This window comes from Neochlamydia sp. EPS4 (genome assembly GCF_000813665.1).
Classification (GTDB): Bacteria; Chlamydiota; Chlamydiia; order Chlamydiales; family Parachlamydiaceae; genus Neochlamydia.
Window position 1 is genome coordinate 1 of the sequence record NZ_JSDQ01000059.1, and the last position, 57,671, is coordinate 57,671.

At 37.3% G+C, this 57,671-nt stretch carries 49 protein-coding genes, 1 rRNA gene and 2 pseudogenes (1 of these 52 running past the window's edge); 33 read left to right on the plus strand and 19 right to left on the minus strand.

Annotated features, from left to right (window positions below):
- Positions 1-13 precede the first annotated feature (13 nt).
- The 3 genes from rrf (at position 14) to DB42_RS05890 (ending at position 3,751) form a co-directional block, all read left to right on the plus strand.
- Positions 14-128: ribosomal RNA gene (gene rrf, locus DB42_RS05875) — 5S ribosomal RNA — on the plus strand.
- A 2,033-nt stretch (positions 129-2,161) separates the two neighbouring features.
- A complete protein-coding gene (locus DB42_RS05885) occupies positions 2,162-2,599 on the plus strand; it encodes a host attachment protein (RefSeq protein WP_039385137.1) in 438 nt (145 codons plus the stop codon).
- Between the two features lie 474 nt (positions 2,600-3,073).
- On the plus strand, positions 3,074-3,751 hold the full coding sequence (locus DB42_RS05890) for a leucine-rich repeat domain-containing protein (RefSeq protein ID WP_042242877.1): 678 nt from the start codon (positions 3,074-3,076) through the stop codon (positions 3,749-3,751).
- Between the two features lie 1,479 nt (positions 3,752-5,230).
- Here the strand turns inward: DB42_RS05890 and DB42_RS05895 are convergent.
- From DB42_RS05895 to rpsO, 3 genes are all read right to left on the minus strand, one after another.
- The gene (locus DB42_RS05895; RefSeq protein WP_044882154.1) at positions 5,231-8,134 is read right to left on the minus strand and encodes a hypothetical protein; all 2,904 of its coding nucleotides are present in this window, start codon (positions 8,132-8,134) and stop codon (positions 5,231-5,233) included.
- A 973-nt stretch (positions 8,135-9,107) separates the two neighbouring features.
- Positions 9,108-11,198, minus strand: coding sequence for a polyribonucleotide nucleotidyltransferase (gene pnp, locus DB42_RS05900; RefSeq protein ID WP_044882155.1), 2,091 nt, complete (start codon positions 11,196-11,198; stop codon positions 9,108-9,110).
- A 292-nt stretch (positions 11,199-11,490) separates the two neighbouring features.
- Positions 11,491-11,760 (minus strand): 30S ribosomal protein S15, encoded by a 270-nt coding sequence (gene rpsO, locus DB42_RS05905; RefSeq protein ID WP_039385127.1) that lies wholly within the window; start codon positions 11,758-11,760, stop codon positions 11,491-11,493.
- Between the two features lie 338 nt (positions 11,761-12,098).
- Here rpsO and DB42_RS05910 point away from each other — a divergent pair, with 338 nt between their 5' ends.
- Together DB42_RS05910 and tadA are read left to right on the plus strand one after the other, a co-directional pair.
- Positions 12,099-12,773, plus strand: a complete 675-nt coding sequence (locus tag DB42_RS05910) for a hypothetical protein (protein WP_044882156.1) — start codon at positions 12,099-12,101, stop codon at positions 12,771-12,773.
- Between the two features lie 2 nt (positions 12,774-12,775).
- Positions 12,776-13,240, plus strand: a complete 465-nt coding sequence (tadA, locus tag DB42_RS05915; RefSeq protein ID WP_044882157.1) for a tRNA adenosine(34) deaminase TadA — start codon at positions 12,776-12,778, stop codon at positions 13,238-13,240.
- Between the two features lie 780 nt (positions 13,241-14,020).
- Here the strand turns inward: tadA and DB42_RS05920 are convergent.
- Positions 14,021-15,379 carry an F-box/WD40 repeat-containing protein gene (locus tag DB42_RS05920; RefSeq protein WP_044882158.1) on the minus strand — a complete coding sequence of 453 codons (1,359 nt, stop codon included), beginning with the start codon at positions 15,377-15,379 and terminating at the stop codon, positions 14,021-14,023.
- Positions 15,380-15,839: 460 nt separating this feature from the next.
- Here DB42_RS05920 and DB42_RS11230 point away from each other — a divergent pair, with 460 nt between their 5' ends.
- From DB42_RS11230 to DB42_RS05935, 4 genes are all read left to right on the plus strand, one after another.
- Complete coding sequence (locus DB42_RS11230; RefSeq protein WP_155117443.1) at positions 15,840-15,986, plus strand: hypothetical protein; 147 nt, start codon at positions 15,840-15,842, stop codon at positions 15,984-15,986.
- Between the two features lie 71 nt (positions 15,987-16,057).
- Positions 16,058-17,044 carry an IS21 family transposase gene (gene istA / locus DB42_RS05925; RefSeq protein WP_202965073.1) on the plus strand — a complete coding sequence of 329 codons (987 nt, stop codon included), beginning with the start codon at positions 16,058-16,060 and terminating at the stop codon, positions 17,042-17,044.
- A 263-nt stretch (positions 17,045-17,307) separates the two neighbouring features.
- Positions 17,308-17,553 carry an ATP-binding protein gene (locus DB42_RS05930; protein ID WP_052436024.1) on the plus strand — a complete coding sequence of 82 codons (246 nt, stop codon included), beginning with the start codon at positions 17,308-17,310 and terminating at the stop codon, positions 17,551-17,553.
- A gap of 425 nt (positions 17,554-17,978) precedes the next feature.
- Positions 17,979-19,334 (plus strand): F-box/WD40 repeat-containing protein, encoded by a 1,356-nt coding sequence (locus DB42_RS05935; RefSeq protein ID WP_044882159.1) that lies wholly within the window; start codon positions 17,979-17,981, stop codon positions 19,332-19,334.
- 615 nt (positions 19,335-19,949) lie between these two features.
- On the opposite strand, the gene DB42_RS05940 is transcribed toward DB42_RS05935, so the two are convergent.
- Complete coding sequence (locus DB42_RS05940) at positions 19,950-21,050, minus strand: hypothetical protein (RefSeq protein WP_044882160.1); 1,101 nt, start codon at positions 21,048-21,050, stop codon at positions 19,950-19,952.
- Between the two features lie 310 nt (positions 21,051-21,360).
- Between DB42_RS05940 and DB42_RS11235 the strand changes: the two genes are divergently transcribed.
- The 3 genes from DB42_RS11235 to DB42_RS05945 are packed head-to-tail and all read left to right on the plus strand — an operon-like array spanning position 21,361 to position 22,618.
- Positions 21,361-21,543: a hypothetical protein gene (locus DB42_RS11235; protein WP_155117444.1), complete on the plus strand. Its 183-nt coding sequence runs from the start codon at positions 21,361-21,363 to the stop codon at positions 21,541-21,543.
- A 42-nt stretch (positions 21,544-21,585) separates the two neighbouring features.
- Positions 21,586-21,735 (plus strand): hypothetical protein, encoded by a 150-nt coding sequence (locus DB42_RS11240; protein ID WP_155117445.1) that lies wholly within the window; start codon positions 21,586-21,588, stop codon positions 21,733-21,735.
- Complete coding sequence (locus DB42_RS05945; protein WP_255359356.1) at positions 21,728-22,618, plus strand: WD40 repeat domain-containing protein; 891 nt, start codon at positions 21,728-21,730, stop codon at positions 22,616-22,618. The genes DB42_RS11240 and DB42_RS05945 overlap by 8 nt, the downstream gene beginning before the upstream one ends.
- A 195-nt stretch (positions 22,619-22,813) precedes the next feature.
- Here the strand turns inward: DB42_RS05945 and DB42_RS05950 are convergent, their stop codons facing one another.
- Positions 22,814-23,227, minus strand: a complete 414-nt coding sequence (locus DB42_RS05950; RefSeq protein ID WP_368665347.1) for an ISAs1 family transposase — start codon at positions 23,225-23,227, stop codon at positions 22,814-22,816.
- A 717-nt stretch (positions 23,228-23,944) separates the two neighbouring features.
- Positions 23,945-24,796 carry a rhomboid family intramembrane serine protease gene (locus DB42_RS05955; RefSeq protein ID WP_044882162.1) on the minus strand — a complete coding sequence of 284 codons (852 nt, stop codon included), beginning with the start codon at positions 24,794-24,796 and terminating at the stop codon, positions 23,945-23,947.
- A gap of 319 nt (positions 24,797-25,115) precedes the next feature.
- On the opposite strand from DB42_RS05955, the gene DB42_RS05965 reads away from it, so the two are divergent.
- The 9 genes and pseudogenes from DB42_RS05965 (at position 25,116) to DB42_RS06005 (ending at position 32,070) form a co-directional block, all read left to right on the plus strand.
- On the plus strand, positions 25,116-25,451 hold the full coding sequence (locus tag DB42_RS05965; protein ID WP_039385088.1) for a type B 50S ribosomal protein L31: 336 nt from the start codon (positions 25,116-25,118) through the stop codon (positions 25,449-25,451).
- A gap of 80 nt (positions 25,452-25,531) precedes the next feature.
- Positions 25,532-26,596 carry a peptide chain release factor 1 gene (gene prfA, locus DB42_RS05970; protein WP_044882195.1) on the plus strand — a complete coding sequence of 355 codons (1,065 nt, stop codon included), beginning with the start codon at positions 25,532-25,534 and terminating at the stop codon, positions 26,594-26,596.
- A gap of 242 nt (positions 26,597-26,838) precedes the next feature.
- Positions 26,839-27,687 carry a peptide chain release factor N(5)-glutamine methyltransferase gene (prmC, locus tag DB42_RS05975; RefSeq protein ID WP_044882164.1) on the plus strand — a complete coding sequence of 283 codons (849 nt, stop codon included), beginning with the start codon at positions 26,839-26,841 and terminating at the stop codon, positions 27,685-27,687.
- A gap of 41 nt (positions 27,688-27,728) precedes the next feature.
- Positions 27,729-29,057, plus strand: coding sequence for a signal recognition particle protein (gene ffh / locus DB42_RS05980; RefSeq protein WP_044882165.1), 1,329 nt, complete (start codon positions 27,729-27,731; stop codon positions 29,055-29,057).
- Positions 29,048-29,380, plus strand: coding sequence for a 30S ribosomal protein S16 (gene rpsP / locus DB42_RS05985; protein ID WP_044882166.1), 333 nt, complete (start codon positions 29,048-29,050; stop codon positions 29,378-29,380). Before ffh ends, rpsP begins: the two co-directional genes overlap by 10 nt.
- Positions 29,381-29,392: 12 nt before the next feature.
- Positions 29,393-30,052 (plus strand): annotated as a pseudogene (trmD, locus tag DB42_RS05990) (tRNA (guanosine(37)-N1)-methyltransferase TrmD); the annotation flags it as partial.
- A gap of 35 nt (positions 30,053-30,087) precedes the next feature.
- Positions 30,088-30,504, plus strand: a complete 417-nt coding sequence (rplS, locus tag DB42_RS05995) for a 50S ribosomal protein L19 (protein ID WP_039385073.1) — start codon at positions 30,088-30,090, stop codon at positions 30,502-30,504.
- Positions 30,505-30,513: 9 nt separating this feature from the next.
- A complete protein-coding gene (locus tag DB42_RS06000; RefSeq protein WP_044882168.1) occupies positions 30,514-31,197 on the plus strand; it encodes a ribonuclease HII in 684 nt (227 codons plus the stop codon).
- A gap of 120 nt (positions 31,198-31,317) precedes the next feature.
- The gene (locus DB42_RS06005; protein ID WP_044882169.1) at positions 31,318-32,070 is read left to right on the plus strand and encodes a hypothetical protein; all 753 of its coding nucleotides are present in this window, start codon (positions 31,318-31,320) and stop codon (positions 32,068-32,070) included.
- A 432-nt stretch (positions 32,071-32,502) separates the two neighbouring features.
- Here DB42_RS06005 and DB42_RS11855 read toward each other — a convergent pair whose 3' ends face one another.
- Positions 32,503-32,763, minus strand: coding sequence for a transposase (locus DB42_RS11855; RefSeq protein WP_052436026.1), 261 nt, complete (start codon positions 32,761-32,763; stop codon positions 32,503-32,505).
- Positions 32,764-33,002: 239 nt separating this feature from the next.
- On the opposite strand from DB42_RS11855, the gene DB42_RS06015 reads away from it, so the two are divergent.
- The 7 genes and pseudogenes from DB42_RS06015 (at position 33,003) to metG (ending at position 40,197) form a co-directional block, all read left to right on the plus strand.
- The gene (locus tag DB42_RS06015) at positions 33,003-34,400 is read left to right on the plus strand and encodes a hypothetical protein (protein ID WP_044882170.1); all 1,398 of its coding nucleotides are present in this window, start codon (positions 33,003-33,005) and stop codon (positions 34,398-34,400) included.
- Positions 34,401-34,752: 352 nt separating this feature from the next.
- Positions 34,753-35,319: pseudogene (locus DB42_RS11600) on the plus strand (helix-turn-helix domain-containing protein); the annotation flags it as partial.
- Between the two features lie 333 nt (positions 35,320-35,652).
- Positions 35,653-36,540, plus strand: coding sequence for a YicC/YloC family endoribonuclease (locus tag DB42_RS06030; RefSeq protein WP_044882172.1), 888 nt, complete (start codon positions 35,653-35,655; stop codon positions 36,538-36,540).
- Positions 36,530-37,111 carry a guanylate kinase gene (gene gmk, locus DB42_RS06035; RefSeq protein WP_044882173.1) on the plus strand — a complete coding sequence of 194 codons (582 nt, stop codon included), beginning with the start codon at positions 36,530-36,532 and terminating at the stop codon, positions 37,109-37,111. Before DB42_RS06030 ends, gmk begins: the two co-directional genes overlap by 11 nt.
- Before the next feature lie 24 nt (positions 37,112-37,135).
- Positions 37,136-37,459, plus strand: coding sequence for a hypothetical protein (locus DB42_RS10470; protein ID WP_052243922.1), 324 nt, complete (start codon positions 37,136-37,138; stop codon positions 37,457-37,459).
- A 21-nt stretch (positions 37,460-37,480) separates the two neighbouring features.
- Positions 37,481-38,092 (plus strand): hypothetical protein, encoded by a 612-nt coding sequence (locus tag DB42_RS06045; protein ID WP_039385051.1) that lies wholly within the window; start codon positions 37,481-37,483, stop codon positions 38,090-38,092.
- 53 nt (positions 38,093-38,145) lie between these two features.
- Positions 38,146-40,197 (plus strand): methionine--tRNA ligase, encoded by a 2,052-nt coding sequence (gene metG / locus DB42_RS06050; RefSeq protein ID WP_044882174.1) that lies wholly within the window; start codon positions 38,146-38,148, stop codon positions 40,195-40,197.
- Between the two features lie 562 nt (positions 40,198-40,759).
- Here the strand turns inward: metG and rpmB are convergent.
- On the minus strand, positions 40,760-41,035 hold the full coding sequence (gene rpmB / locus DB42_RS06055; RefSeq protein ID WP_039385022.1) for a 50S ribosomal protein L28: 276 nt from the start codon (positions 41,033-41,035) through the stop codon (positions 40,760-40,762).
- 113 nt (positions 41,036-41,148) lie between these two features.
- Positions 41,149-41,586: a hypothetical protein gene (locus tag DB42_RS06060; RefSeq protein ID WP_044882175.1), complete on the minus strand. Its 438-nt coding sequence runs from the start codon at positions 41,584-41,586 to the stop codon at positions 41,149-41,151.
- Between the two features lie 172 nt (positions 41,587-41,758).
- Here DB42_RS06060 and sthA point away from each other — a divergent pair, with 172 nt between their 5' ends.
- On the plus strand, positions 41,759-43,165 hold the full coding sequence (gene sthA, locus DB42_RS06065; protein WP_238579004.1) for a Si-specific NAD(P)(+) transhydrogenase: 1,407 nt from the start codon (positions 41,759-41,761) through the stop codon (positions 43,163-43,165).
- Positions 43,152-43,673: a hypothetical protein gene (locus tag DB42_RS06070; protein ID WP_044882177.1), complete on the plus strand. Its 522-nt coding sequence runs from the start codon at positions 43,152-43,154 to the stop codon at positions 43,671-43,673. Before sthA ends, DB42_RS06070 begins: the two co-directional genes overlap by 14 nt.
- A 54-nt stretch (positions 43,674-43,727) precedes the next feature.
- Here DB42_RS06070 and DB42_RS06075 read toward each other — a convergent pair whose 3' ends face one another.
- Both DB42_RS06075 and DB42_RS06080 read right to left on the minus strand, forming a co-directional pair.
- Positions 43,728-46,334, minus strand: a complete 2,607-nt coding sequence (locus DB42_RS06075) for an ATP-dependent Clp protease ATP-binding subunit (protein ID WP_044882178.1) — start codon at positions 46,332-46,334, stop codon at positions 43,728-43,730.
- A 506-nt stretch (positions 46,335-46,840) separates the two neighbouring features.
- Complete coding sequence (locus DB42_RS06080) at positions 46,841-47,521, minus strand: DUF4116 domain-containing protein (protein WP_044882179.1); 681 nt, start codon at positions 47,519-47,521, stop codon at positions 46,841-46,843.
- A gap of 478 nt (positions 47,522-47,999) precedes the next feature.
- On the opposite strand from DB42_RS06080, the gene ispG reads away from it, so the two are divergent.
- The 3 genes from ispG to DB42_RS06095 all read left to right on the plus strand — a co-directional run bounded on the left by ispG (position 48,000) and on the right by DB42_RS06095 (position 51,259).
- The gene (gene ispG / locus DB42_RS06085) at positions 48,000-49,916 is read left to right on the plus strand and encodes a (E)-4-hydroxy-3-methylbut-2-enyl-diphosphate synthase (protein ID WP_044882180.1); all 1,917 of its coding nucleotides are present in this window, start codon (positions 48,000-48,002) and stop codon (positions 49,914-49,916) included.
- 43 nt (positions 49,917-49,959) lie between these two features.
- Complete coding sequence (locus DB42_RS11860; protein WP_044882181.1) at positions 49,960-50,211, plus strand: transposase; 252 nt, start codon at positions 49,960-49,962, stop codon at positions 50,209-50,211.
- Between the two features lie 148 nt (positions 50,212-50,359).
- A complete protein-coding gene (locus DB42_RS06095) occupies positions 50,360-51,259 on the plus strand; it encodes an ankyrin repeat domain-containing protein (RefSeq protein WP_044882182.1) in 900 nt (299 codons plus the stop codon).
- Positions 51,260-51,547: 288 nt separating this feature from the next.
- Here DB42_RS06095 and DB42_RS06100 read toward each other — a convergent pair whose 3' ends face one another.
- The 7 genes from DB42_RS06100 to DB42_RS06130 all read right to left on the minus strand — a co-directional run.
- On the minus strand, positions 51,548-52,138 hold the full coding sequence (locus DB42_RS06100; protein WP_044882197.1) for a cob(I)yrinic acid a,c-diamide adenosyltransferase: 591 nt from the start codon (positions 52,136-52,138) through the stop codon (positions 51,548-51,550).
- Positions 52,139-52,149: 11 nt separating this feature from the next.
- On the minus strand, positions 52,150-53,166 hold the full coding sequence (locus DB42_RS06105) for an HIT family protein (RefSeq protein WP_044882183.1): 1,017 nt from the start codon (positions 53,164-53,166) through the stop codon (positions 52,150-52,152).
- Positions 53,167-53,391: 225 nt separating this feature from the next.
- The gene (locus tag DB42_RS06110) at positions 53,392-54,954 is read right to left on the minus strand and encodes a transglutaminase family protein (protein ID WP_238579006.1); all 1,563 of its coding nucleotides are present in this window, start codon (positions 54,952-54,954) and stop codon (positions 53,392-53,394) included.
- On the minus strand, positions 54,955-56,556 hold the full coding sequence (locus tag DB42_RS06115; RefSeq protein WP_044882184.1) for a 4-alpha-glucanotransferase: 1,602 nt from the start codon (positions 56,554-56,556) through the stop codon (positions 54,955-54,957). It lies immediately after the preceding gene.
- Between the two features lie 189 nt (positions 56,557-56,745).
- Positions 56,746-57,219 (minus strand): CesT family type III secretion system chaperone, encoded by a 474-nt coding sequence (locus DB42_RS06120; protein WP_162180763.1) that lies wholly within the window; start codon positions 57,217-57,219, stop codon positions 56,746-56,748.
- A gap of 7 nt (positions 57,220-57,226) precedes the next feature.
- Positions 57,227-57,547, minus strand: a complete 321-nt coding sequence (locus DB42_RS06125; protein ID WP_039384997.1) for a TyeA family type III secretion system gatekeeper subunit — start codon at positions 57,545-57,547, stop codon at positions 57,227-57,229.
- A gap of 21 nt (positions 57,548-57,568) precedes the next feature.
- Positions 57,569-57,671, minus strand: partial view of a hypothetical protein gene (locus DB42_RS06130; protein WP_044882186.1) — the end only. Its footprint extends 806 nt past the window's final position; 103 of the gene's 909 nt are visible here — the last part of the coding sequence; its start codon lies beyond the right edge, outside the window — the gene reads right to left on this strand; its stop codon occupies positions 57,569-57,571.

The following is a 57,671-nucleotide window of genomic DNA, read 5'->3' on the forward strand; positions in this document are numbered from 1 at the left end:
ATAAACAATTTTGCTTGGTGGCAATAGAGAGAGGGAAATACCTGATCCCATACCGAACTCAGAAGTCAAGCCTCTTATCGCCGATGGTACTGCACACAAGAGTGTGGGAGAGTAGGTCGCCGCCAAGCTTTTTTTTTACTCAACTATCGCTTCTCAAAACATTTCTCCTATCCTACTAGTCTATCTTGCTTTATTCCACTCTTTTTCCTTTACCATTCTAGCTTTTTTTATATTTATTGCGCTCTGTATACCCCCCTATTGGAAAATTCCATTTAAAGAGTTATACTGTCTTTTCCTGAGGAAGGAAACAGATGAGCTAAGAGATGTTTTAAATTCATCTTCAGATGGGAAGCGAGCAAGGTTTGCATGCTTTTTTCAAATTATCTTAACTTTTTTCAACCTCAAACGTTTTAATCTTACCCAACTAACCCCAGCTTTTCAAGAAAAAGCAAAACTAAGCTCCTCCTATAAAACGCTACAGCATTTTTTCTGAAAATTAAATTAAAAAGGTAGAGAATTTGAATGACCCTCTTCGGTTAGCTATCAGCTAATACTTTCTAGCACTATGCCTGCCCTGTTACGCATTACTTAACAGCTGTTGACAGTGCTGCTTGGCTGTGCATACGGCAAATCCAAATAAAACGTTTTTGGCCAAAGATCAAGCTTTTTCATTTTCAACTTTTAATCCACTGCGGATACTTGAGAACAAGTAAATGCGCTTATTACCATTTTGAAATGCGTGCTAAACTACGAGAAAAAGCTAAGCTGGGTTTTTTATTCTCCCTTAAAATCTAAAGGTTTTATTATGGAGAGGTTATTTAAGCCAGGGCTTTGTTGCTAAGATTAAAGCTTACTTATTTCGTCTTATAAGCTCTTGTAAGAGCTTTTATTGCACCCAGCAGAGGGGTTGGCTTAAAAACGCTGCGAATGGGCGCTGTGCAGCTGCTAATGAGGATATAGGCGGGCATGGTAGAATGGATAATTGATTAGGCTTTAAAAGGCCTTAAAAGGTCGCCTCATTTTAAAATCGCTAGCTAAATAGAAGATTCATCGCTTAATTTTAAGTGATCGAAGATTTAACCATCTTTAAAGTTAAAGTAGAGCTCCAAGTAGTGTTGCTGAGCTTGTCTATTTGCCATCCCTGTATGGGATAGTTCAAACAAGCTTTTTAAAACAAACAAGGAGCGTAAAAAGAACCGATCAGTTTGGTGACAGAGGGATTATCTTAAGTGACATTATATTTAAGAATGGCCACATACTTAAATGCAAAGGTAGCCGAAATGAAGCGGCAAAGGTTTTACTGCCAACTTTTAAAGCCGATCGAATATTTTCGTGTAGATTTATATAATTCCATGCAATAGAAGAAGCATTGGCAACTCTAAGCATGGCATCTAACTTGTGTTTAGTAACTAACCTAATGAGGAATGAAATACAGCAAAGTGGCACCAAAATGCTAAATTGCTAAAAAAGCTGAAGTAGTTTTTTTTAAGTGCTAAACTTGTTGTTATTACTTAAGAGGTCTATCTTTAACTTTATCTAATAGGGCACTTCACCGGCCATAAGTAGTTATAGCCCTACAAAAGATAACTGAGCTTTTTTTAAGTAATTTTTTTTGTAGACCCTTAAGCCTCTAGCATATGGGGGAGCAGGGATCGTTTTATTTATCTGTAGCAATTAGATTGATAAGACTATTTTGTGCCTGTGTCCAAATTCTAATAAAGCTGGATTTTTTTTGTAGGAAAAGGAAGAAAAATTTAAAGGATAAATAGGAAAAAGAAAGGATAAAAAAATCTTGTAGCTAGGAGGAAAAAAGAGTGTTATTGTAAGCTCGGTAAATAGGCTCAAGAATAAGTAACGTGATAACTTGAAATAGATAAAGGCTGAGCCTAATTGTATTTTTTATAGTATTTTAAAAAGCTAAATACTAGATTATGCGCTAAGTAAATGCTTTTAAAAGATAGATTAAATATGAGCCTATTGAGAGCTTCATCAATTAAAAAACCTTTCTATAAAAGGTGTAGACGGACTTTATAAATCATAAGCGATAGAAAAATTTAGAAAAACTTTTAATCTGTTTTTCGAGACTAAAAGATAGACAATAGAATAATCAGTTGCTTTTTTAAGAATAAAATTAATTGTTTTAATAGCATTAGGAGGAAGAATGCCACATACCTTAACTTGGATCGTAGTTGCAAATAGCTCGAAAGCTAAGATTTATCGTTTAGCAAAGTTTCCTAAAATTGAAGAACTTCTTGTCCTCAATCACCCTGAAAGCCGCTTACAAGATCAGGTTTTAGAAGGGAGAAAACCTGGACGTAACTTTCAAAGTGGAGGCACCACTCGTCATGCTTATGAACCTGAAACGGATCCTAAAGAGGTTGAAAAGGAGAAATTTGCTAGATCCTTAGGAGATTATATCTGCGCTGCCCATTATAAAGGTGAATTTACACGGCTTTATTTAATGGCTAATCCGGCGTTTTTAGGATTAGTGCGCCATCATATAAATACTAGCACACAAAAAACTATAGTGGCTGAAGTTGCCAAAGATTTGACGGATTGTCCCATCCCTGAAATCGAACATCATCTAGTTAATATATAAAGTTTTCAATATATCGGCTGTTCTGTCTCTCCCTATAGATAAAGGCCCTCAAATTTACTTAGGTAAATTCGAGGGCCTAAACCTAGTGTACCTACAAAAGGTAATTTTACATTAAAAAAAGTATTTCTTACGTAAATGCCCGCAGCTGGATATGTTCTTTTACTAGCTAACGTGCGTAATTGCTTAATAAATTTATTAAGGATACTAAATAAAATTTTAAATACTAAGTAAATGTAGTTTGATCTTTGCTCAGTAAGTTCTTCATTTATACAAAAGAGGGGAGAAAAAGAAAAGAAAGTTTTAATTTCGCTTAATTATGCAAAATCAGTTTTTAAAACACTTTCAACCATTACCTGGACAGGTTTGTTGGTAAATATTATCTTGAAAAAAAATTTTTCCAGATCGTTTGGTATTAAATACTTATTGACATTTTTTTTATAATAAAATAAAAATTTTGTTAAAAAGGAGTACAGTATGCAAGCATTAACACAAACCTCTAGTTTAGATTCCCGATCCTGTCCTGATTTCCTTGAATCTCATTTAACTGGGCAGAATGATTATGATCTATCGATTCCTTCTAATGAGGGCATAAAAGATGCAGCAAAAAGTGTTAGTGAGATATCTCAGAAAATTAATCAGTTAAAAGAAATCAAGCAACTGTGTGAATTTATTGTTAAGAATGTGTATCTGAAAGGTCGTATCTATGTGCAGTATTCGAGAAGTTTAAAAGGTCACACGATAGCTCGACATATTCTGCACACATACTTAAACCATGATTTTTCTAATCCGAAAGAAGCTGAAAGAATATGCTTAAAAGATATCATGCAGCAAATTGAACAAATCCAGTTTTTAGAACTGAGTGGCGCAAAGTTAACAAATTTACCTGCTTATTTTAAATACCTGACAGGCTTACAGCATTTAAATCTTTGCGCTAATAATTTAACTTCTTTACCTTCTGAACTAAAAGAATTGGTTAATTTACAAGAGCTAAATCTGAATGGAAATCATTCATTTGAAGAACTGCCTCCTTTTTTAGACAACATGAATTTAAAAGTCATTAAAATTGGTAACACGAAGGTCAATAAAGCTTCTGTAAAACTCCAAGGTATTATTGATCCTGGTGCAATGATTCAAACATGGATAAAAATCTAAATATTCGTTCTCATATTTAACGCTATTCATTGAATAAGAATATAACAATCCTATACTGCTTCACACCATAGCCTATACTGCATCATCTAGCTCATTGATGTTTATTTTTCCTTACGAGCAAAGTGGATGCAGGGGTTACGGGTGGTGTAAGCATGAGCTACCCTTCTCTTTATTAAATTAGCAAAGACAACTTAGCGGCGGTCAGGATGACGATATTTGAGTTGATAAGGGTTTCCTAACATATTAAAAGTTTATGCATGTGATATAGCCACTTTTTATAAAACATTATACTCATAAGCAGCGCTTCGCTTAATGATAATTTTGGCCACCTACTTCTTCTATTGTTCTTGCCAATTAGAGGCCTCAAATAGCTTTCAAGATACATTTTGCACTGTTTAAGGCTCAAGCTTTTTACAGTTATCCTCTATCTCCGAAAAGGGACATTAATCAATCTCTCTCTTAACCATCATGATCTTCACTATTTAAATTTTGGTAAAAAAATCAAACCATTTGAAGAAGGTATTTCACTAGCACATGTTTTTTTATTTGTCTTACATAAGTACCTTTCTATGATGGCTAAGATATGATGCCAAAATGGTTTTGAAGAGTTATGGGCACACAACGCAAGATTTTAGCACCCAAGCTTTTTAAAGAGTGTAAAAAACAAGTTGTACGCTTTTAATCTACTCCTTATGCTATCATGTACTTTATAAAATCCCTTTTGCTAAGCAGAGAGGCGTCTTTCAGAGGGTGGGGTATACAGACTAAGTTTTTTAAAGCGTATTAGACGCTTAACCCTATGCATCCTCGAAAAAGATCTGTACCGCTATTTGGTCGAGTGTTCATCAAAGATTTACGGGCATGTGATGTGCTTCAAAGAGAAGAGTGAAGCTTTGCTGACCAGGAGCTCTTTCATAGTGTTTAGATGCCACTAAGATCGCCCAAGATAGAATGCTGTAAACCTTGCTTAGATGCAACTTAAGCTAGCCACAAAGTTAGATGGGCAGCGCGTAGCAGCCAACGTTTTTTTCAGCAAGAAGAGGCGCACAGAGGGCAAACAATCGATTAGCAGTGTAAAGGAAAAGGAGACATCCCTTATTTATTAGCAAAAGGAAAAGGTTATCTATAAGTTTGAGAAAATATTGCTGCCGAAATAAACGCCAGGTAGCGGAACCTTAGAAATAAGCTTTTGACATGAGAAATTTTTCTTTGGATTTATAGGCCACTAAATCCTGGCAAAAGGACTGGAGAAGGGTCATTTCTAGTTTAAAAAGAATAAGATGGCAGGTTAAATGGATATCTTAGCTGCAAAGAAAGTTTCAGCGAATGGTAGCTAAAGGAAAGAAAAATATTAAGGATTGGCAAAGATTGTTAGTTTGCAGGTTTATGAATTGACCAAGGGGTGAGATAGATTCAAGCTCTTCTTTGAGCTATTTCCTTATCGGGTAACTTGCCTTGTTTAATATTCTAAAAGGTTTCTTAGCAGTCCTTAAGAGTGCAAAGATAGTTAACAAAAGATGATAAACCGCCTTGAACTTCGTCTACAAAGTTAGAATGGTAATGATAAAATAATTTTTTTAAATCCTGTTGCTTGGATAGCTTGAGGATGTTATCTTTTATCTTTTCTTTTAAATCATCTTCGACTAAGCAATCTAGCTCTTCTTTAATTTGACCGATTATCGCAGCATATAAACGTAAATCTTTTTCCTCCTCTAGGCCTATTGTTAATCTCAATGCAGACCAGCACTCAATTAAATTGGCATTCGCAAATCCAAAGCTTTGGCTCATGGTGACAGGTAGATTATTTTTGATATATCTAGCATACAAATAATACTGCATGATAACTACCAAAATATGTAAAAATTGCTCATCCTCCTTTCCAAAAAGTTCTTTTTGAAAACCATTCATATGAATCCCTATCATCGGGACTTTTTCATCCCTATAACCTATTTGAATTAAAGGTTTTTTAGTATTATTCTTTTGAGTGGAGCCTTGATCGGTAATGTCTTGTTTTTTTTCTATGACTAATCCCTGTTTTTGTAATTCCTTATAAACAAAGTCAGTATTTTTTCTTATTTTTTCTAGATAATTTATAATATTTTCACTGCAATGTTTGAGCATAAGATGAAAAAACCAGAAAGCTTCTTTGGAAAAGTTATCGTTTGCACTGCTTGTTAATAAACCTCTTAATAAATCATCTGCGGATGTATCGGAACTATAAACTTGTACTATTCCGCCCGGAAATTTATCTAGCCCAAGCTGTCCATACTTAGCTAGGCTGTTGGTTAAAATAAGAATCAATTTTCCTTCATTAATAGGAGTTGCAAATTCTTCTACTAGGCTGCGGACTTCTTCATGCATGAAAAACGTAGTGGCACAATCAAGGACCATTGCTAATGGACGTTTATTATCTTTATGTGTAACAGAGATAGAATCTCTTTTTTCTAGAATTGTTTTAATAATCTCTTTAACTTTTATTTCTTCTATGACAAGCCTTACCACCCGATTAGGATAGATATCTGTAAAGATAACGTCATAATTTTCCAAGTCCGGAATTGTTTCAAAATTACTTAGCTGGGCAGTTTGGCAGGAAAAACGTTCTTTTAAGCAATCTTTAAGGCCGCCTGTGCTCTCACTGATTTCGTAGTAACTATTGGTGTCAAATATTACAGAGGGTTTAAGAGGCTCTCCATCAGGCTGATGAGATCCTTCCGCAAGCATCTGCAAAAGCCCTTCCGTAATGTTTCCAAAGCAAGCAATACCGCTTGTGAAAGTATATCCATTGCTTACCACTCCTTTAGGAGTAGGTTGGGAATTTAGGACTTCAGGAATAGTTTCAATTTCTTCTCTTTTGTACAATATTTGAAGCTGTTGAAAATGTTCGAAGACAAGAATGAATTTATTTTGGCAATCTTGGAAATTATTATAGCTGAGCTGGCTAAGATGTTTTTTTATCTTAATTAAACAATGAAATGCTGCTTTATATATAAGAGGATTTTCTACTCTTATGACCGGATTTGTGGCTGCGAGTAGTTTATAAAGAAACTGCAAATAGTGTGAGGTAAGTGTCGAGTTTTCTGCTGATTCAGATAAAAATTTTACGTACTCAAAAAGTTTTTGATGGGTATTTATTACTTCCTCTAGAGTAATCTCACGCTCTTCTAACGGAGGAATCTCTAGGTAGGTTTCGTAAGCTCTTCTCTGAGGAATAGGATAGTGGTCTAATAGGGATGTAATTCTATAGCCTGTACGAATTAAAAGTTCTTTGAGTAATACAATATCAGGATACGCTCCGTGAGCTCCTTGAAGGCTTTTAAATGTAGTTAAAAATTTCTGTAAGTTTTCTTTATTATTGCCATGGAAAAAATAGAGAGACTGGCCATCAATTTTTAATACCACCCCAACAATTAAATGATTGCCTTTAAAAACACTACCTAAAATTTCATTTATATTTTTGTTAGGGAGAATTGAGTTATCATGTTCATAGAATTTGAACGCTTCGGAATAATCTACAAAAGTAAAATCATTGTCTGCTGGTTTGTTATTAATCTCTATAAGAATATTCTCCAGATCGTTCGGTTCAGCAGGAAGATAGCGTCCTTTTAATATTTGACAGCAATTAATAATTAATTTTTCAAATTCATCATTTTTTATGAGGCTGATTTTGATATCTTTTAGCCAATTGTGTCGTTTCTGGATTTCCCTAAGAAAAATATTTACAATTGCTCCTCCATCTTCCCGGTGATAATGAGGAGCATTATCGTCTATATATTCGCTAAATGGATAGTTGTATTTATCCTGAGCAAAATTGATTAAAGGCGTTTTTGCTGATTCCACTAAATAATGGAGGCACCAGACATTCAGCTCAGTGATAATGATTTTAATTGACTCATCTTTTATTTTTTCTAGCGAGCAAATGAACTGCGCGGTAGATAAAATTTTATGGTAACTTTTATAAAATTTCTGATCCAAAGTTTTAATATCAATTTTTTCAAGGGAGGGAGTTACTGCTACGCTGAATTTATTTTTAATAAACCTTTTCGTAATTTTGGTCATGTAATTGAATAAAAGATAGAGATTAGCTTGGCATTTATTAGGGTCCTTTTTCCAAAGCGGAGAAAGATAATTCGCAATCAAAGTAGGTTCAAGCTTTCCATTGCTATCTACTAAATCTTTTTTTCCTAGCCAACGTACAAAGATTTTGCGAAGAGGGCGGTGCTCTACTTCGATTGTTTGCACAAAATTTTGGAAAAAAGCAGTAAGGTCTTGCGTGGGGTCTTTATTTCTCTCAGTTGTAGGGAGGGTTTTATTTAAGTCACGGCAATAATTTTCTAGCTGCTTGAGAAGAGGTCTAGGAGGATTCCAAGAAAAAATATTATTCATTACTACCTACAGTTATGGGGCCTAAAGTTGAATAAATGGTTGATATGTTGCCGTTTGTAGTTTTTTGGCCAGTGTTAAAGCAGTTTATATCTATACCCTTCAAATTTGTAAAGAACTTAAATATCGTAATTATAAGATTTTTTTAATTTTCCTTAATTAGGATGGCGGGCTTAAAAGTTATGCAAGCGCCTTGAGGATTTGCTTAGCTTACTCACTTGTAAGATAGATCAGCTATATGCTAATTTTTTTACTTAGCTTTTGGGAAGAGAGGTTACGCTTTAAAAAGTCTTCTGAATACTTTTTTTGAGACCAATTAATGCCTTATGCTGCTTGATGGGTGCGTTAAGCAATTTTTTAGAAAGCAATTAATAATACTCATGCTGCGTCTATTAATCTTAGGGTGGATACCCGGATAAGCTTATTCACTAATAGCTAGCTGACGGAGCTTTAAGATAAGCTTAAGCTAGGAAGAATTAAGCAAAAGGAGTATTTACTTTTATAATAACCTTCTTTCTAAGGTAGTGATAAGACACAAAATCAATGAGCTTTAATTATCAACGGCTTAAGTAGCAAGCTTTAAGAAAGCTAGTAGAGCGAAAATTAAGGGGCTGTAAGCGCAAAAGCATTGTTTAAAGATCGCGATCTTAAGAGTTACCAAAATTTATCAGATACTCATTAAAATTAAAGAATTGAGGTTATAATAAGAGGCTTGCTAATAGAGGGTATGATTGTTTGTTAAGAAGGGATTTCTGATAGCAGGTCTAGCTAGCTGTTTTAGAAATTTAGATCACCCACTATGAACATAGCAAAGAAATTTTTTAGCCAAGTAGCGGGGCTTAAGGTGAGATTGAAAGGAATAAAGTTTGACACAAAAAGATAAGCGAAAAGGGATATGATAATAAAATATGGGCATATTAAGGAATGAATAAAATGAAGGGAGATCGATAGAAATAGACTATCGATCTCCTCAGCATTATTTACTAAGAAGGGCTTTGCGGCTTAACTTAAGCTGGCCACGTTCGTTGATATCTAAAACTTTTACAGAGATTACTTCTCCTTGTTTGACATGATCGGCTAAGTTTTCAATGCGTGTATGTTCAAATTCAGAGATATGGCATAACCCTTCTTTACCCGGTAAAATCTCTATAAACGCTCCAAAAGCTACTACAGAGGTAACTTTACCTGTATATGTTCTACCTATTTCTACTTCAGCTGTTAGGCCATGAATAATAGCTTTGGCTTTTTCAATACCTTCTAAGTTTGTAGAGGCTATGCTAATCAAACCATCATCGTTGATATCAATTTCTACCCCGGAGGCTTCGATAATAGCTCGAATTTGTTTTCCCCCTGGACCTATCACTGTTGCAATCTTACTAGGTTTAATTTGCATGGTTTCAATACGCGGGGCATAGATAGACATCTGCGGTTTGAAAGTAGGACAAACTTCCAACATCTTGTTAAGGATATGAATTCTACCTTCTTTAGCTTGATTTAGAGCCGCTTGCATAATAGCAGGGGTAATACCTTCTACTTTGATATCCATTTGGAAGGCTGTAATGCCATGCTGATCACCAGCAATTTTAAAGTCCATGTCGCCTAAAGCATCTTCGATTCCCAATATGTCAGACAAAATTTTGTACCGTCCCTCTTCTAAGATCAATCCCATGGCAATTCCTGCAATTGGACGTTTAATAGGTACTCCTGCATCCATCATAGAAAGACAGCCAGCACATACTGTAGCCATCGATGAGGAACCATTGGATTCTGTAATGGTGGATTCTAAGCGCATGGTATAAGGAAAGATATCTCGAGCAGGTATAATAGCTGACAAAGCTCTTTCTGCTAATTTTCCATGGCCAATTTCACGGCGTCCTGGGGCGCCTATGCGTCCTACTTCTCCTACAGAGAAGGGAGGGAAGAAATATTGAAGATAAAATCTACGGCTACTCTCTTCATCGAGATCTTCATATCTTTGAGACATAGCTTCCCCACCTAATGTACATACACCTACCGCTTGTGTTTCACCGCGTGTAAATAATGAACTACCGTGCGTACGAGGCAGAAGGCCTTGTTCGATATCTATTGAACGAATCTGTTTACTGTCACGCCCATCGCTACGAATATTTTCTTCTAAGATCATTTTACGCATGTATTTAGACTGAAGATCTTTAAGAGCCGCATTAACCTGGTTAACGGAATATTTAGGTTCTTCTCCTTCAGGTAAAAGGGTATCTACCACAGCTTTTCTCATAGCATTCAATTTTTCTTCACGATCTTGCTTTAGATTGCTTCTTAAAGCAGGTTCTAAAAGAGGCGTAGCAAGTTTTTCAACTTCTCCCAGGAGTTCTGTAGGCAAGCTTCTAAGGGTGGTCAGATTTTTTTCTTTACCAATCTCTTTTTGCCAATTGAGTAGAGCTTGGCAAATAATTTTGATACTATTATGGCCCACTCCAATGGCTTCCATGAGTTGATCTTCGGTCAGAAAATCACAATGACCTTCGATCATAAGAATAGCATCTTCGGTTCCTGCTAACATTAAATCTAATTTAGATTTTGTCATCTGCTCTTGAGTAGGGTTGACAAGCCACTTTCCATCTATTAAGCCAATACGTACACCAGCTACAGGTTTTAATAAGGGAATATCGGAGATCACTAAAGCGGCTGAAATACCACAGATTGCCAATGGCTCTGTCATATTAATGCCATCGTAAGACCATACGTAAGACAATAATTGAACTTCATTATAATAGCCTTCGGGAAACATGGGACGTATTGGCCGGTCTATAAGGCGTGAAATAAGGGTTTCTTTCTCGGAAGGGCGCCCTTCTCTTTTTATAAAGCCGCTAATCGTTTTACCTACCGCAGAAAATTTTTCTTGGTAATCAACTTTCAAAGGGAAAAAATCAATATTATCAGCCGCGTTAGCTGCCGCACAAGCGCTATTAAAGAGATAAGTTTCGCCTGCTTTTATTAAAACAGCCCCATTGGCTTGTTTACCAATTTTTCCTGTTTCGAATATTAGTTCTTGCTCGCCTACTTTAACCTTCATGAGGTGTGGTTGCATATTATACTCCTAAAATGTAGTTTGAATTTATAGATAGGTCGAAGGCTAAAAAAATATGCATAATTTTATGCTGTTTTCCCAGCAAGTGTCATCGAAGATTATAAAGAAGGCTAATAGATAGAACTCAGAAAACATGCTTTAAATGACTGATTTAAAGCGCGATTTCTGATTTCTATAATCTTTAAAATTCTCCTTAAACTTGAGGCCTTCTTAAGGATAAATAGTCTTAAGCTTTGATTAACAAGGGCAGTGGTATGGGCCATCTGCCCCACTTAATATAAAGCTTTTTGCGTTACTTTCTTAATTTTAACTTTTTAATAAGCGACAAGTATCGCAAAGTGTCGGTTGAGTTTAAATAATCCAATAAACGTCTTCTTAGGCCAACATGCTTAAAGAGAGCTAGCCTAGAAGCGTGATCTTTAGGAGAACGCTTAAGGTGCTCATTTAATTCAGCAATACGCTCTGTTAAAATAGCGATCTGGACGTCAGCGGAGCCTGTGTCTTTTTCATGAAGCTGAAATTTTTTTGTAATCTCTTCTTTCGTTCCTTTGTCTAGAGACATTCAGAAAATCCCCCGTTTAAGTTTAAAGCCCGACCATAGTTATGGGGACTTAATATATTAAAAAAATGTAAATCTATTTTTCTCACTCTATCATCACATCTTACCTAGGTAACTATTAAAAATCAAGTGCAATCTTGTTAGGGTGGGAGGGAGCCATGGCGAATAAAAGGAGAAATGTAAAAGAAAAAAGAAGAAAAGAGGTTTTTAGGATGAAGGGTCTATTTCATAGTTTTTAAATTAAACCCCCTAATAAAAGGTTCTCTTCTTGCATTTTCTCTGCTAAGTTGGTAGATTCTTGGACCGTGCATAATTAAAACACCCTTGTAAGGAACTACTCTATGCTGAAAGACGCCACTTATAAAGAAAAATCTAAAATGTTAATATCATGGATGCCTCAAATCATTGAGGAGGTAAAAAAAGACCTTAAACACGAGCATCTTAAAAACGATTTTAAATTTGTAAAGAAATATTTTCTAGGTAAAAACTTAAACAAGCTAACTAATGAAGAGATAGTGAATGCTTATACCTTAGCTTTAGAGCAGGAAGAAAATGGAGAAAAAATTGCTGAATTTATCATTAATCGATGGCTCCTCAAGAATGCCGAGCTTTATGACTATTTTGAAGGGGCGTTGTTGCAAATATCTAATGATTTTACCCAATTAACTGAAATTGATGCAGATAAATCACAACAGATCGTGGAGGGCGCAGCTAGCCAATATGGAGCTGTACGTACTTATCTTTTTTCCGTTATGAATTCGGTAGTATTCCCTAAAGAAATTTATGAAAAGCTTAATAAGCGTGCTGAAGAAGAGCAAAAAGCCTTAGCAGCTGTAGAAGATGCTCAGGACGAACATTTAAGCCAGCAATCTTTGAAAGATTACTATGAAGAGCAAATCGCTCGCTTAGCGGATAAGTATGAGAAAAAATTGATTGGAATGCAAAAAAAATATATTCAAGATACAGAATCATTGAAAAAGCAAATGGCATTACTACAAAAAAGATTGAATGGGTAGCTATGCTTTTTCCTTTTACGTTTAAGCCGCAGTCAGAAGACGAAAAATTTATGCTTGAAGCATTGAAAGAGGCATGGAAAGCTTTCAGGCAGGGGGAAGTTCCTGTAGGAGCTGTCCTGGTGCATGAAGGACAAGTAATCTCTAGGGGATATAACCAAGTAGAACTGCTCAAAGATGCTACTGCTCATGCAGAAATGCTATGCATTACTGCAGGGGAAGTGGCAATGGAGAACTGGCGGTTGACTGGCACCACCCTTTATACCACTATAGAGCCCTGTTGTATGTGTGCAGGAGCTATGTTTTTATCAAGAATTTCCACTCTAGTATGGGGGGCACCTGATTTACGGCATGGGGCTAATGGGAGTTGGATGGATGTATTTGAGAAGGTTCATCCTACGCACAATCTTAACATTAAAAGAGGCGTTCTAGAGGAATATGGAGCCGCCCTCATGCGTGATTTTTTTTAAAAAATGTCGCCAAGAAAAAAAGGCTTTGACTGACGAATAGCTAGATTGCTTATTTAAAAATTAAAAAGATGTTTAAAAAAAATCAGTTACACGAGAAATAAAAGCTTATTTATTAGACTCCTCGTGCTCGCAAATGCTAATTTTCTAAGTTTTTAAATAATACGCTTTTGAGCTACTCCTTATGCAGTCAAGTACTTTGTAAAATTCCTTTTGGTAAGCAGAGAGACAACTTTTAGAGAGTTGGGTATACAAAATAAATTTTTCTAAAGCGTATAATTTATCTTAGCTTTACAGTTTTTGTGCCCAGGCAAGGCATGCTCTTTTTAAGAAGCTCTTTATCCCCTCGACCAGTTAATAAAATTTCGTTTATAAGAAGAAAATCAGCTTTTAAAGGATTAATTTATCTTTTAAGTTTAATGGCGTAATTGTCCTAAATACCATAAGCGTTTGTTTGGTAGAAGGAAAAAAATTTAACAAAAGATTAAACGAGTGAAAGAATTTTTTAGACTATTAAATTAGCTATCCACAGTTGCTTTTTTTCTTGGTGGGGCAACCTTAAGAGTTTTTTGAACAATTTTAAGGCAGGGGATAGGAGTAGCTGTTTAAATCCTTTTGGTAACCTAAAAAATTTGAGAAAGAATGTTGTTCCTCGATAAATATTTTAATTTTATCGAAAGTAGGCTTAAAAAGTTACTAAAACTCCTTGCAATAGTTCATCCTCTTTTCCTTATCGTTTATTTGCACCCGTAAATTAAAGTAGAGAGTAAAAAGTTGAAACATTTAAAGAAGAAGGGAAGGATTTTTATCTTGCAGAACAGAATCTCTAAAATCCCATTCACAGATAGCACCAGTTACATCACCAGTAAATATTCTTCCTTGTACTACTTTAAGGCAGGTTACCTCTTCGGCATTTTCTCTTAAGGTCAGCATTGACTGGGTTTTTAGAGGGTCCCAGATTCGTAGGGTTCTATCCTTAGAAGCGCTGATGATTTTTCCATAGGCAATTTGAAGATTATTAACTCCTCCCGCATGCCCATTTAAAGTAAGGAGACATTGCTCTGTATTAGCATCCCATATTTTTATTGGACCTCTTCTCGAGCTGGTAATTATATTATTATCCAATTTTTTTACGTCTGTAATTCCATCATCATTTTCCGTAGGTAAATGTGTTACCAATCCCTTCTTTATGTCCCACACTTTTACTCTTGTATCTTCACAGCCTGAGCCACTAAAAAGCTTGCCATGCACTACTTTCATAGAAGTCACCCAGTTGTCGTGCTGCAGGCAACAAATCTCTTTTTCTCTCTTAATATCCCAACAACGTATAGTCTTATCTTGTGCACCGCTGAAAAGCAAGCCATTAATTAGCTTTAAGCATTCAATTCTAGAAGCATGTCCTTTTAACACGCTAAGTTGCTGCTGCGTCTCAATATCCCATAGGCGTATCGTATCGTCACTAGACCCACTATATAGCATGCCATTGTCTATTTTAAGGCAAGTAATAATACCTTCATGTCCGTGAAAAGCACCTTGGCTTTTTTTTGTTTGGATATTCCACAAGCGAATTGTTTCGTCACTAGAACCGCTAAAAATGCGACCATACTCAACTTTAAGGCAATTCACGCTAATTTTGTGCCCCTTCATGCTATTTTGTTGTTCTCCATTTTCTATGTTCCAAACGCCTATCGTGCCGTCCCTAAGAGTTCCACTATAAAGAGAACCATTTGCTATTTTTATGCACTTAACATACGAGCCCTGACTTTGGAAAGTAGAGAAGTTGTATTCCTTGTTCTCCATGTTTTGTTTTATTTTTACTACATTACGATATTTTGTTTTCCAATTATCAGAGTAAGAAGAGATTGAAGGACTCCCTGGTACCCCCATAGGCAGCCGACTTTGATGTTTATAAAATGGATTGGCTTGCATATGTTGAGAGGAAAAGTGATAGCTATAATCTTTTTTTAAGCGTTTGCTCCATAGATAAGGATCCTCACTCATTCTTTGAAAATATTTGCATACTTGCTGAAGCTGACATAATTCTTTCGCATTAAAGTAAGAAAAGAGATGTAAATGTAATTCCTCAGGCAAGGATAAAAAGGAAGAGAATGAAGGAGAAGAAGGAAGAAAAGTAGGGTACATAAGTTAATTTTTCCTAGGTTTAAAAATATATAAATATTTCTTTTGCTAAGCTCTTTATTAATTAACAGCTTTGAGCTTTTTTTTGCTTGATCGGTTTCTTTAAAAAGTTCGATGGTTTGATTAACAAAAAGTATCAGTTTAAATACGGCTCCTATTTTAACGCTTAAAAATTTTATTTGTCAAGTTTCTTAATAGCTTAATTGTAAAATCAAAAATATTAATTTGTACTCATGCTTGTTAAAATATATAGACTTAAATTAAGTGGTTTAATTTTATAAAAAAAGATCTAATGAATATTAATAACCTTTAGTAAGCAAGCGGTCAACCAATCAGGACATTCTGATAAAACTTATTTGATAAATACTTTGCTAAGCAATTTTCTCAAATAATCAGATGTATAAGTGGCACTGGATCTAGTATCGGCAATTCTTCGATATGAATCAACAGTTCTTAGTATTGTTTGCAGCTAAGCATTGGATTAAAGCCAGGTGTCAAGCGACATGATAAATTGACCTCCTGGCGACATGAACTTTTGACCCCCACCTCTGGCCGGCGACACCAACAATTGACCCCCAGCCGTAGCAAAATTTATCCCCTCCTCCACTAAAATTGGAGAATGTAAAAACTATGCAAGAATACAATTGTTCCTTGGATAATTTAAATCCTCAAGGGGAACTTATGAAACAACAAGAAGATGTGGAGTGTATGCTAACTTTGCATACACTGGGATGGGGCCACAAACGTATTGCTAAGGAACTTGGTATCAGTAAAAACACTGTAAAAAAATACCTGAAACAAAAAGGCTGGGTTCCTTATAAAAGTCCAAAACGAAAAAAAGTTACCTCTGGACTTGAAGATCGAATAAAGGAATACTTTTTTATACATAGAGGAAATGCAGACGTAGTTCGGCAAGAACTTCTAAAAAACCATTATCGCCATATTTCTCTTCGCACTATTGAACGAGCGGTAAAACCTTTTAGAGATGAGCTACAGGTAAAAGCTCAAGCCACCCTGAGATTTGAAACACCACCAGGAAAACAACTACAAATTGATTTTGGTTCCACTCGCCTATACATTCAAGATAAACTCACTCAAGTCTTCTTATTTGTTGCCACCCTTGGTTTTTCAAGAAGAATTTACGTTAAGCCTTTTTTACATGAACAACAATCGTCTTGGTTTAAAGGAATAGAGGAAGCCTTTTTCTATTTTGGCGGTACTACCGAAGAGGTGCTTGTAGATAATGCTAAAAGTTTAATAACTAAACATCATGCGCTTACTAGAGAAGTCCAATTTAATGAGCGTTTTACTGCTTTTGCAAATTACTGGAAATTTTGTCCTAAAGCCTGCGCTCCTTATCGTGCCAGAACAAAGGGTAAGGATGAAAGAGCTATAGGGTATGTTAAACACAATGCTATCGCAGGGCACAAGTTTGCTAGCTGGGAATCTTTCGAAAGTCATTTAGAGCATTGGATGCACAATATTTCTGATCAAAGGCTCCACGGTACTACGCGTAAAGTACCATTGAAAGTATTTGAAGAGATGGAAAAAGATGCTCTTCGCCCTTTAAAGGGAAAACCACCCTTCCTGCAGATTCGAGAACTTGACCGAATCGTTCATAAGGATGCTTGTGTGGAGATCGATACGAATAGATATAGTGTTCCTTGAAAGATAATTAAGGAACGGGTCTTTGTTCAGCTAATAGAAAATGAGGTTCGCATCTTCTATAAGCAAACTGAAATTGCTCGTCATGTAGAATGCAAAGAAAAATATCAAAATATTCTTAATCCCGAACATCTTAAAGGAATTGTAGGAACCTTTCGGCCAAAAGAGCATGAAGAGATTAAGTGTGTAGAAAATTTAAATTTTATGGATGCGGAGTTATCTAGACCTCTTGCGGACTACGAAAGGTTAGTAGGAGGTAGCTGGTCATGATAATAGAACAAGACAGGCTTGATTCTATGCTAACTCGGCTAAAGCTTCTAGCGATCAGAGATAGCTTAGATCATTTGCTCGATCAAGCTATTGAGCAAAAATTGACACTCAGAGAAAGTTTGCGATTGCTTGTTGAACATGAATTATCCTGTAAAGAGGAACAACGGATTAAAATGGCGATAAAGATTGCAAAATTTCCATGTGTTAGGACATTAGACCTCTTTCGAAATTCACGTATTTAATTCCCAGTTATAGATTGCTGCAATTAAGTTGAAATAAATATCCTTAAACTTTACCTCTTCCAAATTAATAAGCTTTGTTAAATAATCATTATTTAGCATTTGTTCACTCTCCTTTTTAGTTTGCAAACATTAGGATGTGACAAATGCTATTTTTATTTAACTACTTTTAGCATTAAAGAAATCTTTTACCACGTAAACCTCCGAAGAGCCACATTTTTGATGTTTTAATTTAGCTATTGAATCACTTGACTAATAAACTTTTTAAGTATTAAATTGTATACAATATTTAAACCGATGTTCTTTTCTATCAAAAAACCAAACTTTTAAAGACGCTAAGTAAGCATAACGACAACAAAGTGTTAATTAAAAATAAATTTTGTAAGAAAAACTTATATACTTTTTATAACCACTGGAAAAATTAACTCATGCACCCTACTTTTTCCCCTTCTTCTCCTTCATCCTTTTCCTTTTTTTCCTTACCTGAGGAATTGCATTTACATCTCTTTTCCTACTTTAATGCAAAAGAATTATGTCAGCTCCAGCGAGTCTGCAAATATTTTCAAAGAATGATCGAAGATCCTTATTTATGGAGCAAACGCTTAAAAAAAGATTATAGCTATCACTTTCTCTCTTACCAAAAGCAGGTCAATCCATTTTATAAAAATCAAGAGCGGTTGTCTATGGGAGCAGTAGAGGTTCCCTCGACCTCTTCTTACACAGATAATTGGAAAACAAAGTATCGTAATCTAGTAAAAATAAAAAAAAATATGGAGAAAGGGGAATATGCTTTTTCTACTTTACAAAGTCAGGGCTCGTGCATTAGGTGCTTAAAAATAGTAAATGGCTTGCTTTATAGTGGCTCTATTGACAGCACCATAACCATTTGGAATATAAGGAATCAAGAGCAGCAAACTATTCTGAAGGGGCACCAATCTAGCGTGAATTGCCTTAAAGTTGAGTATGGTCGCATTTTTAGCGGTTCTAGTGACAAGACAATTCGCCTGTGGAATATCCAAACAAAAAAAAGCCAAGGTACTTTTCATGGACATGAGAGTTTTATTGGTTGCCTCAAAGTTAACCAGGGTACGCTATATAGTGGGTCTAGTGACGATACGATACGCTTATGGGATATTGAGACGCAGCAGCAACTTAGCGTGTTAAAAGGACATACTGGTAGTGTTGAATGCTTAAAGCTAATTAACGGCCTGTTGTTTAGTGGTTCGGAAGATAAGACTATACGTTGTTGGGATATTAAGAGAGAAAAAGAGATTTGTTGCCTGCAGCACGACAACTGGGTGACTTCTATGAAAGTAATGCATGGCAAGCTTTTTTGTGGCTCAGGCTGTGAAGATACAAGAGTAAAAGTGTGGGACATAAAGAAGGGATTGGTAACATATTTACCTACGGAAAATGATTGGGGAATTACGGACGTAAAAAAATTAGGTAATAATATAATTACTAGCTCGAGAAGAGGTCCAATAAAAATATGGGATGCTAATACAGATCAATGTCTCCTTACTTTAAATGGGCATAGGGGAGGAGTTAATAATCTTCAAATTGCCTATGGAAAAATCATCAGCGCTTCTAAGGATAAAACTATACGAATCTGGGACCCTCTAAAATCACAATCCATGCTAGCCTTAAAAGAAAACACTGAAGTGGCAACCTGCCTTAAAGTAAGACATGGGAGAATATTCACCGGCCATGCCACTGGTGCTATTCGTGAATGGGATTTTAGAGATTCTATTCTGCAAGATGAAAGTCCTTCCCTTCTTCTTTAAATGTTTCCAACTTTTCTTCCCCTCCGCGATCCCCCATTCGGACCTTTAGAAAGTTCATATCAGCGAGAGCCTGCAGTTAAAATCCAAAATAATACGCTTTAAAAAAACTTAGTCTGCATACCCAACCCTCTGAAAGATGTCTCTCTGCTTAACGAAAGGAATTTTATATAGTATGGGGATACATAAGGAGTAGTTCAAGAGCGTATAAGCTATTGCGAATTATTTCCCAGGGAGTATGAAGACTTTCCCTTTAAATTTTTGGAGAGATCTGTGGCAAGAGCGGCTTTAAGATTTTCCAGTAAGCCTCTGTAAACTCTTCAAATCGTTCTTGCATAACTCCTCTCCTTCTTTAAGAAAAGAGCATATATAGCAATTTGAGTTTTTTAACATTATCGAGGTAAATCTACAGCTTTATAACCCAAAAAAATTTGTCATTCGATGCTCTATTAAGCTTTTCTAAATTCTGCGTTGCTTATTGATAGCCAATCATCATCTAGAAAATGCTATCTATTGCCTATAAGCTGCCTTGATAATCTCTAAAACTCATGATGCATAGTTAATTAATTAAAAGTCCCTTTGCCGGTTTTAGCTCCTCATCAAGGCGAGCTGCTTCTTCTATGGTCCTTTATGCTCCTCTTCCATTTCTTTTAGCAATTCAGCAAGGTAGGCTGCATCTTCTATCTCCTTTTTCTTTATAGCTTGCTGAGAAGGACGAGGAGGATTTCTCAAGTCAGATGTCTTATGGGTAACCGCTGGGGAAGGGCTTGCTCCTATACGTCTCTTCATAGTACGGTGTTTTCCTTTTTCCTTATAATGTGCATCATCATTAATTTCGGGAGGCTCTGAATAACCTAATACATTTCGTTGCCCTACTTTTTCCGTCCGTGCTATGAGGCTATTGTATTGGTGGACGCGAGTTATCATTGCATACCCTATCGAACCTTCTTTTATCCTATTGGCTGCAGCCGCTGCAGCAATCTCTTTTTCTACCTTAGCACGATCATTCTTCTGAACATGTTGACCCCACATACTATCTATTCTTCTTAATAAATCAGGGTTAGCCTCGGAGCCATGCTCTAAAATTTTAACATAAAATTTTATTTCCTCTAAAGAAGCTGTATCCTCTTCTCCTATTTTCTCTTCCGCAGCTTGTCGCAAAGCTGTCAAGCGCCTATTATCGAAAGAAGTTAATTCTTGGTCCGGCATACGTACCACTTCAATGGGCAGAGCAGGATCCCAACGATTTTTCTTAACAACTTTTTCTTTAAAATCTTCAATAGTTATTTTACCATTATCCATTACTGGGCTAACATATGGATGCGAAAAGCGAATGCTACCAGCTAAACGAAGAGAAAGAGCTTTAGTTGCAACTTCTTCTGCTCGGGCACCTACTTCTTTTGCTCCTACAAGCGGAGCATGCACATCTTGCCTGCTTTTTTTTGTGGGTCCAGGTAGCTCGCCTCCTTTAGTTTGTGTATGGCTAGGTTGGGGCTGATCCCATCGACTTCTTTTACTTTTCACATTTCGAGAATCACTTTGTTCTGTTACCGGTAAAGCCGATTGTGCTATGTGACTAGCTCGTTGGTCTGTTGAAGAAAGATCGATTGATCCCCGCCCACGAGCCTGCCCTTTTCCTTCCTTTCCTTCTAATTGCGTAGGCTTATTAGTAAGCTCATGGTTTTGCTCAGTACGAGGAGAATTCCATCCAGCATCCATTGTTACCCCCTTATAAAACAAACAACTAAAAACTACAACAACTACATTTTTATTATAATATAATAATTTTTATTAATTAAATAAAAATATATTAATTTTAATTTATTAATAAAAAAATACAACAATGATAAAAAATAAAATTTAACATATTAAGCAAACATATGTATGAAACTGCAGCCTAGTTAAATATATCGGCCAGTACATGGATGATTTATGTATAAACACTCATAGAACTTAGATAGCCCTTTGGATAAGAAAAGATATAAACTGCTTAGCATGCGCAGCATGTATTAGCGTCTACTAAGAAAAATTGGAAGAAATTTCCCTTGATAATTTAAATCCTCAAGGGGAACTTATGAAACAACAAGAAGATGTGGAGTGTATGCTAACCTTGCATACACTGGGATGGGGCCACAAACGTATAGCTAAGGAACTTGGTATCAGGAAAAACACTGTGAAAAAATACCTGAAACAAAAAGGCGGGGTTATCTAGACCTCTTGCGGACTACGAAAGGTTAGTGGGAGGTAGCTGGTCATGATAATAGAACAAAACAAGCTTGATTCCATGCTGGCTCGGCTAAAGCTTCTAGCGATCAGAGATAGCTTAGATCATTTGCTCGATCAAGCTATTGAGCAAAAATTGACACTCAGAGAAAGTTTGCGATTGCTTTTGGAACATAGGTAATCAAGAGCAACAAGCTAGCTTGAAAGGACACAGCTCCAGCGTGAATTGCCTTAAAATTGGGTATGGTCATATTTTTAGCGGCTCTAGTGATCAAACAATCCGCCTCTGGAATATTCAAACTAAAAAAAGCCAGGGTGTTTTATATGGACATAAAAGTTTTATTACTTGTCTTAAAATAGACAATGGCATGCTATATAGTGGGTCTAGTGACAATACGATACGCATTTGGGATATTGAGACTCAGCAGCAACTGAGTGTACTAAAAGGGCATACATATAGTATTGAATGTTTAAAACTAATTAACGGCCTGTTGTTTAGTGGTTCAAATGATAGAACTATAGGTTGTTGGGATATTAAAAGAGAAAAAGAGATTTATTGGCTGCAGCACGACAACTGGGTGACCTCTATGAAAATAGTGAATGGCAAACTTTTTAGTGGCTCAGTCTGTCAGAATACAAAGGTAAAAGTGTGGGATATAAAAAGGAGGCTGGTAACACATTTACCTACAGAAAATGATTGGGGAGTTACGGACCTAAAAAAAATAGGTAAAAACATAATTACTAGCTCGGGAGATGGCCCAATAAAAATATGGGATGCTAATACAGAGCAATGTCTCCTTACTTTAAACGGGCATACGGAAAGAGTTAGCCACCTTCAAATTGCCTATGGAAAAATCATCAGTGCTTCTGAGGATAAAACCATACGAATCTGGGATCCTCTAAAATCACAATCAATGGTGATCTTAAGAGAAAACACTGAAAAAACAACCTGCTTTAAAGTAGCACACGGAGGAATATTTACCGGCCATGCAACTGGCACTATCTATGAATGGGATTTTAGAGATTCTATTCTCCAAGATGAAAGCCCTTCCCTTCTTCTTTAAATATTTTCAACTTTTTTCCACTCCCCTTTAATTATACTGTCACGAGTAAATGGTAAGGAAAAAGGTGATGAACTACTTGTAAGAAGTTCAGAGAAATTGCATGAAAATATTATTTAGCATTTCCATCATGTATTCTCGATTCTTCCGGCTTTTGCTCTCTGCGTCTTAATTCTTAGCTTTTGTTTTTGGATCAGCTTATAGGAGATTCATTTCAGTGCGAGTTAAGTAATGACTTCCTGGATAGCGAATCTTTTTAAGCTTATCCTTTTGACATCCCGCTGCATCTGTGGTAACTGTAGCTCCTTGGATATCAAGCATATTCAATAACAAGGGGATTACAGTTGTTTTGTTTGATTTGGTGTCCGTAGCAAGCTGGCCGAGTATTAACTTATTCTCCGCTGCAGGGGCACTAACCATATGAATAGCTTTTTCTTTACGAGCTGTATCATGAGAACCTCTTAATGTTCTGCCATCTATAGCAATCACTCTATTAATGGCCTCTGCAATATTTTGTGCCCGTTGCATAAAATATCTTTCTATATTTTTAGTACCAGCTATTTCAAATATTAGTGGATTGCCATTACTATCTAATAAAAGAGGAGTAATTATGCCTTTATCCTTTTAATCTTAGTATAATAACTCACAGCCTCCTTTCCCCCCTGAAAAAACAACCTTTACAGTTAGCCTCTCTCCATTAATCATCCCAGCCACATCTGCGCATTCCTTGAATGCTGATAGCAAGGTGTCTAACGTTCTGTCTTCTTGCCACTTACTCAACTATCGATGAGGAGTACATCTTGATCCTCAGTTTGGTCCTTTTGAAAGATCACACCAACGAGCGCCGGTAATCAAACTCCAAAATAAGCTTTTATAAATCCTTCTCCAAAGGGGATGAAGCTTGCCCTTTAAGCTTTGTGGAGGGCCCGGTAGCAAAAGCGTCTGGGAGATTCTCCATTATGGATGCCTGTAAGGCCTTCAAATCGTCCTAGCATAAGTTTTCTGTTGCTTGGAAGAGAAAGTGCATAGTGCATAGATTTTAAGTTCTTAATATTGCGCTGGAAAGTTTCAATCTTTCACGCAGGAAGGATCTTTATTAAAACTATATTTAGCAAGCAGAAGATGCCTCTTTACTAGCTCCTATTTTGTTTTAGGTGAGATCTTCCCCCATGGAAAAGCCATCTCATGTTTTATAAAATATACTTGGTAATAAGCAAAATTTAGCTTTCGGAAGGGGTTTATCATCATAAAAAGACACAATATGCCACTTTGAGGTCAAGAGAGCTGATAAGTTAGAGTGTGATTTGGCTGTCCAAAATGCAAGCTCTCTTAGTTCCCTTTCATTTTTTCTTCCGAAATTTTACGCAGGCGGTCTTTTTCTTGCCGCGTTAAAGATTGTTCTCCAGAGCGGGAAATTTTGGCTAGCATCTCGTCAATAAATGCATCATCTCCTAGAGTAGCTTTCCCTGTTTTGATATCGACAATTTTACTCTTTTGGGGGGTGGAAAAAAAGTAGCGCTGAATTTTAGTGCGCACTTTGTAGCCCCAACCCATAAAAATTTTGTCTATGTTTTGCATGTATAGGTAAGGCGTCGGTTGTTGCCAAACAACTGCGCTATAAAGATAGCCGGACGCGATGCCTACCATATGGTAAAATAGGCTCACAAAATCTAGTGCCGATAAGGGGATGAGAAGAGAAAAAGCAATCACAGCAGCTAGAAGTGATTTAGCCTGAATGGGGATTAAAAAAAAGAGGAGAAGGGTGGTCTCTCGATGAAGCATGGCCCAGGCTACAAAGATGGCTAGCAGAGAGGGAGCCAAGCCTGCAATAATAAACATTTTATAAGGTGATAAGAGGGAAACAGTTGCTAAAGCTGCTAGGTTTGCGAGAATGCCGCTCATAAAATAAAGAAGTAGAAAAGATTTTTCTCCATAGGATTCAGCGAGTTGGGATCCAAAAAGCCAGAGCATATACATATTAAAGGTAAGGTTAATAAGTAAAAATAAATTAATGCCATTTGCATGTTTTTGAATAAAAAGAGATGTAATAAGTTGCCAATAATAGGAGTTAGCCATACCCCAGGGGGAGAGTCCTAAAATTTCTTGAGGTCCATATATTTTAAAGATAGCGATAAAAAGAGGTTCTAGTGCTGCGCTACATACAGTAACTATAGCTGTCATGCAAATTAGGATTTTAAGGCTTTTAGGAACCTTGTCGTAGTTTGAGAATAGAGAAGAATGATAAAACATAGTAAAAAATTGGGTGTTAAGTTTTGCAAATACGAATGTTTAGACATCTTAGAGTTAAGAAGCAAAAATTTCAATCAATTGCCTATCATTAAGTACAAAACCTGTTTAGCTTCACCCCGGTTTTCTACTCTGAAAATAAATGTGTTGAAAAACAGCGAAGAAAAGGCTTGTTTTTTTATTGAACACATTTTATCATTTTTTCGTAACTTAAGAAAATTAAATTTGTTAACCTTTTTGGGAGTTAATTCTGATGAAGAAAGATATTCATCCTAAATATCAAAAAATTTTGTTCGTTGATTCTTCGACAGGACATAAATTCGTATGTGGATCTACTTTACAGCCAAAGCAAATGGATAAATTTGAAGGCACTGAGTATCCTGTTTATCATTTATCAACCTCTTCGGCTTCTCACCCTTTCTTTACGGGTAGCAAAGCTTTAGTTGACTCTGAAGGCCGCGTTGATAAATTTAAAAAACGTTATGCTACTGCTCAAAGCAAAGTGAATAACGAAGAGCCTGAAGGAAAATTAGAAGAGCAGCCTAAAGAAAAAGAAGCAAAAAAAGATTCCAAAAAGAAAAAGAAATAATTCTTTAAATTCTACCTTATAAAGCTTTCCTCCACAACTTTGTTAGAGGAAAGCTTTGTAGACTTATCTCCCTCATCATGATTGAAAAAAAAGTCCAACAGCTCCTCCTCCGCTTAGCTGAAGTTGAAGCTATCTTAGGCCATCCTGAGATCTTTAATGATCAAAAAAAATATAAAGAACTGACGCGGGAGCATTCTTACTTAGCTGAGATTAAAGTTACCTGGGATGATCTTAAAAAAGCTGAACAAGAACTTTCCGACAATAGAGAACTTCTAAAAGCAGAGAGCGATCCTGAATTTTCTCATGTTTTACAAGAAGACATTCATCTACTTGAAAGCAAGCTTCCTGAGTTGCAAAAACATTTGGAAACACTTCTTGTACCTCCTGATCCTAATGATAATCGTCCTACCATCCTAGAGTTACGAGCGGGCACAGGAGGTGATGAGGCTGCTTTATTTGTGGGAGACTGCGTTCGCATGTATAAAATGTATGCTGACAATAAACAATGGAATTATGAATTATTATCTTGCACCCCTTCTGATATGGGTGGCTTTAAAGAATACGTTATGGTTCTATCCGGTCCAAACGTTTATCGGAATTTACGCTATGAAGGGGGAACTCATCGTGTTCAGCGGGTGCCTGCCACTGAAGCGCAGGGTAGAGTTCATACTTCTGCTATCACTGTAGCTGTACTTTTAGAACCCGATGAAGACTCAGATGTACAAATTGATGAAAAAGATTTACGCGTGGATACCTATAGATCTTCAGGAGCAGGAGGGCAGCACGTAAATACCACGGATAGTGCAGTGCGATTAACTCATATGCCCACAGGTCTTGTCGTTTATTGTCAGGAAGAACGCAGCCAGCATAAAAATAAAGAAAAAGCATTGCGTTTACTTAAAGCTAAAATTACTGAGATAGAGCAACAGAAAAAAGCTCAAGAGTTAGCTTCAAACCGTGCAGCTCAAGTAGGCAGTGGGGATCGCTCAGAACGTATTCGTACCTATAATTTTTCACAAAACCGCTTAACAGATCATCGTATCAATCTTACCAAATACAATTTGGATAAAATTATGGAAGGGGATATGGAAGATATAACCTCCGCATTAGTAGCTCACTATTATAAAGAAATGTTTGGAAGTTGAGAGAGCTTAATCCTGCATTTATTTTTTTTGCTGGCTCTTTAATTATTACTGTCAGTGAACAAGTTTTTTTTCATGTATGCTAAACTTGAAGAGCAAATAAGATAAAGAATGAGACTATCAGGCAGAAAGGATGTAAAAAATTCTTAAGCTTTCATGCAGGGGGTGCGATGCGGTTTTTTTTTATCTCCAATAGGCATTTTTTTTAAAGCTCTGCCCTTAATACAATAGATAAAGAGTAAAGGTTGAATACTGTTCAAGATATATTAAATTTATCAACTGGATATTTAGCACAAAAAGGAATCAAAAATCCTAAACTTCAAGCTGAATATCTATTATGTGATGCTTTACAACTCTCTCGTATACAGCTTTACCAGCAGTTTGATCGTCCTTTAGAAGAGCAGGAATTAAAAATTTGCCGAGAGCGCCTGGCTCGCAGGGCTAAAGGAGAACCTCTTGGCTACATTCATGGAAAAATGGATTTTTATGGATGCCAGATATCTGTTAATAAAGATGTCCTTATTCCTCGGCAAGAAACAGAAATTCTCGTTGATAAGATTGTTAAACAGCTCGAACAGGTTGAAGTATGCGGCCTGCATTTATGGGATGTATGTTGTGGATCTGGATGTATAGGAGTTTCATTGAAGAAAAAGTTTCCTCTTTTAGAAGTTACTTTGTCTGATATTTCTCCTCAAGCACTTGATCTTGCTAAAAAAAATGCAAAAGAAAATCAGGTAGAAGTGCATTTTTTACAGGGCGATTTATTAAAACCTTTTGAGGGCAAAAAGGTAGATTATCTAGTATGTAATCCTCCTTATATTGCCGAGTATGAGTTTGCAGGGTTAGACCATGAAGTGCGGGATTTCGAACCCCGCCTAGCTTTGATTGCGGGACCTTCTGGTTTAGAGATGTATCAGCGTTTAAGTGAGCAGATGAAGGCATGTCTTGCTCCTCTAGCAAAAGTGTGGCTTGAAATGGGAAGTAGCCAAGGGCCCTCTCTATGTAAACTATTTAGTCAATCTGGATGGAGAAATTATAGAGTTGATAAAGATTGGGCTGGTTTAGATCGATTCTTTTTCCTTGAAAATGAATAAGTTTTCAAGTATTGTCTCCACTGAAATTTTTAAGGATTTTCATGCTTGGTGCTCTAACTGAAAAAATGCGAGGTTTAGTTTCAAAACTGGCTGGTGCAAAAAAACTTACCGCAGAAAACATTTCTGACGCTGTTAGTGAAGTGCGTTTAGCCCTGCTTGAAGCGGATGTTAACTATGGAGTGGCTAAAACTCTTATTAAAAGGGTTAAAGAGAAAGCTTTAGGCGATGAGGTTATCAAAGCAGTTACTCCAGGCCAGCAGTTTATCAAAATTGTTCATGAAGAACTTGTTTCTTTGATGGGTGGGGGAGAAGCTGAGCTAAAGTTAGAAGGGAAGCCCGCTGTTATTATGTTATGTGGGCTTCAGGGAGCAGGCAAAACGACACATGCTGCTAAATTAGCACGCTATTTAAAGAAAAAAGGACTATGTAAAAAAACTTTATTAGCAGCTTGTGATTTACAAAGACCTGCAGCTATTGAACAATTATTGACGTTGGGACAGCAAATTGAAATCCCTGTCTTTAACCTTCCTGAGGAAAAAGATCCTATAAAAGTGGCTCGACATGCATTAGAAAAAGCTAAAAAAGAAGAATTTGATGTTTTGATTGTAGATACAGCAGGGCGACTGCATATTGATGAAGAACTTATGCTGCAGTTAGAAGAAATCAAAAAAGTTCTGCAGCCTTCAGAAATTATATTTGTTGCCAATGCAACGACGGGACAAGATGCTGTTAACAGTGCCGCAGAATTTAACAAACGTATGGCTATAACTGGTTCAATTTTGACCATGTTGGATGGAAACGCTCGCGGAGGGGCAGCCATATCGATACGAGAAGTGACAGGCGCACCTTTAAAATTTGAAGGGATAGGCGAAAAAGTTGAGGATCTTCAAGTTTTTAATCCCTCGTCTATGGCTCATCGTATTTTAGGTATGGGTGATACCATTAATTTGGTAAAGAAAGCTCAAGAGCATATAAGTGAAGAAGATGCCAAAAACTTAGAACAAAAAATACGTTCAGCTACGTTTACTTATGAAGATTATCTTAAGCAAATTCAAGCGGTAAAAAAAATGGGTTCTCTGAAAAGCCTTTTAGGAATGCTGCCCGGCATGAGTGCGCTTAAATCTTTAGAAATTGATGAAAAAGAGTTCTTTAAAATAGAGGCTATTATATTATCTATGACTCCTCAGGAAAGAGCAGAAAGTGAAGAGCTTTCCGTCTCCAGGCGCAAAAGAATAGCAAAAGGAAGTGGGACAGAGATGGAAGATATCAATAAGCTAGTTAAATCATTTAAACAAGCAAAGCAGTTCTTTAAGAATATGCCTAATATAAAAAATTTAGAAAAAATGATGGGAGGATCCCTATGGCGTTAAAAATTAGATTGCGACAGCAAGGCCGTCACAATCGTCCATTCTACCGTTTGGTGGTGGCTGATGGCCGCTCGCCACGTGATGGAAAATATGTTGAAGCAATCGGTTGGTACAATCCGTTTGCTACACAGGTAGAGCAAGAATTTTCTTTAGATGCAGAACGTGCACAACATTGGCTCAGCCAAGGTGCTGTCTTAACCGATTCTGCAGAAGCTTTAATTAAAAAAAGCGCCCCTAGCCTTGTACGTGGTTTGGTGGATAAGAAACTAGCATTACGAGCAAAATATGCTGTTAAACGTAAGGCTCGTAAAAAAGTGAGCACTTAAAAACTTACACCAATGCTGATTGATATCTTATCGCTATTTCCCAACTATTTTAAAGGGCCGTTTGATGAAAGCATTATCATGCAGGCCAGGAAAAAGGGCCTTTTAGATATCAATCTCATTGATATACGTACTTTTGCAGACAATCGCTATTATAAAGTTGATGACAGACCTTATGGGGGTGGACCTGGAATGGTCATGATGCCCCAACCTGTGCTTAGTGCCATCCATAGTGTTAAAAAGCCTGGCGCTAAAGTGATTTATATGTCGCCCCAAGGGCCCCTCCTCAAGGCAGATAAATGTAGAGAATTAGCTCAACAAGATCACCTTATTCTGTTATGTGGGCATTATGAAGGCATTGATGAGCGTATTTTAGATGAGGTAGATGAAGAGATTAGCATTGGAGACTATGTATTAACGAATGGGTGTTTAAGTGCCATAGTTCTTGTTGATGCACTCGTTAGGTTTGTACCTGGTGTACTGGGGCATGAAAGTGCGGCCGCCGAAGATTCGTTTGAAAATGGATTATTAGAGTGCCCTCATTACACTCGGCCAGAGAGCTATGAAGGTAAAGCAGTCCCCGAAATTCTATTAAGTGGGGACCATAAAAAGATCGCCGAATGGCGTCGTAAAAAATCGTTAGAAAAAACTCAACGTGTACGACCCGATTTATGGCAAAAGTTAAATATAAATCTTGAGGAGTAGAAAAAATGAGAAAACATGCTTTGGTCGAAATGATCCAAAACGAACAGCTTAAAAAAGATATTCCCAATTTTAGAATTGGCGATACTATCCGTGTGCATACTCGTATTATTGAAGGTCAGAAAGAGCGTATTCAGGTGTTTACAGGTACAGTGATTGCCCGTAAAGGTTCAGGGCTTTCCGAAACATTTTCTTTACATCGAGTAGCCTATGGAGAAGGTATGGAGCGTCTATTCCCTTTACATAGCCCGCGCATAGCAAAAATTGAAGTCATAAAAGAAGGTCAAGTGCGCCGTGCTAAATTATACTATCTTAGAGGAACTTCAGGAAAAGCTTCTAAAGTTAAAGGTCGCGTAGGCTTTAATCGCAAAAGCGCTGCAGTTGAAAAAGAGCCTGTAGCTGCAAATGTTGCTAACGAAAGCTAAAATGGCTCAATGTCAGAGTTAAAGAAAATTGGCAAGCGTGAAACTAAGCGCTTGCTTAGCCTCACTATATTTGAAGAAGAAGCCAGGCAACAAGGTTATCAGATTATTGCAGGCATCGATGAAGCAGGGCGAGGCCCTCTAGCAGGACCTGTAGTTGCAGCAGCTTGCATCATTCCTGTAGGCCTTTTAATTCCCGAAGTTAACGACAGCAAGCAATTATCCAGCGATAAACGTACGGAATTGTATAATATTCTTACCCGCCATGACGATATTCATTATGGAATAGGGGTAATTGATTCTCCTGCTATCGATAAAATCAATATTTATCAGGCCACTATAGCAGCTATGCTTATGGCTGTTGCGCAGTTAAGCTTAGAGCCTCATTTTTTGCTTGTAGATGGTTTAAAGCTTCCGCATCCTAGCATTCCTACTCAAAAGATCATTAAAGGGGATACTAAATCGCAATCTATTGCAGCTGCCTCTATTATTGCCAAAGTAACTCGCGATCGTCTCATGATTGAGTATCATCAACAATGGCCTCTTTATGGTTTCGATCAACATAAAGGGTATGGAACGGCCAAGCATTTAGAAGCACTTAAGGTGCATGGAGTATGCCCGATCCATCGCCAAAGTTTTGGGCCAGTTAAGCATCAACTTGGCATAAAAAATGCTCCATTCTCTTTAACTTTCTAATTAGTTTTTCCCTAGGTAGCTGAGTTTCATTACAATCTTAATATAATATTTATAAATTAGTTGTATTTGAAAGTTAATATATGTATATGATAATTTAAGGTTAAAAATTAAGGTATAAGCATGAAAATAAATTCGCAAGACTTGTTTAACGACATTAATGCCCTTCGTTTATATGAAGTGGCAGTGAGCATATCACGTGAAAATGGAAAAAAAAGCTATACGATCAAAAGAGTGAAGCTAAATCAGCACGACAGTATAGAAAGAATAGAAGCTTTAATTACTAAGCTTAATGAGGGTAAGATTTGGCTTAAAGTCGGCAAACGTCGCGAAGGCACCGTAAAATATGTGGGTAAAGGATTGAAACCTAGCGAAATTGCAAGCATTATCTTAAAAAAGCAAGATAAAACCGATATCACACCGATAGAAATCTCCATCGATATCACTAAAGAAAATTTAGAAGATCAAGTAGAAGAGATGTCGCATCAAGATATTTCCTTATTAGAAAGGATAGCTAAAAGCCTTCAAACAACCTTTAAGCTTGACATCCAGAAAAAAGTGAATAGTCAAGCTCATATTATTAATCACCATGTAGCAAGCTCTTCTGTTAAATCAAAGCATGCATCAGCCCCTAAAGCAGCTATGCCTGAAGAGAAGAAAGCTACCTATCGCTCTCGGTCTCAAGAATCTAAGAAAGAGAAAAAAGTAGAAGAAGAAAAAACCATTGAAAAACAGCGTGGTCGAAAGCGTAAAGCGCTAACATTGGCTAAAGAGTTAGATGAAAAATCTGATAAGCGCCGTCTTAGAGCTATTAAATCCACGGAAAAGCAAAAAGAGATCCTGAAAGCTATGCCTTCTCCCAGAAAGGCTTCATAAAGCTTAATTTTGAAGATCGAGAAGCTCCTCAAATTACTTTCTAAATTTTTAAGCGGCGAGTAGTCAGGGAAATTGCATGAAGATTTAAGTTGACAAATAAGGAAATAGTTAAAAAAAGATCTTCACATGGTTTAAAAATGTTTCTCACCAAAAAATTTTAAACATGGAAGGTCATAATAATTGAAAAAGATATCGCTTTATTAATCTCTATTTTTTGTGATGTAGAGGCTTGTTGTAAACAATTTGAGCCTGAATGGCGCAAAATATTGGTTGAAAACCACCCAAAACCTTTAATTGGAAAGAACAATAAACCTTCATCCCAGAGGAATTAAATACTATGTCGGTTGGGAAGCCTATGACTTAGCTTCTTAAGCTCTGGTTCAAGCTCTTTAGCACGCCTGCAAATGCGTGTATAATAAGGAACAGGCAGTCTCAAAACGAGCAAGTAATCAGAGACAAGAGAAATCCTCGCAAAGTGCGAAGGGGCAAATGATAAATAGCCCTAATCATCAATGCGCATAAGAAAGCATTAGCGGAGTAAATTCTTAGGCGACTCTTCTTCCCGGCGCTTTTATTTTCCCTCCATCCTTTAATGGACTCCTCTGAGAACCATAAAGTTATGTTTCCTCTTTGCGCTAAAGCTTTGTTATGCTCGGACCAATTACGTATGCGGTGGTTAATCTTTTTTTCCATAGCTTGCCTATATTTTTGTCTTGGCAAACTAAATTTTATATCTCTTAAGCGTTAAAGAGCAATCTTATCGCATACGTTTCTTATCATTTACGCAAGAACGCCTTTTTCCTTTATCGCTTAATCTGAGTGACTTCATGGTGATCAGGATTTAGATTTAAATGCTAAGATTTATTCTGGACTTTAAAAGATAAATTTGATAATAGATGTTTAATCTATTATATCTAAATAAAGGGGGGAACATGCAAATAAGCACCTTGGCTAAACTATACATTTTTATTGATAGGCATGCAGATTATGTTCCCTTAGCAAGCACTGTAACAAGTTTAATAGACATTTTTCAAAAAGTGGCTATTCAGACTTTCAAACCCATAGAAAATCCATCAAGCCACTATTACTACAGTTATTTAAATAAAAAAAGCTTTAAACGCTGTAGCATTTTATTAATTCCTGTATTAGGAAACATAGTTGTAGCAATTCTAGATTTTGCTCAACAAAGATGCAAGGACCCTAGCTATGAGAGGCGAAACTCCCATAAAAACAGTATACATGCTAAAAATAGCAGCACCAAAAATTGCCAAAAGATAAAGACTAAAAACATTACACCCTTACCTATAAATTCCGCTAAAGAAAAAGTGTTATTCTCTAACCAAATCCAGGCCCCAGTAATAAGTAAGTTAGCCGATCAATTAGAGATGTTTATAGATAATGAAGGGATTCTTGATAGCAACTATTGTCAGCAACAAACATGTGATAAACTGAACCGCATTTTTGATAAGCAGCTTCATAAAATTAGAGAGTTAGAAAAAGAAGCTTTTACTATTTTAAAAACATCTAATGATAGTGAACAATATTCTGTATGTCTATCTTCCGCAGAAAAAGAAGTAGAAAGCATAAAAAATATTATAAGCGCCCTTCATAGAAAAAAAGCATCTAACTCAACCCATCATAAAGAGTTTAAAAAAACAGAAAAAACCCTTCAAGATATGCGTTCTTCCATCCCCTTAGGCAATAGCATAATTTTAAGAAAAGATGTAGAAATGATGCAAATCATTTCTTCAGTCCCTCAGGAAAAAACTTACATTTCTTCAGCTCATGGAACTTTCTATGAACCACAAATTAGCCTAGTAGCTTTAAGTGGATGGTTTCATAACTATATTATTGAGGAGTGTTATAAAGGAGTCAGTATAGCGCGTAAGATGGATTGTATGTATAGCCATCAGCTAAACACAATGTGTACAATCATAGGGCTCAAGAAGAAAAAAAATAAAGGAGAGGAAGAAGTAATTCAAAACCATTCTTCTTCTCGAAAGTCTATTAAAGGATCTACTTCAAAGGCAGATAAACAAGAGATGGAGCATCCGTCTATTAGTTGGCCCAAAGTTTCTATCAGTCGTGGCTCAGCTTGGGGTGGAAATATGCTTAGACATAGTAAAGAGAAAAGTTTAGAAGAAGTAAAAGCTTTACAAGAAAATGTTCTTGCAGAGATATCCAAGGAGCTACCCAAAATGCTAGCTCAGTGGAAGTATGAAAAATGGGAGATCGGTACTTCAGAAGACCTTATAATAAAGTATGGAGTTTCGCCTAATATAGCAAGAGAAGCTGATTATATTATATTATTTCATAAAAAATGTGAGTAATCGCCTGGTAAAGATAAATAGTTTTCTAAATATGTATCCTTAAAATAACATTTAGAGCCTTTGGTTAAAGAATGGAAGATAGCTATTCTTTAATCAAAGGAGTATACAGCGTGAATGCAACTAGGGATGGCAAAAAGTTTGTAAGATTATCTATAAAGCAGCCCTCCCCAAAAAATGTAATAAATAGGGCTTAATCTGATATTTGTAATAAAAATAAAGGAAACATAATTTAAAAGCCGCGAGACTTAAAGTCTTGTCGCTCATTAAAATTGGCAAGGCTGAAGTTGAAGCGAGCGGCTCTAAGACCAATAAGGAGTATCAAACGTCAAATTTAGTAACTCATCAAAAAGTTATAAAAAATAAACTTGGTGTTTTAAAGCTAGCTGAAACATTAGGAAATGTATCTTAAGGCGTGTAAGATGATGGGATATTCTACAGATAGCTTTTATAGATTCAAAGAACTTTATGAAACAGATGGAGAAGCAGCCCTTCAGGATATGACACGTAAAAAACCCTGTATAAAAAACAAGGTGGGCGAGTCTATCGAAAAAGCTGTTGTTGATTTTGCTCTTCAAAAGCCTGCTTATGGACAATTAAGAGTATGTAACGAGCTTAAAAAACAAGGGGTTTTCATTTTGCCAGGAGGTGTGCGCTCTGTTTGGCTACGATACAATCTTTAAGACTTTTCAAAAACGTTTCAAAGTATTGGAAGCTAAAATGGCTTTAGGAAGAAATGATATTAACAGAGGACCAACTAAAAGCTCTTGAAAAAGCCAAGGAAGAAAAAGAAGCACATGGCGAAATTGAAACTGAACATTCAGGCTACTTATTATCCCCGGATACCTATTACGTAGGCACTATTAAAGGTTTGGGACGCATTTATCAACAGACAGTGATCGATACCTATTCTAAGGTAGCTTTTGATTACACTTTCTGGATATCTAGACTGCGAAGAATAAATGATCAGCCATTAATCATTGATGGAAAGCAGCTAAAAGGAGTTTTTAGATAACAATAATATCACGCATATTGTCGAAATATTTGCCGCAGAAGGATGCTTAGTCATTGCGCCAGAAAAAGCACCTGATTATTTGAGGGGATTGCTAGGCAAGGTCTTTGTCAAATAATTTTCATCAGAACGCTCTGAGGATAAAGGCAATCTTCCAAATTTCTACATGCCAGAGATTAAGCTATATTTTTATGCAAATTTTTGATAAAATGCGCCCTTATTAATAAATTTAAGCTTTTTTAAATGTTAAGAAGTATGACGGCTTATGGCCGGGGTGCTATAGAGACAGCACTAGGAAGATTTACCGCAGAAATTCAATCGGTTAATCGTAAGCATTTAGAAATAAATGTATTACTCCCAAAAGAGTTAATGCGTTTTGATGCTGAAATAAAAAAATGGATTTCTGCACGAATAGGAAGAGGGCAGATAACTGTTAAGTTTTCCGTAGTGTTTAATCAGACGACTCCTTTAAATGTAGTAGCCAATCTCCCTTTAGCCCTAAAGATTCAAAAGGCTGCCGAGGATTTAGCTTTTACTTTAAAGCTTCCTGTAACGCACGAGCTAACCTTGAAAATGTTGGCTGAGCAACCTAGCATCTTGCTATTTGACGAGCAGATGGAGGATGAAGAGCTTTATCGAGAAGCTCTAAGTACAGCTTTTGAGAAAGCTATGCAAAGCTTTGTGGAAATGAAGCAACACGGAGGCCGCCCTATATTTATTGATATTTCTCAAGGCTTAGAGACTTTACATCAAGATATTGAGCAAATTGCCTACTATGCCCCTCAGGCGACTAAACGCTATCGAGAGAAGCTAGCCGAGCGTTTAAAAGAATTTTCTATAGGACCAAGGGAAGATGAAGAACGGCTTTTACGAGAGATAGGAATTTATGCAGAAAGGATTGACATCAGTGAAGAAATTACTCTTTTTCAAGCTCATCTTAAGCAATTTAAGGATGTCTTATCTTCGCAAAAGGAAGCTGTAGCGAAGAAGCTGGAGTTTATTCTTCAAGAGTTGAATAGAGAGATTAATACGATTGGAGCAAAATCTTCCGAACTAGAGGTTTCACGGCGGGTCGTAGAAATCAAAAGCCTACTGGAAAGGATCCGTGAGATTATTCAAAATGTCGAGTAGCAAGCAATATACAGGGCGAATATTTATTATTAGCGCTCCTACAGGCACAGGTAAAACGACTTTAGTTAAAAGACTGGTTCAAGAACTATCGAATGTAAAACCCAGTATTTCTTACACGACAAGAAAGCCTCGCGTGGGAGAGACAGATGGTGTAGACTACAATTTCATTGATAAAAATGATTTTGAAGCTAAGATTAAAGCAGGGGAGTTTCTGGAGTACGTAGAGCTTTATGGCTTCTATTATGGAACATCACGTGTTTGGATTGAAGAACAGCAGCAAAAAGGTTGCCATATTGTCCTGGTTATCGATACACAAGGCGGGCTTAAACTAAAAGATAAAATTCAAGGAACTTTTATTTTCTTAGCACCCCCTTCCCTCGAAGAGCTAAGAAAGCGCTTGCTAGCGCGTCAAACAGAATCTCTTAGCGTGATCGAAGAGCGTTTATCCTGTGTAAGCAGAGAAATAGAGCAAGGAAAGAAATATGACTACAAGATTATTAATGAGCAATTGGATGTAGCTTACGAAGCTTTAAAAAGTATAATTGTAGCTGAAATGCATCGCATATATTAAATTTACAGAAAGGGAAGTTTATAAATGATACAAAAAAATATCACCAATGAAGCCTTGAAAAAGAAATTTAAAAATCAGTTTGAGATGGTAGGCTATGCCATTTCTTTAGCTGAAAATATGATTTTAACGGGGCGAGATCCACGTGTAAAATCAGACACACAAAATAGAGCCTTACAGATCTTAGAAGAAATCGTTGCGGGCAAAGATCACCTTGAACCAGTCGCTCTTGAAAATAAGAAGCAGGAGGAGAAAGAGGTTACTCGGCATTATTTAGGAGAAAAAGACGCAGGAAGCTCTTCTAAAGGAGCTCCAGAGAGAAAAAGAGCTCGTAAAATTCTCGTCGATTAAGTGGCATGATGAGGAAAGAAAATGCTGGAGACCTATCCTACTGCTGATTATGCTTACATTGTTTATTTATGTGTAGCCATCTTATTGACTCTTATGTTTGCTGCAATAACTGGCATTATTGGATATAAAGTAATAAATCAAGCACCCAGCCAAAGTCCTTATGGGAAGATGCCTTTAAGACGTGCTTCAGATCTGTCTTACGAGAGCAAAGAGCGCGTTTTACGTTTTCTTTTTGAAATGCACCAATATGATAATCGCATGTTTAACTTAGAAAAAGCGGCTTTATGTAGAGAAACAAGGCGGGTTTTCTCTAATGCTATCACCTGGTATGGGGCAATTAAAGTGGATTGGAGCTTTCTTAACAAGCGTTATCCAGGCCATTATGTATCCTGGGGAAGCTTATCTATTTATCAACAAGAAGTTATTCGCTCAGCTCATTCTTCATTAGAGGGTTTTCAGACTGAATATTCTAGTCCCGAGGCTGCACCTAGTAAGGCGGAAAAGTTTTATACCCAAGCTGTTCCTGGCCCTTTATATGTGGATATGGAAAAGAAGATATTGTTAGGATGGAAAATCGTTCCTTTAACTAATCTAGAAGTATTAGTGGTTCAAAAACCAAAAAGTGCTTTCTGAATAGATGTACCCCTAGCTTGGAAAATTGACTGAATAGGAAATATTATAATCTCATGCAAAAAAAAATACTCATTACTTCTGCTCTCCCTTATGCTAATGGGCCGCTCCATTTTGGCCACATTGCTGGTGCTTATCTACCTGGAGATGTCTATGCGCGTTTTCAACGCCTAATGCAAAATGATGTTTTGTATGTGTGTGGTTCAGATGAGTATGGGATTGCTATCACGATCGGTGCTGAAAAAGCAGGCCGGTCTCCTAAAGAACATGTAGATATTTATCACACGATTAATCGAGAATTTTTCAAAAAATTAAATGTGTCTTTTGATAATTACTCCAGGACTACATGGGAAGGCCATCAGCCCTTAGTTCAACAGTATTTTTTAGACTTGCTGGCCAATGGATATATTGAAGAAAGAGTTACTGACCAGCTATATTCTGAAGCTGATAAGCGATTTTTAGCCGATCGATATGTCGTGGGAACTTGCCCTAAATGCGGATTTGCGCAGGCGCGAGGTGACGAATGTCCCAAATGTGGCGCTAGCTACGAAGCCACAGATCTTATTAATCCTCGTTCTCAGCTGTCAGAGGCACCTTTAGTCCTTCGCCCTACCAAGCATTGGTTTTTACTCCTTGATAAGTTTAAAGAGAGACTTTTGAGATGGATGGAGACCAAGCAGTGGAAGCCCAATGTTGTAAATTTTATCAAAAGCTATATAGAGGATTTACGCCCGCGTGCTATTACCCGCGATATGAGCTGGGGGATTCCTATTCCTTTACCTGAAGTGGAGCAAAAGGCTTTATATGTCTGGTTTGATGCTCCTATTGGATATATATCGGCAAGCGTAGAATGGGCTCAAAAAGAAGGCGATCCTGAATTATGGAAATCTTATTGGTGTGACCCTAATACTAAATTGGTTCATTTTCTGGGGAAGGATAATATCCCTTTTCATGCCGCTATATTTCCCGCTATGACCATGGGGCAAAATCAACCTTTTAAACTAGTCGATGAACTCCCAGCCAATGAATTTTTAAATTTAGAGGGGAGGCAGTTTAGCAAATCGGATGGATGGTTTATTGATTTGGAAGAATTTTTTCATCATTATACGACAGATCAAATTCGTTATACTCTAGCTGCTAATGCTCCTGAAACATCCGATGCGGAATTTACCTGGAAAGATTTTCAGTCGCGCTGCAATACGGATCTGCTAGGTAAGTATGGAAATTTGGTCAATCGTGTTTTAGTATTTGCTAAAAATCATTGCGAAGGGCAGATGCCTGCCGTGCAAGCTTTAGAGCCAATTGATGAAGAATTTTTACTTAATATTAATAAACTTGCCAATGAAGCCGCTTGCTGCTATGAAACCTTTAAAGTTCGCCGGGCTAGCCAATTAATTATGGAATTAGCCCAGCTAGGAAATGTCTATTTCGATGCTAAAAAACCTTGGAAGGAAGCAAAAAATCCTGATAGTAAGCATGCGGTAGCTACTACTATCGCCTGCTGTTTAGAGTGTCTAAAATGCTTAGCACTTATTTCTTCTCCTATCATTCCCGAGTCAGCCGATAAAGTGTGGAAGCTTCTAGGCTATGTTTCTCAATTAGAGAAGGGGAATTGGGTTCAAATTTTAAATACATCTATTCCTGCTCATCAGCAACTTCAGACGCCACAGATACTATTTAAAAAAGTAGAAGATGAACAGATTGAGAAGGAGCTCAATCATCTTCAGGCGCTAGCTGAGCAAGCAAAGAAAGATCATCCTTCTCAGATGGTTTACGCTCCTTTAAAAGAAATGGTAGAGATTGAAGCGCTGCAGAAGTTAGATTTACGCGTAGGAGTAATCAAAGATGCAAAGAGCCTGCCTAAAAGTAAAAAATTATTGTTGCTAGAAGTAGATCTTGGCTTTGAGACTCGCTCGATAGTTTCAGGGATCAGCCAACAATATCAACCGCAAGCATTAATTGGGAAGAAAGTTATCGTAGTGGCTAATTTAAAGCCTGCCACTTTAATGGGAAATATTAGCCAAGGAATGCTTTTAGCAGCCTCTGATGAGAAAAAACTAGAACTTCTTTCTATTCAAGATATTTCACCTGGTGCGGTTGTTAGCTAGGCTCTCCTTTTAAATTTAAAAGGCGATGGTTAACTGGTTGTAGATAAATCAGGCATGGTATCTTTTTGAAAGGCTTTTTTTAGGTAAACATCTACTTAATAAAAAACCTACTTTCAAGAAAAGAGCCAGATTTTAAAAATTTTTTAGATTGTACCCTTCGAGTTTAAAAAGGATTATTCTAACCGCATGGCTAAGGAGAAACTTAAAATTTTTTCGCTTTTTTAAAAGCTAGGAATTTTTATTTTGTTTTTTACCTAATGGGTGGGCTCCGCATAAAAAAGAACACCATCATGCTTAAAAAATAGCACTATAAACTTCTCATGAGTAACTTGCAAAAGTCGTGCGGGTAGCTTTGCTTGCTTTTAAGCTAAAGCTAACTATTAAAAATGAGTAAGACTGATAAAAGGTGGTAAATCTTTTTCTCTGGATTTAAAGCAATTGATGAACAACTGCCTACTCAATCTAAGAGAAGAAGCTGGGAGGAGAATAAGGGGACATATAAATATTAAAAAATTACAAGGAGTGTAAGTTTGTAGAATAACTTTAACTTACACTCTTTTTTTTAAACTGTGTGACCTTGAGCTCTTAAGCGGCGTATAATCGTACTGACACCCACCTTATCAATAGTTCTTAAAGCTTGTGTAGATAAGCGTAAAGTCACAAAGCGTTTTTCATCGCCGAACCATATACGTTTAGAAACAAGATTGGGCTGAAAACGTCGCTTAGTTTTACCAGTAACCTTAAGACCAATCCCTTTTTTCTTTTTAGCAATCCCTCTGATTGTGTACTTATAACCACGGGCGGGTTTTTTTCCTGTAACAGTACAGATTTTTGACATAACTGTAACTCCGATGAAGCGTAATTATTTGAAAAGGGGATATTAGCATTTATAGGGGTTATAAGCAAGGAAAAATATAATAAAGGAGACCCTAGAAAATACAATTAGAAATTTCAGTCGATAGGAAGCCACTTTTCTTGAATATTAAAGCGCTTATCGCTCTGCTTTTTTCTTTCTTTTTCTACCATTTCTTCGTTGTTCACTTCTTTTATAGTTTGTGCAAATGCTCTTTTGTAGGCCTCAATTTTATCTAGCAACTTTAATACGTTTCCCCATTCTTCTGCATTCAGCTTCAAAGGATGTTCTAACATTTTTTTTATATGGGAAAGATTAGTACCTAGTTTTAGATAAATACGTTCATCATTTTTATGAAGACGTTTAAGTTCAGAGATCATATAGATAGCAGTTTTTCTTTTATTAATACGGGTTTCATCTAACGCTCTTTTTTCGTTAATATCCTTGGAGGTAGAGTCGATGATTTTTTTTATGTTTAATTTGTCAAGCCCTTGGATTAAAGACTCTTCCACTTTAGTAAAATTAGTTTTAGGCATAAGACCACTCATTTTTTGTTATGACTTGCTAGCTTTATCTTATCATTAAAATTTATATTTGACAAACTTACATTCTTGTAATATATCTCGCCTAGATAAAGTCTAATCTTTACAAGGCATATCTCATTATCCTACCAACCTATTAAACAATGCGAGTTTTTGAATGGAAGAAATGACAGTCGATTTAGTGGTCATCGGCGCAGGCCCAGCAGGACAAAAAGCAGCAATTCAAGGAGCCAAATTAGGTAAAAAAGTAATTGTAATTGATAAATTACCCGAACCGGGAGGAAACTGTCTGTATTCAGGTACCATTCCTTCTAAATCTCTTAGGGAAGCAATTATTGATTTAACCCGCTTTTATGAGAGGGGATTTAATAGCGGGGAATTTGCCTTACAAGAGGTTTCTATTCCTCAACTGAACCAACGGCTACATAAAGTGATTGAAGAAGAAAGAAGCACTGTTTATCGGCAATTAAGAAAAAATGGTATTCGTCTAATTTATGGAACAGCACGTTTTGAAAATCCTCGCATGTTGATTGTTATGGATGATGATTATCGGCTACTTTATCAAATTAACACTGAGTTTGTTGTTATCGCTACCGGCTCCAAGCCCAGAAATCCTAATAATATACCTTTCGATAACGATGTTATTTTTGACTCAACGCGTCTTTTAGGGATAGAAAAAGTTCCTTCCAGTCTCATTGTATTAGGAGGAGGAATTATTGGCTCAGAATATGCAAGCTTTTTCGCTGCTTTAGGAACCGAGGTTACAGTCATTGATAAAAAAGACCATATCTTACCTTCTTTAGATCCCGAAATTGGCATTATTTTACAAACTTGCTTGAAGGACTTGGGATTACGTTTTCTAGGAAATAAAGAGGCTGCTCAAATTGCTCGTATTAATGATAAAGCTTATGTAAAATGCAAGGATGGTACCGAGATATCAGCAGATGCCCTACTGTTTGCGCTAGGACGGAGCGCCTATGTCGATGGCTTACATATTGAAAACGCGGGCTTAAGCGTTAATAACAAAGGATATATTCCTGTCAATGCGCTATTTCAGACAGAACGACCTAATATTTATGCCGTAGGAGATGTGATTGGCGGGCCTTGCTTAGCTTCAACTAGTATGGAGCAAGGACGTCTAGCAGCGCGCCATGCTTTTGGTGTGCATCATCGTTTATTTCCTAATCTTTACCCTATCGGTATTTATACTATACCTGAAATTTCAAGTTGCGGCTATAATGAAGATGAGTTGCGAGAGATGGGCTTTCGCTATGAAGTAGGAAGAGCTTATTATTATGAGATCGCCCGCAGCCATATTGTAGGAAGTAATACCGGAATGTTTAAAATCCTTTTTCATGCCGAGACACTAGAAATCTTGGGTGTCCATATTATTGGACGAAGTGCTACAGAAGTTATCCACATTGGGCAAGTGGCCATGAGCTTTAATGCAAAAATAGATTATTTTATTGATCAGGTCTTTAATTACCCTACTTATGCGGAAGGCTATCGCATTGCTGCTCTCAATGGATTTAATAAAATTAGTTATAAAAAGTATGTCGATGTCAAACAATAAAGAGAAATCAGATAGAAGAGGAGAAGCTAGGGATAGCGAGCCTTTAAAAGAAGACAATGAGGGAAAGATTACCGAATATGTTTTTTTGGATATAAATTCTTCTTCAACAGAGGAGGCTGAAAAAGCTAGTTTCGACCCAGGTCAAAATCCGGGGGAGATATTTGAATCCGTTCAATCTTTGTCCCAAGGAAATTATCCTTCTTATCTAAGAATGTTAGCCTTTTTAGCCACATTAGTGATGGCGTTGGGCTCAATTTTAGCTTTAATCATGACATTGGGCATAGGGACAATTTCATTGATATTGTTACGTCAATCTGTTGGAGTGAATAAACAAGCCTCTTTTGCCTGGAGATGTTTTAAGAAAATGCTAGTCTTTACGCTAGGCTGTTTTGTGGGCATTTTCCATCTCAGTTACGGGATAGGGCTGATATTAATGTATTTTCTCCTTACTGGTGAATCTGTTAATAACCGCTGGATGCAAGAATTTACTAGGTACAGAGGACCTTAAGATTCTGGTGAGCAAAAGAGTTCAAAGGTCGGTGTTTGACCTTGGCTCTTTTTCTTAAGGTTTAGGACCTTCTTTTATTCTAAACGCAATCTTGTCTTTTTCCATATATAATTCAATAGAACTTTTCGAAGGAATCCTGCCCTCAAGAATAGCTTTAGAAAGCATGTTGATCACTTCTGTTTGAATATAGCGTTTTAAGGGTCTTGCCCCAAATAAAGGATCATAACCTTCGCGAGAAAGATGACTTAAAACTTCTGGAGTCCATTCTAAATTAACATCTCGGTCTTTTAAACGTTTAGCGAGCTGTTTAAGCTGAAGAGCGACAATTTTTTCCATGTCTTTTTCTTGCAAAGGCAGAAAGGGAAGGATATCATCTAAGCGGTTAATAAATTCTGGTCGAAAATAAGTTTTTATTACAGGCTGTAAAATAGATAAAATTTGCTCTTTAGATAAGCCCGTTTGATTTTTCTCAAGCTTTTCTAATAGCAAATCCGAGCCAATGTTGGAAGTCATAATAAAAATAGCATTTTTACAGTTAATTGTTCTTCCTTTACTATCTGTAATGCGGCCCTCATCAAAGATTTGCAAAAGAAGGTTAAAGACATCAGAATGGGCTTTTTCAATCTCATCAAATAAAACCACTGCGTAAGGACGCCTTCGTATAGCTTCTGTTAATTGTCCTCCTTCCTCATATCCCACATAGCCAGGAGGAGAGCCTATCATTCTAGCTATGCTATGCTTCTCCATATATTCAGACATGTCCAAGCGAATAATAGCATCTTCTTGATCAAAAAGTTGTTCAGCAAGCGCTTTAGCCAACTCAGTTTTTCCTACCCCTGTAGGACCTAGGAATAGAAATACACCTACAGGGCGCCCTGGATCACTTAAGCCTGAGCGAGAACGTCGGATAGCTTCGCTGACGGCAGTGACGGCAAGCTCTTGACCTACGACGCGCTTTGCTAGCACTTCTTCTAATTTAAGAAGCTTTTCGGCTTCTCCTTCTAACATTTTACTGACAGGAATACCGGTCCATTTTGAAACGATATGGGCGATTAAATTTTCATCTACCTCTTCCTGTAGTAAGCGAGCCACTTTTTCATTGAGCTTACTTTGAATAGCAGTAATTTCTGCCTCCACCTTAGGGAGCGTGCTATAACGTATTTCAGCTACTTTATTATAATCAGCTTTGCGTTCTAATTCTTCGGCATAAAATCGCAGCTGCTCAAGCTCATTTTTCTTCTTTTGTACTTCTTCTATAAGTTTCTTCTCATGATTCCATTGATCTCTTAAAACAGCTAACTCTTCTTTGATTTGAGCAATTCTAGCTTCAAGCTTATCAGCTTCCTCTTTAGAAGAAGGACTGTTTTCACGTCGCAAAGCTTCTTGTTCTACAATTAAGCTACTTAGCTCCCGTTCTTTACGATCAATAGGTAACGGCCGGCTTCCAATTTGCATGCGAATCATGCTAGCAGCTTCATCGATCAAATCGATAGCTTTATCAGGTAGGCGTCTATCAGTAATATAACGATAGGATAAGAACACTGCAGCATGAATAGCTGATTCAGTAATACGTACGCCATGAAAGATTTCAAAACGTTCGCGTAGACCTCTTAATATAGCTATAGAATCTTCTAAAGTAGGCTCTTGGACCATGACAGGCTGAAAGCGGCGTTCCAAGGCGGCATCCTTTTCAATATACTTTTGGTACTCATTAAGAGTTGTTGCTCCAATGCAATGGAGAGTACCGCGCGCAAGAGCAGGTTTCAGTAGGTTAGCAGCATCCATCGACCCTTCTGTAGCACCTGCTCCCACCAGAGTGTGAACTTCATCAATGAATAAGATGATGCGCCCTTCACTATTTTCAATGTCAGTTAAAATGCCTTTTAAACGTTCTTCAAATTCACCTCGATACTTGGTACCCGCAATTAAACTACCCATATCGAGGGCTAACAACTGCTTATTCTTGAGGGATTCAGGCACATCTTGGGAAATAATTCTTTGAGCTAACCCTTCGGCTATAGCTGTTTTTCCAACTCCTGGGTCCCCAATCAGCATGGGATTGTTTTTAGTGCGGCGACTTAAGATTTGCATAGTACGTCGGATTTCTTCATCCCGGCCAATGACAGGGTCTAATTTGCCCTGGCTAGCAAGCTGAGTAAGATTTTTACAATATTTTTCCAAGGTTTGTAAACTTGCTTCTGCGTTAGGCGAATCCATATGTCTCGCTCCTCGAATTTTTTTAATTTGTTCCTCAACATTTTTCAAAGAAATGCCTGTAGCTTGTTTCCAAGGGTTAAAAGGTTCTCCACCATTTTTCCAGTAAGAAAGTAAAAAATGATCACTACTGGTATAAGTATCATTCATTTGCTTAGCTATGTTCTGAGCATCAGCAATGCGCATCTGTAAGTTACGGGCGGTTTGTGGAGGTTGAGGGGAGCCTGCATAAGTAGGCTGTTGCTCGATAGCACGCTGCACTTCTTCTATTAATACCTGCGGCTTTGTATTAAGAGTCGTAAGAATAGAAGTGAAATAACCTTGCGGATCATCTAAAAAAGCTTTAAGCAGATTATTTTCAGTGGCTTCTGTATTGTTATGTTGCTGAGCAATTTTGAAAGCTTCTTCTAACGCTTTTATGACGGCTTCTGTGAAATTTTGTGCCATTTCAACTCTCCGCTTGTAAGATAGGAAGTATCAATTTACGGATAACTTAGGCATTTGTCAATATGAAAAACATTTGCGTTTAAGACTTATTTCTCTTGATTTGCTATTTTTTTGTTAGCCCCTTTACATGAAAAGCAGGGGAGGATTGTATTTATCCCTTTAGTAATTTCCTTGGTTTGTTTCAAACGAGCAAAAAGCTTATGAGAAGCTATCTCTTTGTAAGAAAGAAAAAATCACTTCTAGTCGCTCTCTTAAGCAGATACCTAAAAACAGTAAGCGGCCACGAGATATAAAAGGGGGAGGCAAAATCTCTTTATTTTATAAAGGCTTTGTATGCTAATAGCCAATAAACTTTTAGCCTAAGTATGTTTCTTTGCTTTCGACCTGGTCCAAATGGCTAAACTCCCGGCATTAATTACAATAAAGTTTTTCCTCTCCTGGTTACTAAAGAGGATTTTTTAGGAAGAGATTTCGTACTTAAGCGATGACTTTAGCTTTTTGTAAGTTTATTTGCTTGTAGCTAGGGCAATAATTATCGGATCATTTTGAAACTCTTGGCTAGCATACCGAACGGCTGAAGCATTTTGTTGAACAGCGGTAAGCACCACCTCTCGATCGTTCTGAAGTTCTTGGCTAGCATAATCTAGCGCCAGACCATTTTGCCGTACAGCAGCAAGAACGAATTCTTTATGATTGCGAAACGTAGGAGTATACTTAAGGACCAAACCATCTTTCTGGACAAGTTCAAGGCACGCCTGATAAAACACTTTTCCAAACAGTGGAGCCTCGTTAGTATGCTCAAGATCCGAATGGTTTTGCTCTTTAGTGGTAAGATTTATTTTTATATCGTTGTCAAGTGGTAGATTGGCAGGGATAGATGGGCCATCATTATACTGGGTTGGCTCTATCCCGGTATTTTTATTGTAATTTTTTCTATGAGCAAAGTCATAAATTCCAACGATTATATTTCCTAATACAGGGAGCAACAAGATTATACAGCGCCCAAAGCTTTTTTGACTAAGGTGACTATAGTAGGAGCTTTTAGGCATACTCTCTTTTTGCTTGATAGGTAAAACAACAGCTTTTTGAAAGATATAGGCTAAATTAGTTAGAGTACTAACAAAAGGCAAATAGTCGCTCTTATTAACGATAAATCGGCAGGTGTTAGATAAAAAATTTGTTCGCATGGCAACCCTTTGCTTATCAATTTTTGTAGATTACATTTTAAAAATAATCCTATTTGAAATCAATAAAGCAGCTTAAGATATAAGCAGTTTAACTTACAGGAAAATTGTACAAAGATTTTATTAAGCATTTTTATCTTATAATTCCTATCTCAGTGGTTTGCTCTTTTATCTCTATCCCTGCTTTTGCCTTGGTATTTACTTTTAATAGATGGATTGTACGTTTTCTAAAAATAGATAATTGATTGGCTCTTCGGAGGTTTACGCGGTAAAAGGTTTATTTAACTATTTTTCTCCTTAGAGAAATGTTTTACCATCTAAATCTCCGAAGAGCCAATCATATTTCAATTTTTAAAGCTAATAATAAAAGAGTAAAAAGCTTTTAAGGGTTATCCTTATCCTCTTGAAGGATTGCTTGCAATATTAGGATTATCAAGATAGAATTCATGGCTTAAAGGAAATTTTATAGTGAGTATATTTCATGAAATACTGCGAATCCATTGCACAGCTGAAAAGACGCCCGACACGTGAGGTGATGGTTGGCCCTGTAGGAGTGGGGGGTAACAATCCTATTCGCATTCAGTCTATGACGACTTCCAATACACGAGATGTTGAAGCGACAACCCAGCAAATTATGCGTTTAGCCGATGCTGGTTGTGAAATTGCTCGCGTGACTGTACAGGGTATGAAAGAAGCTGACAGCTGCGAAGCCATAAAAAATGGCTTGCTTCAAAAAGGATATTCGATCCCGCTTGTGGCAGATATCCATTTTTTTCCTCCGGCTGCTATGCGGGTGATAGATTTCGTTGATAAGGTACGTATCAATCCGGGCAATTTTGTCGATAAAAGAGCAAGCTTTAAGGTGATCGATTATGATGACTATTCGTATGCTCAAGAATTACTGAAAATTGAAGAAAAATTTACCCCTTTAGTAGAAAAGTGTAAAAGCTTGAAGCGCGCCATGCGCATCGGAACTAACCATGGCTCTCTTTCCGATAGAATTATGAACCGGTATGGAGATACGCCTGCAGGAATGGTAGAGTCTGCTCTGGAGTTTGCACGAATCTGTCGCAAAAATGATTACCATGATTTTATATTTTCTATGAAATCTTCTAATCCTCAGGTCATGATTTTGGCTTATCGCTTACTTGTAGCAGAGATGTACAAATTAGGGTGGGACTATCCTTTACACCTAGGGGTTACAGAAGCTGGCGAAGGGGAAGATGGAAGGATAAAATCTGCCATGGGAATTGGGAGTTTACTGTTAGATGGGATTGGAGATACTATTCGGGTGTCTTTGACAGAGGATCCCTGGCATGAGATTGATCCTTGCAGACGTTTAATTAAATTTACTCAAGAATATTCTCAACAAAATGAGCTAATTTTTGAAGAGCGCTGTCGGGATTTCCAGAATATTGAAAGGCGTGCAATTACTTATCCAAAGCACATCGGCATGCATAAAGATGGCACAGTTTGGGTCTCTGCCTCTAAAAACAATCAAGAAGATGCCTTGTTTTATCAGCATCTAGGTTGTGAGGTACAATTGGGACGGCCTCAACCTAAAATCTCTTCAATAGATGGCCTTATTATTCCGGATGGCGACTTTTACAAGCAGGTGCTGCAACCTTTACAGGAAATAGGAATAAGCATTTTTTCTTCTCATTCTCAAGAAGGAGTAGTGCCTTTATTGAATCTGATAGAGGCTCGTCAATATGTTAATCAGCATAAGTTTTTGTTAAACTCTCAAACTTCTTGGGCACTCGCCCTTAGTGATGAATCTCCTGACGAATGGGAAGCTATTCCTTCTTTACAGCCTTCCTTGATTATATTTCGTCCCTCTTCTTCTCGCGTTTTTAAAGCACGACGCTTTTTTGATTGGCTAAAGCAAAACCAGATCGGTATTCCCGTCATCCTTAACTTTCAATATAGCGGCAGCCAAGAAGATCTGGTGATTCAAGCTTCAATGGAATATGGGGCTCTTTTTTGCGATGGACTTGGAGAAGGAATATGGTTGGAGGCCCCTTATGATATTAATTATTTGCGTCATTTAAGTTTTAGTATCTTGCAAGCGGCTCGTATGCGCATGGTTAAGACCGACTTTATCTCCTGTCCCAGCTGTGGCAGAACTTTATTCGATCTTCAGGAAGTGACTAAAAGGATACGTGAGCGAACTTCACATCTGCCGGGAGTCAAGATTGCTATTATGGGCTGCATTGTCAATGGCCCAGGGGAGATGGCTGATGCTGACTTCGGCTATGTAGGGTCTAAGGCAGGCATGATCGATCTATATGTAGGCAAAGAATGTGTCCAAAAAAATATTCCTTTCGCTGAAGCTGATGATAAGTTGGTGGAATTACTCAAATCATATGGCAAATGGCAAGAGCCCTGCTTAACATAACGGCAGGAAAACTTTCTTCGGCTCTATAAGTGATAAAAGCAGGTTGAGTGCGGTTATAACTAATGCAAAGAAATTGCAGAGATTTTGCCATAAGCTTTTGAAGCAGATCAAACATTTCCATGCTTACTTGGAACACCCTGCTATTCCTATGACCCATAATGCTGCTGAAGAATCTTTAAGAAATCTTGTCATTGTACGTAAGTTATGTCTAGGTAGCCTACCTATGGCAAAAGATGGAGGGAGGCGCTGCATAGCTATACCGAAACTCTTTATCGACAAGGAAAGTCTATTCTAGATTTTCTACCAGACGCTATCCATGCAGCTCGTACCAAGCAACCTATACCCTAGGATATCAAAAAAGCCTTTTATATCCCGTGATCGCTTACTAATGAACCACAACCCTCTTTTTTATTAGGGGAGCAGGAATTAAAGAGATTAACTTTATGCATCAGATAACAAATAATTCAGCTATCTCTGTATCTACTATTCTTCATGAAAGATACTCCCTGGAGTTAAGCCCATTTGAATCTTGGCCCGATGAATTGTTTCTTGCCATCCTACGTTATCTAAGTGCTGAGGAAATGCGCCAGCTAAGGCTAGTGTGTAAAAAGTTTACCCAATTATCTAGAGATGAGAGCCTTCTCGTATTTATCGATGAAAAAAAAGGCCCTAATGTTTCCACCCTGCAGTGGTTTTGCCGCCAGGGGCAGCTCAAACGAGTCACACAAATTATAGAAGCTAAAAATCCATCGATTCTTTGTGATTTCTTTAAGGAACAAAAGAGTTTTTTGAGTGAAGCCGTGCGTTCTCGTCAGGAAGAATTAGTGCATTACCTTCTCTCCAAAGGAGCAGATGCGCGAATAAGCGATTGTAACAGTAAAAGAGGCTCTACTCCTCTTCATCTAGCAACAAAGCGAGGTCTAATGGGGATTACGTCTCGCTTACTTGATTATGGGGCAAATATAAATGCCATAGATAAGAAATGGAAAACTCCTCTCCATTATACTATCGGTAAGAAACGGTTTTATCCTGAAATTATTAAGCTTCTATTAGCAAAAGGAGCTGACCTTCATGTAGCTGGAACTCTTCCTTTTATATATCACGCTATAGAAGAGGGTAACTTCCTTGCTACTAAAAAACTGCTTAAGCTAGATAAAAAGCGCCGGCAAGAGGGAGACTCCCCACTGTTAGACTCTTCTTTAGATGTAAAAGGTTTTGCCAAGCAAAAATGTAAATTTTTGCCAAATAAAAATTCTACCACTGAAAGAAAAGCTCGGTACGAAATCACGGTGTGTGTTAAGAAATATTTTAAGCATCTTCAAAAACTTGAAAAAAATCTTTAAAAAACAATATATGTAGTATTCCGAAAGACACCATATAATACCTTTTTGTGGAAGCGATAGTTCAACGCTATTAAGCGCTTCTTAAGGCTGTATGGAGGAATAGAATGTTTAAATTCATGATAGAAAAAATATATTAGAACTTGATTCGCCACATTTTTTATCTATAGGTAATAGACGTTGCCTTGAAGGGAAAATTTATAAGCTGTGTAAGAGTCCTTTGCCATTAAATTTATTTAAATTTTTAAAAATGAAGAGCTAACCTCCATCCTTGAGGTGATCAGTTTTCCTTTAGCTTTCAATAAGAGATGAGTGTTTATGCATAGTCCAAAAGATCTCCGGTTGCTTACAAAGATGATTGACATATCGGGAGCACACAAAAAGATAATCTGACAAGCGATTAAGATAAATGGTGACATTTTTTGAGATATCGGCTTTTCTGCTAAGAGGGATCACATCTCTTTCAGCGCGGCGGCAAATACTGCGTGCTAGATGTAAAAAAGCGCCGGCAGGATGGCCGCCAGGGAGGATGAAAGTATGAAGTTGGGGGAGTTGCTCTTCCATTAGATCAATCCATTTCTCTAAAAATCCAATGCCTTCCTGATCAAAACGTGTGCGCTCAACTTTACTTGCTGAAGCCTGACTGAGGGGAGTAGCGATGGCAGCTCCCAGATCAAACAAAGTATGTTGAATGGTTTCTAGTTGTTTTCTAGTTAGCTGTAATTGTGGATCATTAGGCAATAGGGAAAGAGCCGTTCCAATTGCTGAATTACATTCATCCACAGAGCCTAAAGCTTCGATGAAAGGATCATCTTTAAGCACACGCTGGCCAGAAAATAATGATGTTTCGCCCTTATCGCCGGTTTTAGTATAAATTTTAATCTTTGCCATAACTATTCCTTAGTGTAATTCCTATCATTTAAAGAGTTTAAAGCCTCTTTTACTTGTAGGCGATATTTATCAACAAGCTTTTTAAATTTCTTCTCATTAAGAGGAGAGGTAGGGAAAAGCATTTTTTGCAAGACCATTAATTTTCCTATAAATTCATGAGTGCGGTGCGGCACAAAAATAAGATGCTCATGCCAATGAGGTACAGTTTGCCCGGCATACTTTCCTGACTTATGAAAAATATAGACAATAGGATAGCCTCTTTGTTTATAATATAAAATAAGTTTAGAGGAAATCTCTTGAGCTTCTACATATTCTTCCAAGGTAAGTTCCATAAAATTTGTACGATGGGCTTTAGGGATAATTATAAAATGAAGTTTTTCTTCACCTATTCCTATGGGGGCATGATTGTAGAGTAGATGAGTATGTTTGCCTTCGTAGAGGAGTTGCTTGGCAATAATTTCTGGCTGGCAAAAGACATCTACCGGAGGGCAAAAGTTGTCTTCAGGAATAGGCCTATAACTTTTGGAAAAGAAAGGTAGATAGCCTTGGTATTTCCTTTTAATGGATTGACGTTCAGCTTTGGGAAGGCAGGGACTATCAAAGGTTAACTTTCCTAGCACTAAAAGCTGCTCAAATAAATTGTAATTTTTTTTTGTGTAAGGAATAATTTCCCAGAAAAAATTATCAGCATGCATACGTGGAGGAATGGTAGCAATAATCATAAAGTTATCGATAAATTCATTGTCTTTCCATAATTGAGCTGTATTCTCCAGAAGATGATAAGACTCAGCATGCTGTCTTTTAGTCCATTGAGAGAGACTTTTTTCGGGAAATATAGATTCTACTATCAAAGAGTTGGCTTGCAAGGGGCAAGAAGGTACGGCGATCTGGACCGTTTGACTACGATAAATAGTATTTTTGGGATAATGGAGAAACTGTTTGCGAGGAGCCAAGTAAAAAAAAGTCAAACCTGTCATGATGAGTATCAATAGAAGGGCGAGGGAGATCTTTTTTATCATCAGCTATAGCCTTTTAAGATGTAGGTTACGACTTCAAATGTCATCCATTCTTAATTTTATTACTTCTAAGAAAAAAGGATTTTGGCTAATAGAAGTAAATGTAGAATGCTTTTTCTTCATCTTGCTTCCACAAAGTAAGCATTAAAATTTTGCTAACTCATCTTTAAGCTATAAGATTGCTTTAACTTCTGTTAGCTTGCAAGCATGTATTGATTTTCTTTCAATCTAATCCGCAAGAAATTCAGGGCATAAGTAGGCAATTTTATATCTAAGCTCTTTTAAAGCAAGTGGAAAATGATTACGCCCATGTGCAATTTTTTCTGCTAATTTTAGATGATTCCATGCTTTATTATAATCCATTCTTTCTGCATAGAGTGCAGCCATGTAATAGTGGGTAGTAGGATCAAGGGGCTGAAGGGCATGATGTTTCTCCAATATTTCAAGTGCCTCTCCTTCGCGATGAAGCTGCAACCATGTGATAGCTAAAGCGGCCATTCCGGCTCGAAACTGAGGATATTTTTTTATTGCTTGGGCTAGTCGGCTTTGTTTTTCGAGGATGGAGGCAGCTGTTTCATCTACTCGCATAAATATGGCTTTTATTCCTTCTGCGTCTATGTTCCCTAAAAGATAATCCTCTGCTAAAGTACTGGAGCTAATCGTATAGGTAGGAATATAATTTTTAACTTCCTCTAGCAAAGCAATTGCCTTTTCGGGATTCCCTACAAATAAATAATTAAAGCCCAAAAGCTCTTTTAGCAAAATATCGTGAGGTAAATAGGGAAGGGCTTTTAAATAAATGGCTAAGGACTGCTCATATTTTTCTTCCTGTAAAAATACAGAAGCTTGGTTGATATAAGCAAAGCCAATAACTTCTTTAAGATCACGCAACTGCAGCTGGCATGTGTCGAGGCTCAAATACTCTTTACTTTCAAGATCAACTCCTCGCGCCGTTGTTTCGATGTTGATAGCTTTGTCACCTTGATGATAGCGGACGTAAATGTGGCCAGGTGGGGTAACCATCTCTAAAGGTAAACTAAGACGTTGGGCCAAGCTAAGGTAAAGAATAGAAACTCCTAAGCAGACTCCTTTTCTAGAATCAAGTACAGCGGGTAAAAATGTATAAATATCTATATCTTTAGCATATAAAGAGTGAGGGGGAAAACGAAACTCCATTTCGGTAAACACAAAATGATTAATCGCTTTGATTATTTGTTCAGGAGTAGCAGGGGTAGGAATTTGAGCTAATATTTGAAGAGCCATTAAATCTATCAGGGCTTCATAGCTATCAATTTGTAAAAGGGCTGCTGGTCCCTCACCTAGCTGCGATAAAAAGATCCCTCGTGCTAAATCAATCTCTTGAGAAGGCAAAGCGATAATATCTGCTTCTGAAGTGGCCTTATAGCCTTTTAGCCTTCTATTGCCTAGCTGGCTGCAGAGCTTATTTATCACCTTTAGCTCTGCCCCTGAAAGAGAAGGGAGCTCTTCATTAGGTTCTTTGTTAATTAAAGCAATGATCGTTTGAAGGATAGAATTCACATCGGGTAAAGAGGATAAAGAGACTTTTTCATTGCCCCTGTTTTTATTAAGAAGTTGCCATGCCTCATGGCAAGCTTTTTTGCCTTCTATGCTATGAGGATAAAGCTGATAGAAGGCAAGGTGTTCTGCAATGGAATGAGGATTTAAGCTACTGTAAAGTGCTTTAATCTTAGGGTGGCTAGGCTCTCTTGTTTCCCCCAAAGATGAATAGAAAAAAATAAAAAAGATAAAGAAAATCAAGCGCATTTTCATTTAATTGTTAACTTCAACTAAGCTCTTCATAAGAGCTATTAATTCGCTATTATGATAAATCTCTTCAAAACAAAGTCGATAGCGATAGGTCCAATTGGTATTGGATTGCCCCGACGGGTCATTAATGCGCTCATCGCTGAGCTCATCCCATGCCATATAGGGAAAAAGGGAAAAGTATTCATGGAGAAGATTAATATGAAAAAGGCTAGGAGAGCGATGGCTGTCTTTAAGGATGGCTAGATTTTTCTCAAATGATAAATCAGGCTCATACTTCCATCCCTTGGCTTGACATAGATAAAGGGCTTCCTCGGGATGGTTTTTCCACCACTGTTTTAATGTTTCTGAATCATGGGTAGAAACTGTAGTCATGCTTTCTGGCGGATAGGCATGGATATCAATAAAGCTTTTATCTCCTTCCCAATTTCTCTCCCATCGCATAACTTTTGTAGCGCAAATCCCTAAGTTTTTTAAGCATTCTCTCACCTTGGGAGGGACGGCCCCTAAGTCTTCGCCAATGGGTAGCATCGAGCAATTTTTTAGCATCATTGCCAGATTTTTTTTACCTAAAGGAGCCCATTGTGTTTCATCTTCAGGAAAAAACTTTCCCTGAACGCTAGCTTGACCTAACGGTATAGCCCATATACGAAAAAAGCCCACGATATGATCGATGCGAAAAATGTCATATAGGCGACCAGCCACCTTTAAACGCTCTTGCCACCAGGTATAATGGTCTTTTTCCATCTCCTCCCAATGGTAAAGAGGAAAGTGCCAATTTTGCCCTTCTTGACTATAGATATCTGGGGGAGCACCAGCATTTTGATCCATGATAAAAAGTTTGCGATGAAGCCATACATCGGCGCTTTCTCGGCTGATAAGGATAGGGATATCGCCTTTTAATAAGATGTTCTTAGATTGAGCATACTTTCGTACTTCTTCAAATTGTTTAAAACAAAGATATTGGAGGAATATATGATAGGAAATTTGGGTCTCATATTTTTTTTGCAGCCGCTCTATTTCTGCTGGGCAAGGATCTTGAAGTTCTGAAGGCCAGCTATCTAAAGGTTGCCACTTGCTAATTTCTTTTAATGCCTTAAAAAGAGCATAGCCCTGCAGCCAAGGATTTTCTTTAGTAAAATTTAGATAGCCTGGGGATTGAGAGTGATGGGCATAAGTATATTGATAGTAGAGCTGTAAAAAAAGATCGCGTTTAATATGTAGGGTAGGGTAATCCACACGCTGTTTTTTTGTGAGTAATTGCAATTCAGCAAGTAAGCCTGCTAAATCTTTATAAGTTTCTACACCGGGAAGGGAAGAAAGACTTATATGCAAAGGATTTAAAGCAAAAGCTGAAATAGAGCTATAGGGGCTAGGTTCGGGGCCCGTATCATTGAGGGGAAGAAGCTGGATCACATTAAAATTAACTTGATGGCACCAATCAATCACCCATTTTAAATCATGAAATTCGCCTATACCCCCACTATTCTTGGTATGTAAAGAAAATAGGGGAACATTAATTCCGTGGTGCTGTTTTATGCCTACCGCCTTCCAGCCGGGAGCTGAGGGAGTGGCCAAAAGCGAGTTACAAAGCTGGGGCGTTATCATTGTCATGCCTGCAGATTAATAGATAGTCTATATAAGAATAAATATAAAAAAATGACTAAATCATCCTAGCCATTAATTTTCAAAATAAGATAAGCAGCTTTATGCTTGCTTTTAGATTTTCTTGGCCAAAGGTCTCTTTGAAATGATTAAGAGAGCTTACCTGCCTGCCCTTAAAAAAATATCAGCCTATCAAGGCCGTATGCCAAAAAAGCTACCAGCTCCTTCTGGAGAAGTTAAGCTAGAAAAACCGATGGTGGGAATTTCTCCGTGGTTAAGAGCTTCTTTCCAAAGGGTAACTTTTTCTGATAAATTCTGCATAATTGTGTTCACTTGCTCTCCGGAGATTTCATCAAAAGGTAACATATCAAACAAAAAAAACATTTGAGTTTTTTTACTAAAAGCAAATATGCCTTCATGGGCTTTGCTTAGATGATTAAATTTAAGCGCTTCTCGAAAGATATTTTCACGAAAACGGCCGATAGGCAATTCAAGGATCTCGAAGGAAATGATCAGATAAGGCTGAGAGTTATGCTTCTGCAACACCACCTCATTATTGCCTTTTAAAAGAAGGGTAATATTATTATTGCCTGTAGGCTCTAAATGCGAAAGTTCAATTTTCTCTCCAAGATCTTTCAGAAGCGATTCTAGATTATGAGAAGGCATTAAAACCTCATTCATTATTAGGGTTAATATGTAGCTGCTGTTCTTCTTCTTGTTTAATTAGCTCTTCTTCTAATTGATCTTCTAAGTCGCTTAAGGCTTCAAGGATGGCACTAAACATTTCATCGCGATGTTGGACAGAGCGAAAGATATGATGGATAGAAACTTGTCTAACTGCATCACGCATCTGGTTGATCAAAGTAATTTTATCTTCTATTGTCTGTGCACCAGCTTTCACGGCTGCCTGGATGATTTTATCCGACGACAAAAATCTTTCTGCGGCCAAATATAAGAATTGCCTAGAAACTTCATGGGCAGTAAATTTTGCCATAGTCAATCGTGGTTAAAAATTCTAGCCAGCTCTAGCGGCTTTTGTAGTTTTGTTAGCGTTTCGAATTTCAAAATATCTATCAACGCCCATGATAGCTTGCAATTTTTTTAAAAGAGCCATCGTA

Excerpts from the sequence above, each read along its gene's own strand:
- DB42_RS05885 (WP_039385137.1), top strand. The coding sequence starts at position 2,162 with ATGCCACATACCTTAACTTGGATCGTAGTTGCAAATAGCTCGAAAGCT.
- DB42_RS05890 (WP_042242877.1), top strand. The coding sequence starts at position 3,074 with ATGCAAGCATTAACACAAACCTCTAGTTTAGATTCCCGATCCTGTCCT.
- DB42_RS05895 (WP_044882154.1), bottom strand. The coding sequence starts at position 8,134 with ATGAATAATATTTTTTCTTGGAATCCTCCTAGACCTCTTCTCAAGCAG.
- pnp (WP_044882155.1), bottom strand. The coding sequence starts at position 11,198 with ATGCAACCACACCTCATGAAGGTTAAAGTAGGCGAGCAAGAACTAATA.
- rpsO (WP_039385127.1), bottom strand. The coding sequence starts at position 11,760 with ATGTCTCTAGACAAAGGAACGAAAGAAGAGATTACAAAAAAATTTCAG.
- DB42_RS05910 (WP_044882156.1), top strand. The coding sequence starts at position 12,099 with ATGCTGAAAGACGCCACTTATAAAGAAAAATCTAAAATGTTAATATCA.
- tadA (WP_044882157.1), top strand. The coding sequence starts at position 12,776 with ATGCTTTTTCCTTTTACGTTTAAGCCGCAGTCAGAAGACGAAAAATTT.
- DB42_RS05920 (WP_044882158.1), bottom strand. The coding sequence starts at position 15,379 with ATGTACCCTACTTTTCTTCCTTCTTCTCCTTCATTCTCTTCCTTTTTA.
- istA (WP_202965073.1), top strand. The coding sequence starts at position 16,058 with ATGAAACAACAAGAAGATGTGGAGTGTATGCTAACTTTGCATACACTG.
- DB42_RS05930 (WP_052436024.1), top strand. The coding sequence starts at position 17,308 with ATGATAATAGAACAAGACAGGCTTGATTCTATGCTAACTCGGCTAAAG.
- DB42_RS05935 (WP_044882159.1), top strand. The coding sequence starts at position 17,979 with ATGCACCCTACTTTTTCCCCTTCTTCTCCTTCATCCTTTTCCTTTTTT.
- DB42_RS05940 (WP_044882160.1), bottom strand. The coding sequence starts at position 21,050 with ATGGATGCTGGATGGAATTCTCCTCGTACTGAGCAAAACCATGAGCTT.
- DB42_RS11240 (WP_155117445.1), top strand. The coding sequence starts at position 21,586 with ATGATAATAGAACAAAACAAGCTTGATTCCATGCTGGCTCGGCTAAAG.
- DB42_RS05955 (WP_044882162.1), bottom strand. The coding sequence starts at position 24,796 with ATGACAGCTATAGTTACTGTATGTAGCGCAGCACTAGAACCTCTTTTT.
- DB42_RS05965 (WP_039385088.1), top strand. The coding sequence starts at position 25,116 with ATGAAGAAAGATATTCATCCTAAATATCAAAAAATTTTGTTCGTTGAT.
- ffh (WP_044882165.1), top strand. The coding sequence starts at position 27,729 with ATGCTTGGTGCTCTAACTGAAAAAATGCGAGGTTTAGTTTCAAAACTG.
- rpsP (WP_044882166.1), top strand. The coding sequence starts at position 29,048 with ATGGCGTTAAAAATTAGATTGCGACAGCAAGGCCGTCACAATCGTCCA.
- rplS (WP_039385073.1), top strand. The coding sequence starts at position 30,088 with ATGAGAAAACATGCTTTGGTCGAAATGATCCAAAACGAACAGCTTAAA.
- DB42_RS06000 (WP_044882168.1), top strand. The coding sequence starts at position 30,514 with ATGTCAGAGTTAAAGAAAATTGGCAAGCGTGAAACTAAGCGCTTGCTT.
- DB42_RS06005 (WP_044882169.1), top strand. The coding sequence starts at position 31,318 with ATGAAAATAAATTCGCAAGACTTGTTTAACGACATTAATGCCCTTCGT.
- DB42_RS11855 (WP_052436026.1), bottom strand. The coding sequence starts at position 32,763 with ATGGAAAAAAAGATTAACCACCGCATACGTAATTGGTCCGAGCATAAC.
- DB42_RS06015 (WP_044882170.1), top strand. The coding sequence starts at position 33,003 with ATGCAAATAAGCACCTTGGCTAAACTATACATTTTTATTGATAGGCAT.
- DB42_RS06030 (WP_044882172.1), top strand. The coding sequence starts at position 35,653 with ATGTTAAGAAGTATGACGGCTTATGGCCGGGGTGCTATAGAGACAGCA.
- gmk (WP_044882173.1), top strand. The coding sequence starts at position 36,530 with ATGTCGAGTAGCAAGCAATATACAGGGCGAATATTTATTATTAGCGCT.
- DB42_RS10470 (WP_052243922.1), top strand. The coding sequence starts at position 37,136 with ATGATACAAAAAAATATCACCAATGAAGCCTTGAAAAAGAAATTTAAA.
- DB42_RS06045 (WP_039385051.1), top strand. The coding sequence starts at position 37,481 with ATGCTGGAGACCTATCCTACTGCTGATTATGCTTACATTGTTTATTTA.
- metG (WP_044882174.1), top strand. The coding sequence starts at position 38,146 with ATGCAAAAAAAAATACTCATTACTTCTGCTCTCCCTTATGCTAATGGG.
- rpmB (WP_039385022.1), bottom strand. The coding sequence starts at position 41,035 with ATGTCAAAAATCTGTACTGTTACAGGAAAAAAACCCGCCCGTGGTTAT.
- DB42_RS06060 (WP_044882175.1), bottom strand. The coding sequence starts at position 41,586 with ATGCCTAAAACTAATTTTACTAAAGTGGAAGAGTCTTTAATCCAAGGG.
- sthA (WP_238579004.1), top strand. The coding sequence starts at position 41,759 with ATGACAGTCGATTTAGTGGTCATCGGCGCAGGCCCAGCAGGACAAAAA.
- DB42_RS06070 (WP_044882177.1), top strand. The coding sequence starts at position 43,152 with ATGTCAAACAATAAAGAGAAATCAGATAGAAGAGGAGAAGCTAGGGAT.
- DB42_RS06075 (WP_044882178.1), bottom strand. The coding sequence starts at position 46,334 with ATGGCACAAAATTTCACAGAAGCCGTCATAAAAGCGTTAGAAGAAGCT.
- DB42_RS06080 (WP_044882179.1), bottom strand. The coding sequence starts at position 47,521 with ATGCGAACAAATTTTTTATCTAACACCTGCCGATTTATCGTTAATAAG.
- ispG (WP_044882180.1), top strand. The coding sequence starts at position 48,000 with ATGAAATACTGCGAATCCATTGCACAGCTGAAAAGACGCCCGACACGT.
- DB42_RS06095 (WP_044882182.1), top strand. The coding sequence starts at position 50,360 with ATGCATCAGATAACAAATAATTCAGCTATCTCTGTATCTACTATTCTT.
- DB42_RS06105 (WP_044882183.1), bottom strand. The coding sequence starts at position 53,166 with ATGATAAAAAAGATCTCCCTCGCCCTTCTATTGATACTCATCATGACA.
- DB42_RS06110 (WP_238579006.1), bottom strand. The coding sequence starts at position 54,954 with ATGAAAATGCGCTTGATTTTCTTTATCTTTTTTATTTTTTTCTATTCA.
- DB42_RS06115 (WP_044882184.1), bottom strand. The coding sequence starts at position 56,556 with ATGATAACGCCCCAGCTTTGTAACTCGCTTTTGGCCACTCCCTCAGCT.
- DB42_RS06120 (WP_162180763.1), bottom strand. The coding sequence starts at position 57,219 with ATGCCTTCTCATAATCTAGAATCGCTTCTGAAAGATCTTGGAGAGAAA.
- DB42_RS06125 (WP_039384997.1), bottom strand. The coding sequence starts at position 57,547 with ATGGCAAAATTTACTGCCCATGAAGTTTCTAGGCAATTCTTATATTTG.